The sequence below is a fragment of the Bartonella sp. AA97HXZ genome (assembly GCF_042196985.1).
Lineage (GTDB): Bacteria > Pseudomonadota > Alphaproteobacteria > Rhizobiales > Rhizobiaceae > Bartonella.
Genome location: NZ_JBHIRC010000006.1, coordinates 1 through 57,671, shown reverse-complemented (window position 1 = coordinate 57,671; position 57,671 = coordinate 1). Strand labels below are relative to the sequence as shown.

Genomic DNA, 57,671 nt, shown 5'->3' with positions numbered 1-57,671 from the left:
TTCAAGCACCACTTGTTGTTGCAGCTGATGGACGTCACTCTCTTACACGTGCCGCAGCAGGGATAAGTGTCAAACAGTGGAATTATCCACAAAAAGCACTTGTTCTCAACTTTTCTCATGAGTTTTCTCATCAAAATACATCAACTGAATTTCATACAGAACACGGTCCATTTACACAGATTCCACTACCAGGACGAAGATCTAGTCTTGTATGGGTTGTTCATCCTTCCCGCGCTGAGGAATTATTAAATATAGAACCAAAAACAATTGCAAAAATGATCGAAAACCAAATGCAATCAATGCTTGGAAAGCTAAGCTTAGAAACATCAATTCAAGCATGGCCGCTTTTCGGACTTCTTTCTCATCATTTTGCTGCTAATCGAACAATTTTAGTGGGTGAAGCCGCTCATGTTTTTCCCCCTATTGGGGCACAGGGATTGAATTTAGGATTCCGTGATGTCCAAACTTTAATTGATATTTTACCCAATAAAATATCCAATTCTAACTCTGAAATGATTGTTGCACATTATAACAAATGCCGCAAACCAGATATATTAATCCGAAGTGGAGCTGTTCATGCGCTGAACTCTGCTCTACTTTCTCATATGTTGCCTGTTCATATCATACGAAGCATTGGGCTTGGTTTGTTGCATAGTTTCCCACCATTACGTAATTTATTTATGCGCGAAGGAATGTATCCCGGTTATGGATTTAAGGAAATTATGCAAATATTTCCAACAAAATCATCAAAACAGCTCTACTAAGCAATAATGGATAATAACGTAAAATAATAAATTGCATTTTGCAATCATATCTATTACTGATATAAAAAATATTTTTGTTCTTTATAAGAAGTAACAAATTATATTAAAATAATTAATTATATTTATTTGATTTATTTATAATAATAACATGTGTAATTAATATAACTGTAAATTATTTTTTATTAAAAATTATTATATATATTTAGTATGTTGATATGAAATAAGAGAAAACTGAATTATATACTACAAATTAAATTATAAAGATATCTTCTAAATCATAGCTGTTAAATTTAGAAATATAAATAAAATGAAAAATAATACCGTTTTGAAAAAGTTATTTTATAAAATTAATTTTAATAAGAAAATAAATAATAAAAAAATAGTTTTATTTAATCAATATATTTTTAAAAATTTTTATTGTTAAGTATAATATTAAAAATAAAATCATCTTTGGAACCTGTTAGTAACACAGAGGTTAATGAAGTGTTGTTTCAACAAATGGTAACAAGATGACACTAAATAATTTTTTGAAATTAAGTACTTTTTTTATAATGATTGCATGTGTCTCGTTGATAGTCACGACTTCAATAAGTGAAGTTTTTCACCTTCCTTATTGTCAAACCTTTACCTATAGCTCTACTCAAAAGGTCACTAAAATAGGTCAGAACTCATTTACTGCTTCACAAGTTAAAAATTGTCTTATGCAAAATGGTTTTGGGAATATTAAACGATTGCGCTTAGATGACAATGGTATCTGGCGTGCTTTAGTAAAATTTAAAAAGTCCCTTTTTTTCGTATCCGTTGACTATTCAGGAACAGTTAGCATTCAAAATGAAAGAAAAGAATATGATTGATTTAAAAACTTACAGCAACGTTTCTTTTCACAGCTGTAAGAAAAAAAAATTAAAAAAGTGCTACCATTCTATTAAAGAATTTGCTTTCATTGGCGGTTTAAATGGTAGCATATCAGGAGCTATCGCGGCAACTCTTGCAGCTTATGGTTATATTGCTCTTCCAGGATTTGGTCCAGTTATCGCAATGGGTATAGGAGTAGCACTTTCTGCCGGAATAATAATAGGAGCACTGATAGGATCAGGAATGGGAGGGAGTGTCGGTATATGCTGTATTTTATTGGGAAATTTATATGAATCATAATAATTTTTTCTCTTATAAATTTCATAATGAATAGAAATTTCTCGTCATTTTTTCTATGAAAAAAAATTAAATCATCAACAAATTATATGTTCTTTTTTTGATGAAACGATTATCATATTATAAATGAAATAACATCTAACTTACTAAAATTCCTTATTTAATTTCTTATTATACCTCAAAAAGTAGCTTTTTTAAAAGCATCTCTTGAAGAAATGTAAGCGAGATATAATTATCCATCCATAAAAGCTGTATTTTTTATAGATCAAGAAATAAAAGTTATGTTCAGAAATATATATAAACACACTTTAATTTATTTGCTCTTTCTAATAACAGAATATTTCTATGTAAATTATTTTTCTTAAATTTAAATTTAAGACATTTATATAATATATCATTAATATAGATTGTTATTTATAGATATAATATATTAAAGTATAAGATAAAGGTATTTCATGAAAAAAATATTATTATCATTATTGTTTTTTATGGCATTTTTAATTCATAAAAATTCTGCATTAGCACTATCAAAACAAGTAAATATTTATAAATTAGAAGATAACAATTCCAAAAAGGCTATTGGTAGCATTAAAATTGAAGAAAACATACACGGTTTGATTTTCATCCCTAATTTATCTACTTTATCAGAAGGGATACATGGTTTTCATGTACATGTAAATCCTTCATGTGATACAAAAGATGGTATAATTGGTGGAAGCGCAGGTGGACATTATGATCCGGAACATACCGGAAAACATTTAGGACCTTATAATGTCAATGGTCATCTTGGTGATTTACCAGCACTTTATGTTGATAAGCAGGGATATGCCATAATGAGCGTTCTTGCTCCACGATTAAAAAAAATCTCTGAAATTAAAGGGCGCTCTTTAGTCATTCATTTAGGGGCTGATAATCAATCAGATAAACCATTACCGCTTGGCGGAGGTGGTGCACGTTTAGCGTGCGGTATTATTGAAAAATAAAGAGTGTATTGTGGCAGACTGCGACAGTACACACTCCCTTTACCATAAGGTGTGAGAGAAATTTATTTTTTAAATCTATTTCAAGAAATTGAGTAAACTGTGTGAATATTTTATAAAATTAATGTTTTTTTGAATGTTTAGTTCGGATAACAAAAAGCTTAATAATCATCAAAACGAACAGCAATGGAAATTAAAGAAATAGTAGTGTAAATTCTCCGTAAGAAGACTTCAATATGAGGAAGTAATATTTTCCATGCTTGATGTAAAAAAGCAAAAAAGTCGAATTTCACTCTCTATAATAAAAAATTTATAATAAATTATAATCATTAAGTCTAGTATCTAATGGAATCACGCTCAATGCACAAAATATAACAGGTCTAAAACAGAATTTTTACTCTTCCCCTACTCAACCCTACTCATGAGGTACGTGAGAAAAATTTTAATTGATACAATATCAATATAATAAGTCAAACAAAATAATTAGAGTAATTTTTCATCACTCTGAAAAAAGGCTTTTAAATAATAGAGTCTTTTTAAAAATACTCCTCATAGATACATACGATCCCAATCTAGTGGACGCATCTCACCAGTTTGATAAAATTGACGAATGAGCTTAATATAATCAAGAAAATCTTTGTTTTCCTCCACTAATCTATTAGCAGTATCCCAATCAATATCACTACGTTCTTTGGCAGGAATTAAGATTTCACTCTCGGAAGAGTTTTCCTTATTAAGTCTTATAAATCCAATTCCATGCAAACTTGAAAGCATCCGAAGCTCTTTTAATGTATCAACTCCTTCAATTTCACTAGCAACTAAATAACTCAAATTAGCCCATGAAGAATTACTAACTGTTTGAAAAAATGCTTTTCGTAAATTTGAACGATTGATGAGAATTTTTACTTCAAAAGACCAAAGCTTTGTCTTTTTATCAAAATATTGCAAAACACAGTCTTTGATTTCACGATTCCATTCCTTGCTTAAATCTTGCATCCCTACGAGATCTGGATAAAGCCATTTATTTCCGCCTGCACCATGTTTATTACGAGAACATTTCTCATTAATGCGCTTGCTATAAACTGCAAGCTCTGACCATAAAAATTTAGATAATAATGGATAAAGATCATGCTCTTTAACAGAGCCATCTTCTGTTCTACTCTTTGCATTGTCCTCTATTGTATCAATTTCAGCACTATCTGTTTGTTCAGTAAAATAATATTGTCGCGGTCGTCCTTCAGTGGTTTTAATTTCTGAATAACGCTTTTGTAACTGAGGGCGTTTTGCCCCTATTTCAGCAACAATTTGCTGAATAAGAGCTGCATCACTATTAAGGGGAGTGATTATTGCCGTTGAATTCTTTTGTTTTTGACGGCATTTTTCTGGGTAATTTTCAAATATCCATTGAGCAATTTCTCGAGCTGTAAACTTTTTTGTCGGGTTTTTCTTTAAAAAATTAAAAACAGTGTTTGTTAAATTTAAAGTCATATGAAAAACTCCCCCTTTTATCCTCTGGGTATTTCATTATATTCAGGCGTTTTAAATGAAAGAACAATAAACTGTTTAAGTTTTTTAAAAAAAGAACATTTATCAAATTACTCAATAAAATTAAAATATTTTTTTTAATTTATGACTATAACTCAAAGATCTTTTCACATAACAAAAATAAGATTGTACTTTTATAAAAAAGTGTAAATGTGCTACAAATCCCCATACAAAAGCATAATCTTGTATAACTTTGCTATACATTTTTCCTTTTATTTTAACGTCGTTAGAAAAAAGTTAAAAATAATTATTCAAACATTTGATTGAATCTCACATCCGTCAATTAAAAAAACTTATGTGTTTTATTTTTGAAGCAAAAAGTTATGAGCTCTCAAGTATAGATTCTGAAATGGTAAACTCTGCACACAAACCTTCAAAACTACTATTTGCTTTAATAGCATCATGGGGAATAAGAACATAATACCATTTTTTATCGCCATAAGTCGCCGCATAGCGCGTTGCATGACAACACCATTGAACTGCAGCTTCTCTCTTTTTTAAAACAATAGGATTTTGCATTTCAGAGGCTTTTTTAGGCTCACAAAGATATTTGGCATCCTTCGTTTCTACAACAAAGTCTGGTTCATAGATTGATCCTTTATCATATTCTATCTTGAAAAAACCTCGAGCGGGTTTCATCCATTTCAAGACTTGTGCATCATCCTCTAATATTTGAGCAAATCGTAATTCCCCTTCTACTGAATCAAACTTTTGTAAAGGATAACAGCATTTTCTAAAGCCGCTGAATACAAGTTTTTTAATATCGCTTTTAATGGCAGGAATATTACGAAAGTCAAGAGGAGACGTCCCTTGCGGCAACACATAATGGATAGGTTGTAAAGTTGTAAAACCTCGTGTAACTTTAACCGCATAATCTTTTTGCGTTTCCCATTGATGTTCTCTTAATTGCGCAACAATAAAACTAGTAAGCTTGTGCTGATAGTGAATTAATACGTTCTCAACAGCTGTATCATTGGGTAAATAAGATCGGAAATGTTCTACTATCTGACTAGCTAATTTTCGTAATAAGAGCGTATGGTTATCATAATCGACAAAGTCATTATCAATCAAACCACGAATGATGTAGTTTTCAAGATAAGGCTCTTTGACATATTCATTCTTAGATGTGAGAAAAATGCTTTTATGGGTACGCAATTCTCGAATTAAAAGTTCTTTACTAACAGGTTGAAAATTTAAGTTTTCTAAATTTTCCAAATCAAAATCATAAAAACCATAAGTAACATCACGCGAAGGAATGAGTATAATATTTGGAATATCTATGATCAGTTCTGTTAATTGTTTTGTCAGAATTGTCACCACTTTTGATACAAGAGACTTTTGTGATGAAGGCTTAATATTCATAACTTTATTAGCAATTTTTTCTTGTATCTGTGCAGAACAAAGCATTTGAGAACTTGGCAATTTATCATTCTCTTTGATAAGATCCCACGCGATCGCTGCAATATCTTGCTCTTCAGGTGTTAATGTAGGGGAATCTGTATGACGTAATATGATACCTTGTAAATCAGAAGATGCTCCATTTATATCGGAATTACGTATTACCATCGTTTGCATCAATAAAGCTTCTACTTGACTTGGAACTGTCACTATATCGGTCTTTTCAAAGGGGATATTCCCTCCTGTTCCAATCTCAATATGCTTTTTTATAATTGAGTTTGGATCGTTTGCACGATCAATAATATCTTGAAAACGATCATGCGCAATAATTGTTAAACGATCAATAGCTTCCACGCCTGTTCTATACCCATAAGGCAAACGCAATCCACGCCCAATTGTTTGCTCTGTTAAAATTTCTGAAGCCGATGCACGCAACGGTACAATAGTATAGAGATTCGTAACATCCCACCCCTCCTTTAATTTATTAACGTGAATAACAATTTCTGTTGGGTCATGAGAATCTTCAATTGCAATCAGCTTTTGAATATTTTGATCTTCTTCTATATTCGACTGTTTTGTATGAATCTCTATAACTTTTCCCTTATAAGCTCCTGCAAAAAAATCATCTGATTCCAATAAATCACGCAATTTCTGTGCATGATTTGTATCTTGAGCGACAACTAAAATAAAAGGCTTAACGAACTTTTTGTTATAATCTTTTGCATAGACAATTAAATCTGCTTTCACGTTTTCATGGGCATGAATTGCATCTTGTAATTTGATATGTTCTAATTGTTCAGATGTATAATTTTGAGGTTGAAAATCTTTACGTGTAGCAACAGCAGGCTCTTTTACAAAACCATCTCTCATAGCCTCTGCAAGTGAATAACTATAGACAACATTTTTAAAATCTACGGGTTTTGCACCTATTGTTTTTGGTGTCGCTGTAAGCTCTATTCCTAAAACAGGTTTTAACTCATTAATTGCTGCCGCACCAGCAGAAGCTCGATAACGATGTGCTTCATCCATTAACAAAACTAAATCAGGAAGATTTGCGAGATAATCAAAATAACTTTCACCAATCGTTTCTTGTAAGCGTTTAATTCGCGGAATACTAGATTTTAGTGCGCCTTTTTTATTATCCGTTGTATTAATTTTAGAAATATTAAAAATATTGATAAAGGCCGTATCTCTATTCTCAAACAAACGCTTTTGTCCTTGAATATGGTGTTCATCAACGCGAATACCTTTACCACTTTCATAATCTTCACCTGTAATAATAACGGGTCTATTGGCAATAAATTCACTCATTCCACTGAAAACATACTTCGGACTTTGGGGACTAAAATCCTGTTTTAACTTTTCATAAATAGTCAAATTTGGCGCTAAAACAAAAAAATGGCGACTACGACCTGTTAAATAAAGATAGCTGATAAAAGCCCCCATAAGTCGCGTTTTCCCAACACCCGTTGCTAAGGCAAAACAAAAAGAGGGAAAGTTTCGTTCAAAATCTTGTACAGAAGGATAAAGATTTTTTATCACTTCTAACTCTGCAACCAAATCAGCATTTTTAGAAAGCTCTATATTTTCTAAGATTTTTACCAAAATATTTAAAGATTCACGTTGAGGATCACGCAACGATAAGCGAGCAGAAATCCTTTTTTCAACAGTGTTCATGAAAAACTCCGCTTTTTATATATTATTCAAATAGATCTAATTCTGCTTGCGCAATATCTTTATTTTTGCTGTTTTCTTTTACCACAATCACTGGTTCAAGATTGGCTACATTTAAACTGTAATCGTCCCTTCCCCATTCGCATTTTTCTAATATTGCACGGGGGATTTTAGTGAGTGTCAGATTTTCAAAGGATGCTGATTTTGTATCAAAGGCTGTACCACAAATCAGCAACGTGCGATGAGAGCCTACCTCTTCACTCATTATACAGAGTTGTTCATGGGTCATGGCGCTCGTTGTGACATAAATATAATCTGTTTCGGTTGAATACCCTTGCATCCAATAATGATTTTCATCAGGTGCGTAGGTAAATCCCATATGTTTGCACATGGCTTCTGATAGCATGGCAGCATTATATTCGCGACTAATAATCCATTGTCCCCATGGATCTTTTTGCAACAGGGAAGGTGCAAGGCGATAATAACGGAATCCACCGCCACCTTGCCAATTGACACTTTTGGAAATTCCCCCTTGATCAGTTCCATCAATGACTTGTTTTAAACGAGGGATAATGTGGGTGTGACAATGCTCACCAAGTTCAATCATAATCCACTTCCTTCCCATTTTATGGGCAACAGCACCGGTTGTGCCAGAACCAGCAAAAGAATCCAGTACAAGATCACCGGGATTAGTGGCAAGTTGAATAATGCGTTCCATTAAACGTTCCGGTTTAGGAGTTGTAAAGACACTATCAGAATTGAAGACTTTGGCTTCTTTTTTTGCATCTTGATTATGGCCAACTTCCTGATAAGGCCAAATGGTCATTGAAACCATACCATTTTTTACCTCTGATAAAAAACGTTTCATAGAAGGAACATTACTTCCTGTTGGACCAAACCAAACACGATTATCTTCTAATAGCTTAGCAAATTTTTGTTTACTAACGCGCCAACTCGTTCCAGCAGGAGGCATCACACTGCGCCCAGAAGGCGTAACAATTTCATAAACATCTTTTAAATTCATAGTCTTAACTGAAAGATTATCTGATTTCCAAGGACCGCGAGGATCATTATCAGGATTTTTATAGCGCGCATCCATATCGCTTGAACGAGGAAGCAATTGAGGGCGCCAAATCGTTTTATCTTTAGCATAAACCATTATAAAATCATGATTATCAGAAAGCCATTTTGTATCATTTTGTGGAGCATATTTCTTTTGCCAAATAATATTGTTGATGAAATTTTGGCGACCAAAAATTTCATCCATCATCACTTTAAGATAGGCTTGTTCATCATCATCAATTGATATCCAGATACTTCCATCATCCGCCAGTAAATGATGTAACAATTCTAGCCTGTCTCTCATAAGGCTGAGCCATATGGAATGCTCTAAACCATCTTCATAATGTTCAAAGGCATTGCCTGTATTATAAGGCGGATCGATATAGATACATTTTACCTTCCCCATATATTCTTGTTCAAGCGCTTTGAGTGCGAGCAAATTGTCACCAAAAATAAGTTTATTATCAAAAATATCCTGGGATGATATTCGATGCGAAGCGTGATAAGATTTTTCAAGATCTTCTAATAAGATACGAGGCTCTAGTTTTGGGCGTTTTTCTTTTCCAATCCAAGTGAGTTCTAGTTTTTGTTTATTATAACTCATGTGATCGTCCTTAAATTCAAATGCTTGTGAAAAGTAAACAGCTTATTCATGAATGGCTAAATTAGAGTCTCTTAACAATACTTTTAGTACCATCCGACAGCAATTTGAGCTTCTTCTGACATACAATCAGGTGTCCATGGTGGATCAAAAGTCATAGTGACTTCAACATACGAAACCCCTTCAACTGCACTGACTGCATTTTCTACCCACCCTGGCATTTCACCCGCAACAGGACATCCCGGTGCTGTAAGAGTCATTTCAATTTTTACTGAACGATCATCTTCAATATCAATACGATAAATCAGTCCTAGCTCATAAATATCAGCAGGAATCTCTGGGTCATAAACTGTTTTGAGAGCAGCAATAATATCATTTGTCATACGATCAATTTCGTCTGCTGGAATTGCTGATATGTAAGATTTTTTATTTTCGCTTACAGTTTCAACGGATTCTGTAGAATGACGCTCTTCAATTGATTCAGCCATTAAAAAATGTCCTTGTTTCTTGCAATGCTTCTACTAATTGATCTATATCCTCTTGAGTGTTATACATGGCTAACGATGCGCGGCAAATAGATGTTAGACCAAAGCGCTGTAATAAAGGCTGTGCACAATGAGTTCCCGCACGTATCGCAACCCCTTTTCTATCAATAAACATAGCGATATCATGGGCGTGAATCCCTTCAATTGTAAATGATATAATAGCTCCTTTATTGGGAGAATGACCATAAATACGCAATGACTCAACCATTTTAAGTTTTTCCTGCGCATAAGCTAAAAGGGATCTCTCATGGGCATGAATCTTACTCCGACCTTTCTCTTGTATATAATCAATAGCCGCAGTTAATCCAATAGCTTCAACGATAGGAGGAGTGCCTGCTTCAAAACGGTAAGGAGGAGCATTATAAAAAACCTTATCGGTTGTTACCTCCTCGATCATTTCCCCTCCCCCTTGAAAAGGACGCATTTCTTCTAATCTATCTTCTTTACCATACAAAACACCAATACCAGTGGGTCCATAAAGCTTATGACCTGTAAAGACATACCAATCACAATCGAGATCTTGCACATCAACGGTTAAATGTACTGCTCCTTGAGAACCATCAACAAGAACCGGAATAGAATTTTGATGTGCTAGCTTAATAATCTCTTTAACAGGAGGCACAGTTCCTAATATATTGGACATATGCGTTATAGCAACAAGCCGCGTTTTTTCGCTTAAAGCCTTTTGGAAATCTTCAATGTGCAGAACACCATTTTCATCGACAGGAACAAAAATAAGTTTAACACCTTTTTGTTCACGGAGAAAATGCCAAGGAATAATATTTGAATGATGTTCCATGATCGTTAGAACAATCTCATCACCTTCTTTGAGTTGTGGCATCGCCCAACCATAAGCAACAGTATTAATAGCTTCTGTTGCATTTTTCGTAAAAACAATTTCTTCAGCTTTTTGAGCATTTAGAAAAACACGAACGGTTTCACGAGAATTTTCATATGATTGTGTTGCTATATTGGCTAAAAAATACATTCCCCTATGCACATTAGCATAACTATAGTGATAATAATTATTCATTGCATTGAGTACTGACATTGGTTTTTGGGCAGAAGCACTACTATCAAGATATGCTAATCGCTTTCCATAAACTTGATGGTGCAAAATAGGAAAATCACGCCGAATTTCTTCGACATTATAAGTAAATGTTTGTACGTTATTTTCCATTTTTTCTACCTTAAACATTTTTTTCAAGCCATTTACTAATGATATTCTCCAAAACGATTTGAATATTATCTTGCTTGATGTCATCAATGAGCTCAGAGATAAATCCTTTAATCAAAAGCGCACGAGCCGTTTTAAAAGGGATACCACGTGTCATAAGATAAAAAAGATAATCATGATTAATATTAGCAACTGTTGCACCATGACCACATGCAACATCATCAGCAAAAATCTCCAGTTCAGGCTTTGCATTAAATTCTGCATCATCTGAAAGAATAAGGCTATTACAAGCCATGCGTGCATCTGTTTTTTGCGCTTTTTGAGAAACACGTATTATTCCTTGGAAAACACCAACAGCCTTATCTGTAACCACATTGCGTATAATTTCGGTTGATGTTGATTTTTCTTCCACATGACGAACAGTCATTGTAAGATCACTATGTGTTTGTCCTGATAATAAATTTATGACGCGTAATTGAAAATCAGATTCTTCTCCCTGTAATTCAATATCGATTTCTTGGCGATTTAATTGACTCCCTATATTAATGACATAAAGTGATAACTTCGCTCTTTGATCAAGAACAGCACAAAATCGACCAAATTGTGTAGAATTAAAATCACGATTGCGAATGAGAATCCACGTAACATCACTATCAGCAGCAACATTTAATGAAAATATTGAACTGACAAAGGTATCTTTATCATTGCCAACCTGATGTTCAATAAACATAACTTGACTATTTTTATCAACTTTTATATCCGAAAAAATATGAGATTGTCCCCCCATTTGTATATTTTGTAATTCAATGGGGATATTTAACTTTGTATTTTCAGGGATGTGAAAAAGCCAACCATCTGTAACAAAAGCTGTATTTAACTGTCCAATAAAATCTTCATCAGAAATGTTTTGATTTATCTGTACAGAATTATCTTCTAATGCGTCTGAAAGGCGTTTTACTGCAATGTTGTCTACCTTTGACTCTATCGATGTTTTTCCATTGTTTATGGAGAAAACAGCACTTTCTGAAAGCAATGCATCAACCAATTGATTGTCTTGAACTTTTGAAAAATTGCTAATAGACTTCAGTAAGGTACGCAGATTGGTATAATGCCAACTTTCGATTTTACGGGAAGGAAGCCGTGTCATTTGAAACTGCTCAATAGTTTTCTTGCGGATTTCCTGTACAGCTTTATCACCAGGTAAGTGGTTTACATACTGATTGAAATTACTGAGTATATTTTCTTCAACCGCTAACAAGTTTTGCTGTGCATTCATATTTAATAACCTCAAACCGCTTCCCTAATAAGATCAGCATACCCATTTTGCTCTAAATAAAGCGCTAAGGATTTATCACCGCTTTTGATAATTTGTCCTTTATAAAGAACATGTACCGTATCAGGAATAATATAATTAAGCAGCCGTTGATAATGGGTAATCACCAAAAATGAACGTTTTGAATCCCGAAGTTTATTAACACCATCTGCAACAATTTTTAGTGCATCAATATCTAAACCAGAATCCGTTTCATCTAAAATGCAAAGTGTAGGTTCAAGAAGTGCCATTTGTAAAATTTCAGCGCGTTTTTTTTCTCCACCTGAAAAACCTACATTTAATGGACGCTTTAGCATATCCATATCTATTTCAAGTTTGGCTGAAACTTCTTTAACACATTTTATAAATTCAGGAATTTTAAGTTCTTCGTCACCTCGCGCTTTGCGTTGAGAATTCATCGCAACTTTTAAAAATTCCATTGTTGCTACCCCTGGTATTTCCATTGGATATTGAAATGCAAGAAAAACACCATATGCAGCACGTTCTGCTGGATCCATTTCTAAAAGTGATTGTCCATTATAGAGAATAGCTCCTTCTGTTATTTCATAATCATCACGACCAGCAAGCAAATAAGATAAAGTTGATTTTCCGGCTCCATTTTGTCCCATGATAGCGGCAACTTCTCCATCTTGAACTGTCAAGTTTAAACCACGAATAATTTCTGTATCGGTTTCAGCAATACGGGCGTGCAAATTTTTGATCTCTAACATAATTTAATCCTGTTTTGGCTGTTTTTCAGATATCAATGCGTATTATTTTACCTTAGCATCCATCTACTTTTGTAATTACCATAGAGGTCATTTTTAGCATTATGTGCTACCGTTACAGCCTTTTTACATAAAGTCTTCTATTTATCTAATTAAATAAAATTATCCAACACTACCTTCAAGGCTAATACTAATAAGCTTTTGTGCTTCGACAGCAAATTCCATGGGAAGTTTTTGAATGACCTCTTTTACAAAACCATTTACAATTAATGCGATAGCTTCTTCTTCGGGAATTCCTCTTTGCATAACATAAAAAAGTTGGTCATCAGAAATTTTTGATGTTGTGGCTTCATGTTCAAACTGAGCTGTTGCATTTTTTGCTTCAATATAAGGAACTGTATGCGCACCACAATCATTTCCGATTAACAAACTATCACATTGCGTAAAGTTACGCGCATTTTGTGCTTTTCGATGCGCTGTGACTTGTCCCCGATAAGTGTTATTTGAAAAACCTGCAGAAATACCTTTGGAAATAATGCGACTGGATGTATTCTTTCCCAAATGAATCATTTTTGTACCAGAATCAATTTGTTGATAACCGTTTGCAACAGCGATAGAATAAAATTCTCCACGCGCATTATTACCACGGAGTAAGCAGGATGGATATTTCCAAGTAATCGCAGAACCGGTTTCAACTTGTGTCCATGAAATTTTAGAGCTATCACCTCGACAATCTCCACGCTTCGTCACAAAATTATAAATACCGCCCTTGCCATCTTTATCGCCAGGATACCAGTTTTGTACTGTAGAATATTTAATCTCTGCATTTTCAAGGGCAATAAGCTCAACAACAGCAGCATGAAGTTGGTTTTCATCACGTTGGGGTGCTGTACACCCTTCAAGATAAGAAACATAGGAATCTTCAGCGGCGATAATCAATGTTCGTTCAAATTGGCCAGTGTTGCGTTCATTAATCCTAAAATAAGTTGAAAGCTCCATAGGACAACGAACCCCTTTGGGAATATAAACAAATGAACCATCTGTAAAGACAGCAGCATTTAAGGCCGCATAATAATTATCACTTATAGGTACAACTGTTCCTAAATATTCTTTAATAAGCTCAGAATGTTCAATAATCGCCTCTGAAATAGAACAAAAAATCACACCGGCGCGTGCCAGCTCTTTTTTGAATGTTGTTACAACAGAAACAGAATCAAAGACTGCATCAACAGCCACCTGCCCCGATACAGACATACTGTCATCAAAAGTGGAGGGATCAGACTGTTTTCTTACTCCTGCCAAAATCTCTTGTTCTTTAAGGGGAATGCCAAGTTTTTCGTACGTTGCTAATAACTCAGGATCCACTTCATCCAAAGATTTTGGTCCTGTATGATTTTTGGGAGCAGCATAATAATAAAGCTCCTGAAAATCAATTTTAGGATATTCAAGACGCGCCCAATGAGGCTCTTGCATCGTCAGCCAACGGCGGTAAGCTTTTAAGCGCCATGTTAGCATCCATTCAGGCTCATTTTTTTTAGCGGAAATAAATTTGATAATATCCTCATTTAAGCCTTTTGGAGCTTTATCGGTTTCAATATTGGTTTCAAAACCATATTTATATTGGTCAACATCTATTTCACGTACTTGGCGTATCGTTTCTTGTACTGCCGGCATCAATTTTCTCCATTTTTTGGCGTCAAAAACCGGTAACTAAAGTCTTGTTTTTTACAAGATTAAAGTAAGCAAGTTATCTCCTAGGCTATAGGTAAAGCGCAAAAATTTCAATCAAACTTATTTTATTTTTAAAATAATTCTAATTTTTATAACTTTCTGATGATAAATCTTCCCCTTTTTTCCTGCTTATAATTTGAGAAAAAAACGACAGAAAATCATCAATATCTTCAGAAGTTGTGCCACGTCCTAGCGAAATGCGAATGGCACCATTTGGAACATGATACCCCATTGCCTCCAACACTTTGCTTTGTTTTACTTTTCCTGAAGAACAGGCAGAGCCGGATGATAAAGAAAACCCTTCTAAATCAAAAGCAATTTGCATCGTTTCAGCTTTTATATTTTTCACGGTAAAGTAAGTTGTATTTGGCAAACGTTGAACTCTTTTGCCAAAAATCTCAACATTTTTACTTATTTTTTGCAGTCCAGCTTCTAATTTATTGCGTAAATATATTAACTGTTTTATTTCCTCCTGTGTGAAGCAATCAGTCATTGCTGCCCCAAAAGCAGCAATAAGGGGCAATGCTTCTGTTCCTCCACGGAGACCTTTTTCTTGTCCTCCCCCAATAATAAGAGGGTGTGGCATGAGAAGATTACCACATGAAACAAAAGCACCGATTCCTTTAGGACCGCCAACTTTATGTGCAGACAGTATAAAAAAGTCTCCTCCTAGCTGATGAATATCCACAAAATTTTTATCTACATATTGTGTTAAATCAACTATAAGAGTGCCTCCTAAATCCCGAACAATAGCGGCGATTTCTGTTAACGGTTGAATAACACCCGTTTCACTATTTGCAGCTTGAATAGCAACAAGAGGTAAACCTGTTGTTTTATCGTGAACCGTTAAGAGTGATGTTAATTTATCTTGTTCTATGAGCCCATCTTGATCAACATCAATGACGCTTATCAACTCTTTAGAAAAACGTCCTCCCTCTGCAACAGAGGGATGTTCAGTCGCTCCAAGGTAAAGGTGAGAAAATTTAACTTTTGCTTTCCCCATATTGTAAAAGGGTGTTAACAAAGTCATTGCAGCTTCACTCGCACCAGAGGTAAATACCACGTGATCTGGATCTGTTTTAAGATTTTCAGCGATTTGCCGACGGGCCTTTTGCAACAAAGTTTTAGCGGCACGCCCTTCCTTATGAACCGATGATGGATTACCAAATATCTCTAAAGATTCCAGTAACGCCATCCGTGCCACTTTTTTGAGCGGTGTTGTTGCGTTATGATCAAAATATCGGCGTTTTATAACCATTTTACATCGCAATCATTAATCTTATGAATTGATTGAAAAAATAGCGCATTTTTCTTGAAAAGTGCACTAAAAAAAGAATATCTAATAATTATTTAAGAGATTCTATGGTAAAAGTCGACTAGGGTCAAAGAGAGCCCTTTATTGCATTAAGGAGCATTTTATGCCAGAAATTATTTTTAACGGTCCCGCGGGTCGGCTCGAAGGGCGTTATCAACCTTCACAACAAAAAAATGCACCCATTGCGATCATTTTGCATCCTCATCCCCAATTTGGTGGAACTATGAATCATAAAATTATCTATGACCTCTTTTATATGTTCCAACAACGTGGCTTTACAACTTTACGTTTTAACTTTCGTGGTATTGGTCGTAGTCAGGGTGAATTTGATTATGGAATAGGAGAACTTTCAGATGCTGCTGCTGCTCTCGATTGGGTTCAAACACAACATCCAGACTCTAAAAATTGTTGGGTAGCAGGATACTCATTTGGAGCATGGATTGGTATGCAGCTTTTAATGCGCAGACCAGAAATTGAGGGATTTATCTCAGTTGCCCCTCAGCCTAATGTTTATGACTTTTCATTTCTTGCACCTTGTCCCTCTTCTGGACTTATCATTCATGGCGGTATCGATAAAGTTTCCCCTCCAAAAGATGTTCAAATACTTGTCGATAAATTAAAAACACAAAAAGGTATCATCATCACACAAGAAATATTGGAAGAGGCTAATCACTTTTTCAGTGGATGTCATGAAAAACTTATTGAGCGATGTGCCCACTATTTGGATAACCATACCTCCAATGAACTTCTCGCTCCTCCTCCTGAAATACTTTCACTAACTTAGGAAAATACGATAGATTTATAAAAAAATTAGCAAAAATCGTCTCTGATCATAACAAAGTAATTTTTTTAGTCTGCATTTAAAACTTTTCTAAATTTTATTTCAGGATAGAAATGAGAATAACAGAATACCTTTTTTCTATTACTAAGAAGTCTCTTTTTTAGCGTATAAAGATAATAATACTTGTATTATTATCTTTATACTACCAATATGTCTCTTTCTCTTGTGAGGTGTGCGTCAGTTATGATAGATACCGCATTAATAATTCGTTATATAATCGCCTATTATATACAATAAATGCACTCTTAAATTAGGAAATTAAATCTGTGTTTGCCTTTAAATCTGATTTTTTACACATTATGAGCGAACGTGGTTTTATCCACCAAATTTCAGATGAAAAAGGCTTAGATGATCTTTTTTCAAAAGAAACTGTAAGCGCTTATACTGGATTTGACCCAACAGCATCGAGTTTACATGCTGGAAGTCTTCTTCAGATTATGATGCTTTATTGGTTACAAAAAACGGGTCATCGCCCCATTGCTTTAATGGGTGGAGGAACCGGATTGATTGGTGATCCTTCTTTCAAAGACGAAGCGCGACGCCTTCTGACACAAGATGATATTGCTGCAAATATTGATGGTATTAAAAAGGTATTTGCTAACTATTTGACATTCGGTGACCGAGAAACCGATGCTTGTATTGTGAATAATGCTGAATGGTTATGCAATTTAAACTACTTAGAATTTTTGCGTGATGTAGGAAAGCATTTTTCTGTCAACCGTATGTTGTCATTTGATTCTGTCAGACTCAGACTTGAGCGTGAGCACTCTTTGTCATTCTTAGAGTTTAATTATATGATTCTGCAAGCTTATGACTTTGTTGAACTTTATAAACGTTATGGGTTGCGTATGCAAATGGGGGGCTCTGATCAGTGGGGCAACATTATTAACGGAATCGAATTAGGACATCGTTTAGGAACACCGCAATTATATGCGTTAACATCACCATTGCTGACAACCTCTTCCGGTGCCAAAATGGGTAAATCATTGAATGGGGCTGTATGGCTAAATGCGGATAAACTTTCACCTTATCAATTTTGGCAATACTGGCGCAATACAGAAGATGCTGATGTAACACGATTTCTAAAGCTCTATACTCCATTGCCGATGGATGAGATTCTTAAACTTTCTCTATTACAAGGAACTGAAATTAACGAAGCAAAAAAAATTCTTGCAACAGAAATTACAGCAATGTTGCATGGACGTGTTTTTGCTGATGCAGCAGCAGAAACGGCTCGCAAGACGTTTGAAGAAAAAACTCTGGGAGAAAATCTTCCAACTGTTGAAATTAATGCCTCAGAATTAAAAAAAGGTGTTGGATTGCTCACTCTTTTAGTACAAGCAGGACTCGCTAGATCTAATAGTGAGGCACGCCGACACGTTCAAGGTGGAGGTGTCCGTGTAAATGATCAAATTATTGAGGACGAAACACATCTTATTATTGAAGGGGATGTCAGTGCAGAAGGAACCATTAAACTTTCTTTTGGTAAGAAAAAACATGTTGTAATGAAACCAGTATAATCTTTTGCTGTTTTGTTTATGTTGTTCACGTCGAGCTTGTTCTTTCAATTCAATCGTTGTGATAGGGCGAATTTTGTTAGGGAAATAAAAGTCTCTTCAAAACGATAAAATTCTAGAGAGTTGAATAGTTCTTTTCTTCTGTGTACTCTGATATTTTATACCTGTTACACAAAAAAGAAAGATGAAAACAATGACAAGACCAATGAAAGGTGCTCTTGCTCCTGATTTTACTTTGCCGCGCGATGGAGGTGAGACAGTGTGTCTTTCTGACTTTAAAGGAAAGCCTGTTGTTTTATATTTTTATCCAAAAGATGACACCAGTGGTTGCACAAGTGAAGCACTTGATTTCACAAAATTAAAGATGAAATTTGATGAAATCGGTGTTTCTGTTATTGGAATCTCTCCAGATAATGTAAAAAAACATGATAAATTTAAAATAAAACATGAACTTGATGTCATCTTGGTTTCTGATGAAGAAAAAACGACCCTCGAAGCTTATGGTGTTTGGGTTGAGAAAAGCATGTATGGACGCAAATATATGGGAGTTGAACGGAGCACTTTTTTAATTGATGCAAATGGAATAATAGCAGAAGAATGGCGCAAAGTGAGCGTATCTGGGCATGTTGAAAATGTTTTAGCTACTGCAACACTTTTATATCATAATGGTAACTTGTAAATTGAGTGTTTGATTTACCTTCAAAAGCAAAAGTTATTCTCCCTAATTGATTTTAGTTTTTCAACGGATTCAATTTTTACAATATATTGATTTATAAGGATAATGAATTGTTTTACATTTATATTAGTCCCCCGAATATCGCAAAATTTTCTGATTTCAGATTCTTCCTATCACTTGCAATATCATAAGCAGAATTAGCGTGTGAGAAAAAGTTGAAGAAAGGAACAAGAAAATCCCCCTTTAAACCTTTAAAGTATCAAAGGCTATATAACATCACAGCATCCATGAAACGAACAGCTTAAGAAAAAATCTACATGGCTTGAAGGAAGGATATGTAATTAACGAATATCCTCAATTTTTTTGTCTTGTCCATAAATGCGCCGTGCGAGTGCTGCCTCTATAAATGCATCTAAATTACCATTAAGTACGGATTGTGGATCCGTATTTTCAATTCCTGTACGCAAATCTTTGACAAGCTGATAGGGTTGAAGAACATAAGATCTAATTTGATGTCCCCATCCGATTTCTGTTTTAGAAGATTCAGCAGCATTGGTTTCTTCTTCTCTTTTTTTAAGCTCTTCTTCATAAAGCCGTGCACGCAACATCGACCAAGCCGTAGCGCGATTTTTATGTTGAGAACGCTCTGTTTGACATTGAACAACAATACCCGTTTTTATATGTGTGATGCGAACAGCAGAATCTGTCGTGTTAACATGTTGTCCTCCTGCTCCAGATGCACGATATGTATCAATACGCACATCTGCCTCTGAAACATCAACTTCAATATTGTCATCAATAACTGGATAAACCCAAATGCTCGCAAAAGAGGTATGGCGCTTTGCATTCGAATCAAATGGAGAAATCCGCACTAAGCGATGAACACCTGATTCTGTTTTTAACATTCCATAAGCATTATGCCCTTTTACAAGAATAGTCGCTGACTTTATTCCTGCCTCTTCTCCATCATGAATTTCTAAAATCTCAACCTTCATTTCATGCTGTTCAGCCCATCGCATATACATACGTAAGAGCATAGAAGCCCAATCTTGGCTTTCTGTTCCCCCTGCTCCAGCATGAACTTCTAAATAGGTATCATTCGGATCTGCCTCTCCTGAAAGAAGTACGTCAATTTGCCTTTTATCTATCTCATTTTTAAGATTACGTATTGATCTTTCTGCATCAGCGATAATTTCCACATCACTTTCTTCTTCGCCCATCGCAATAAGCTCAATGCATTCTTCAAGTATTTTTGTAAATGATAAAAGACCATTGATTGAATTATCAAGACGTTGACGCTCACGCATCATATCCTGTGCTCGTTGTGCATCATCCCATAATGATGGATCTTCCGCTTTTTGATTAAGATATTCAAGACGCTTTAGTGATTGATCCCAGTCAAAGATGCCCCCTTAGCAATTGTATTGCTTTCTGGATTTCATCAACTAATGTTTCTATTTCTGCTCGCATAATTTAACACCGTATTTTAAAAAACTCTTTTTGGTTGTGTCTCTTAGCATTTTATACAAATTTAATAGCTGCTATCAGAAAATGGTACAGTTCTATCACTCTATTTATAGAACCGACATTGTAAAAAAAGATAAAAACCATGACTCATGGCAAAAGGAGATTTTGTCGATTAATACAGCCCACCTGTCCCACTTTCAAGTGCTTTGTTGACTTGTGGAGAAGTCGTTACTGCAGGAACACCTTCTTGAAAAGAATTTGTACTCCCAATAACTTGATATATATCAGCAGGACCAGTCCCTGGTTTAAATGCTTCTATAATGACATCTTGATCTCCTCTTTCGGCAAGCATTCCTGTTTTCCGATTAATTGGCATTAAAATCATACCTTTTGGCATCTTAAAGGGAACATCTGGCTTCCCTTTAAGAGCATCTGCCATAAAATCACCAAAAATAGGTGCAGCTAATGAACTTCCTGTTCCATTATATCCTAACGAAGCTGGTTGATCATAACCGACAAAAATACCAACGACAATGTCAGGAGTAAATCCCATAAACCAGACATCCTTAGAGTCATTGGTTGTTCCTGTTTTAGCGGCAATATGTCGATTAAGATAACGTAAACGTGCCGCAGTACCACGCTGAACAACCCCTTCCATCATCGAGGTAATTTGATAAGCCGTCATAGGGTCAAGAACTTGATCTCGCTCATCAATCAATGTGGGCTCACTTTGATTATTCCATGAATTCGTATTACAATTTTCGCAAATACGATCATCATGACGATAAATTGTCTTCCCATAACGATCTTGAATTCTGTCTATCAGAGAAGGTTTAATAGAGCGTCCGCCATTGGCAATAACGGAATAAGCTGTAACCATCCGTAATACTGTTGTTTCACCAGCCCCTAAAGCCATGGGAAGATAAGGCTGCAATTTATCTACCACCCCAAAGCGTTCTGCATATTCAGCGACAAGAGGCATTCCCATATCATTGGCAAGCCGTATTGTCATAAGATTACGAGAATGCTCAATACCGTAACGCAACGTTGAAGGTCCTGCAAAGGTACCACCATAATTTTTGGGTTGCCAAACTTCACCATTATATTGACGAACTTCAATGGGGCCATCTAAAACAACGGATGCTGGTGTATATCCGTTATCAAGAGCTGCTGCATAAACAAAAGGCTTAAAAGCAGACCCCGGTTGGCGGTAAGCTTGGGTTGCACGATTGAATTCAGATGCGGCAAAAGAAAATCCTCCCACCATAGCAAGAACGCGCCCTGTATGAGGTTCCATAGCAACAATTGCACCTTCAACCTTTGGAATTTGTTGTAAACGATAAGTGTTGTTTGTATTGGATAGTTTTTCAACAAAAATGACATCCCCAACTTGCAGAACATGAGATAAATTCTGAACAGTTTTTCGATAACCATTTTCTTTTACAACATGGAGTGCCCATTTTGAATTAGCTTCAGATAAAACAGCAATTTCCCGTTTTTTTGATAATATACCTGAAGCTTCGCGCTGTGGCTGTAAACCAATCTCTACTTTGTTGGGATTAGTAGAAAGAACAACAGCTAAACGCCATTCAGGAACATCACTTAGCCCTATGATATCTGCAAGTTCTGCCCCCCAATCACCTTTCTCATCAATATGCGCATAAGCTCCACGCCATCCTTGCGCATGATCAAATCTAATTAATCCATCGTGCAAAGCACGTCGCGCAATAAGTTGTAAATGCGGATCAAGCGTTGTACGAATGGAAAGCCCACCTTCATAAAGTGTTTTAGCCCCATAGCGATGTATTAAACGACGCCGTACTTCTTCAGTAAAATAATCAGCTGCAAAAACATAGCTATCACTCCCACGGATTGTCGCTCCTAAAGGTTTAGCTTTCGCTTTTTCACCTTGTTCACGCGTTACATATCCATTTGCAATCATCCGGTCTATAACCCAATTACGCCGATCAATAGCACGTTGTGTATTCTTAAATGGATCATAATTTGCTGGTCCTTTTGGAAGAGCAGCCAAATAAGCACATTGTTCTAACGTCAGGTCATTGACGGATTTATTGAAATAAGTCAAAGAAGCAGCAGCTATGCCATAAGTGCCACGACCCAGATAAATTTCATTGAGATAAAGCTCGAGAATATGATCTTTTGAATAAGTTTTCTCAATACGCATTGCTAAAATAGCTTCCTTAAATTTACGTTCTAACGTTGTTTCTGAACTTAAAAGGAAGTTTTTAGCGACTTGTTGCGTTATAGTTGATGCACCCTCTGGACGTCTTCCAGAACCAATATTACGAATATTATTGATCAAAGCTCGAGAAAGTCCTTCAGGATCTAAACCAAAATGATGATAAAAGTTTTTGTCTTCAGCCGAAATGAAAGCATTTATAACAAGCTTTGGTATTGATTGAATCGGTAAATAGAGGCGATGTTTTGTTGCAAACTCTGCCATAAGACGGCCATCAGAAGCATGGACACGGGTCATTACCGGCGGCTCATAAAGTGAAAGAACTTCATAATCAGGGAGTGCATTTGCTTGACCACTGGTCATAACACCCCACGTTATTGCACCATAAAGTCCAATAGCAATAAAAAAACGAAGAAGATATCTTAAAAAAATCATCATAAAAATGGCTATCGCTTTCTTAAGAATTAATTAAAGAAAAAATACGTTACTTCAAACACACCAAGTGGATATCACCACAAGATTGAGATCAAGAGAAATTATTTTCTATCTTTTATTTATACCAGGGTACATTAGAAGCCCATATTGATACTCTATTTTCTCATAAATTTAAAGAGGCTGTATCATTTTCTGCCTATAATCAGCAAATTGACGAATAGAATGAGCAATAGAGGCTGCCATTTGTTTTCTCCAATGAGGATCATTTAATAACTTTTCATCCTCTTTATTGGATAAATAACCTATCTCTATCAAGACTGAGGGTATATCTGAAGCTCTTAAAACTTGAAAATTAGCATACCGATGTGGGTTATTAATCAAGTTAATATGATTCTTTGATAAACTTGAAATAACACTATTTGCAAAATTAACCGAAAATGTATGTGTTTCACGTCGTGTAAGATCCATCAAAATATCTGTAACTTCGAGCGTTTCATCTGCAGGCAAACCATCAAGCAAATCAACTTTATTTTCACTTTCAGCCAAAGATTTTGCAATGGCATCAGAGGCTTTATCTGATATGGTATACACTGTGGCACCGCGAAGAGAATGTAGATCAATCGTATCTGCGTGAATAGATATAAAAAGGTCAGCATCAAACTCTTGCGCTTTTTTAACTCTTTCACTTAGTCTTAAAAAAATATTGGAATCTCGTGTTAAAGCAACGGTAATATGAGAATCCTTTTGTAATTCGTCTCGCAATGCACGCGCAAAGTCTAAAGTCACATCTTTTTCTAAAATTCCAGTAACACCCCGTGCACCACCATCAATACCACCATGACCAGGATCAAGAACAACACGGAAATTATATGCTGGCATTAACTGTGTTTTTGTATCAAAATTGCTTCTTTGCTGTTTTTTTAATATCTCATCAAATTTTTCTTGTGTACTTTTACGAATATCAATCAGCAACTGCCATAAACCATTATTTAATTTTTTTACGACATTTTTTTCAACCACAAAAGCCGTTTTACTTGTCAAAATAATGCGTGAAGTCTGTATGTCAGAGAAAGCATAACGCACATCTGAAAGCATAACGGATAATGTATTCCGTTTCTTTAAAGGCGTATTTTGCATCGAAAAGTCAATTGTAGGTAAATTGATAACCAAACGTGCGGGCCTGTCCAAAATCTGTAAACGAATATTTGGTTTTGAATTAAAAACCGCAATAATACGCGTATGAATACTATCACCAATGGTTCGAAAATTAATAAGTCTCAGAGGATCTGCGGCTTGAACACTAGTTTGGAGTAGCAAAAAAGATAATAAAAAGTATGTGACGAGCACAATAACATCCCCATAAGCTGTTTTCAGCTTTTTGGTAAAAAAAACTCTTATCATAAGCAAAATACTCTACATTACCTTTGTAATAATTTATCTTGGTTACATAAAACGATACACCAATTTATTCTCTATTTTTCAATAAAAGCTAAATAAACACCTCAAAACGAAATTAAGGTCATAAAGATATTATAATTATACATGATTTACATTGTTACTTGCCAAACGCATGATATCAACATAAAAGAATATTTATGCTTCCTAGCTGATAATAGTCATCTAAATTATCTGTAACTCATATTAAGTTGTCTTTAGAAGTTTTTTGTCTATTATGCGTTGAGACTTTTTTATGGATGAAAAATTTCTATGTTGTAACATTAGGATTGCATTACTTAAGATTCGTTGGTTCGGATATCCGAACTGTTTTAAAGATTATTTTACCGGAGACTTTTAAGAAAATATGAGTCATAAAAAACAGATGGAAATAATGATGAGAAATGGTGTAAATGCAGTCATGCCTTTGCACGTGGTGTTTCGTCCTGTTTTTCTGGTACCTCCCTTTTATGGCAGACAGCCTTTTATGTTTACGAATAGTTATGGCATTCGTTTGAATAAAATTGTGCATGTCGCCTTCAGGATATTAACTTATGTCAAACAAAATGCTTATAGATGCCTCCCATCCGGAGGAAACACGTGTTGTTGTTGTTCACGGCAACAAAATTGAAGAACTTGATTTTGAATCAGAACATAGAAAACAGCTCAAGGGGAATATTTATCTCGCACGTATTACGCGTGTAGAACCGTCTCTCCAAGCGGCTTTTGTTGAATATGGTGGAAACCGACATGGTTTTTTAACATTTTCTGAAATTCATCCTGATTATTATCAAATTCCTATTGCTGATCGCCTTGCTCTTCTTGAAGAAGAAGAAAAAGAAGCTGTAGGAGAAAATTCTGTAGATACCTTTACGGAAGAAGCAACTAAAAATAAAAAACGCTCCAGAAGAACAAAAAAAAGTGAAAAAAACAATGTTATAGCAGCCGATATTGAAAATGATATCACATCTGAAGCGATAATGATTGATAATACAGAAGAAGCATTAAATGCCAATATCTCTTATGATGAGATTGAAATGGTCGGTGCTGAGGACATCCGTGAAGAGCTCCCGATTTATCAAAGAAAACAAGGGCGTCAGTATAAAATTCAAGAAGTCATTAAACGACGTCAAATTTTGTTGGTACAAGTTATCAAAGAAGAGCGTGGTAATAAAGGTGCTGCCCTTACAACATATCTATCTCTAGCTGGTCGTTACTCTGTTCTAATGCCCAACACAGCACGTGGTGGTGGTATTTCACGAAAAATTACGAACGTACAAGACCGTAAGCGTCTTAAAGAAATCGTAAAAGAATTAGCCGTTCCAAAAGGTATGGGCGTTATCTTACGAACCGCTGGTGCCAATAGAACAAAAGCTGAAATTAAACGTGATTATGAATATCTTATGCGGTTATGGGATACTATTCGCACTTTGACACTCGAGTCAACGGCGCCATGCCTTGTCCATGAAGAAAGCAATCTCATCAAGCGTTCTATACGAGATCTTTATAATAAGAACATTAGTGAAATTCTTGTCTCTGGAGACCAAGGATATCGTGAAGCGAAAGACTTTATGCGTATGCTCATGCCAAGTCATGCAAAAGTTGTGCAACCTTACCGTGATCCTACGCCCATTTTTGCAAGAAATAATATTGAAATTCAACTTGATAAAATGTTGCAACCACAGGTTTCTTTAAAATCTGGTGGTTATCTTGTTATTAATCAAACAGAAGCACTTGTTGCTATTGACGTAAATTCTGGCCGCTCTACGAAAGAATTCTCTGTTGAAAAGACAGCCTTACAAACTAACCTTGAAGCTGCTGAAGAAGTAGCGCGTCAATTACGCTTGCGTGACCTTGCTGGTTTAATTGTGATTGATTTTATTGATATGCTTGAAGAACGCAATGTGAAGCTGGTCGAAAAAAAATTAAAAGATTGTTTAAAAAACGATCGTGCTCGTATTCAAGTAGGTCATATTTCACACTTCGGCCTTTTAGAAATGAGTCGTCAACGTATTCGCATATCGGTTTTAGAAAGTACGACACAGCCCTGCCCACATTGCGCAGGAACAGGAAATATACGTTCTGAATCATCAATTGCGTTACATGTCATGCGCTCAATTGAAGAATATCTTCTTCATAATTCGCAACATAATATTATCGTGCGCACCCCCGTAGCAACAGCGCTTTATGTATTAAATCATAAACGCAATATTCTTGTTAATTTAGAAGCTCGCTTTAAACTTAATATTAGTATTGAAGCAGATGATAGTATTGGAACACAACATCTTGTTATTTCTAAAGGCTCAATAGCAGAGAGAATTTCTCAATCTTCATTGGAAGATGACAATAAGCAAGAAATTGAAGATTCTGTTTTCATAAAGAGTGAATCTATTGAAAATCCTTCTCCCATTGAAACAAATCAAAAGCGTCGGCGCAAAAATCGTCACGGTGAAATTATTGATCATTCTCTCTCCAACGTTCATAAAAAAGAAGATACCTTGAATGATGATTCTTATCGTCGAGGACGTCGTCGAGGACGTCGTGGTGGTCGACGCAATCAAGATAATAGTTTTCATCAGATTCGCGTTCCTTATGCAGAACCAGTGGGAGATTTTGCTAAGCAAGCTTTAGCAGAAATTAAAGCAGCGCATCGCAAACGTCGTGTTTCACCTGCTAAATCTTTTGAACTTGAAGAAACAAAAAATAATACACAAGCTCTAGATATACAACAACAGAGTGAATCTGAAAAAAATGATACAAGTATTAAACCTAAAAAACGTTCTTCAAAAGTAGTACAAAATCAACTTTCTTTAGATAATGATCAAAATATTGCAGAACAAAAATCTCTTGAAGAAAAACCTACAACCAGTCCGGTGCGTAAAACTAAAACAAAAAAAGCAGACAAAGCTATTCATGAGGTAGAAGATAAAGCTCTTGAAAAGAGTAAAAAATCAACACGTGGAACACGTAAAAAATCATCTTCTAAAGAGACAACGCAAATACAAAAAATATTAGAGCAAGAAACTGTAATCGAGATGGAGAAAGTTATCGAAACCTCTCCTTCCCAAATTGAAGAAACAATTAATCAACCCGTTGTTATTTCATCAACGCCTAATGATTCTTCCAAAACTGAACGTATTGGTTGGTGGAAACGCAGAATTCTTTCGAAAAATTAAGGATTCAAAAAAACCGCCACAGAAAACTGTGGCGGTTCAAATAAACAATTATAGAAAACGTTTTGACCAACTTTTATGGTGTGGTTTTATTACTTTTGTTTCGCTTTTTCTTGCTCAGCCCGCATACGCTCTTCAATTTCTTTTTGCTTTGATTGAATAGCTTGCTGCAGCTTTATTTGTTCTTGTTGGAAATCTTTTTCCTCCATACCAGGACCGGTATAGGCTGCTGTAAACCCATTAAGAGAAAATTCAATAGGATTAGCTGAACCACGGAAATTAACTGTGGTTACAACCATTTTTGTACCACTTTTCATAGCTGCTATAAGCTTATCATCTAAGACATCATTAGCAATACAACTTGGTCCATTACAAATAATATAAGGAATTTTTTTAGAGAACTCGTCACCAATTTTAATGTGAACACCTTCTGGCAAAAAACGACCTGTAGGCACTTGAATACCTATACGTTTCTCATTTTGCTTCCCTTTTATTTCAACAAGATTAAAAGCCGTTAAAGGTTGTCCCGTATTCGATAATACAGTATTCATTGTATTACAAATATCAACATCATGCTGCTTACTGCAAACTTTGTACCAACCTTGTGATAAAGTTTGCGCATTTGCAGAAATACCAGCTATAAGAAAAAGGGCAGCGGCTCCAACTAATACTGAAACAGCAGAATAAACATTTTTATGCGACATGATTAAGTTAATCCTTTCAACGCGCTCTTAAGTAACTTCAAAAAAATATTAAATATAATTCCAACTTAATTTATTAAATTATAATGAAATAACAATTAATTTTACTATTTTTACTTCAATATAAAAAAAAAAGTCAAATTTAGAGAAAAAATACGACGAGCCATTCTAATTTTTATACACTCATATCATTTCCCCTCTTCATCACATTGGTATTTGATGCAATCTATCCATAAAACACCTCTGTGCACTTAAACTAAGATTACACAAACGAATCAATATTGCAATATTAATTAAAATAAACTCTGATACTACTCTAAAAAACTTACTAATTAAAATTTTTACATTTATTACTCTTCATGTTAAGCTTATAGAACCTTTGCAACAGGTGTTGCAATGCATGAAGCTCCAAAATATCAGATAAATTTTACTGTTTTCCTTGTGTGATACACAAAAACAAAATCATCTACGATATTATTGAAACATTTAATGAATTAAAACCACTGATTGTCTAAAATTTCTGCATAATTGTAAGAGAGCTTTTTGCTAATGAACAATTTTCTGCCCTTGTTTACAAAATAATAGTGATACGCTTTTGTAATAAAAATTTTATATTCCATAGCGTTTAACTAAACAGTTTAGTTTAAAAATACGCTACTAAAGAAGTGCTTTTTTCTTAATTAAACAACACATTTTCTTAGAGAGAAAATCTATAACTGCTGAAAATATTTTATTTATAAAAAACTTTCTTAAAATATAATAACATATTAATTTATAATAATAATTTATCTTTTTTCTATATTGTATGAAAGATCCTAATAGCGCAAACCTCTCTTATGTTGAATCAATAAAATTTATCCACTTGTACATCACAAGCGGAGTTAGTTTTATAGATAAAACTACTGAACAAAGGAAACCCTCCCTATGAATCATCTCACGTGCCTAAAGCCATAATAAATTTATGCTCATATATTAAACATCTATTATTGCACTTCTGTACGAATATCATCTCTCAGTTTTATAACGTGAATAAAAAATATAGCTTTTATCAATTTCTTTTAAGTTATTTCTTAAATAAAAGAATCTACTAAAATGATAAATTCTTTTTATCTTTCACAATATCAAAGATATAAATCGTTAATGATTTAAGTTTTAAGAAAAAAATGAATTAAAAATATCATTTTGTTTCTCTATATAACACAACTTAGAGCTATAAAATATCTCTCTTATCATATTAATGAAACAAGATTTATGATATGAGATGTATCGTCATTAAAATAATTAAACAGATAAAAATAAAAAACTACAAGCACAAAAAATTATGCATAAAAAGAAAACATAAAAAAGATATATGATTTTATTATTTAATATATATATTAAATCTTATATGATAAGAACAATATATAATATCTTATGTGCATAAAATTACTTTATTATAAATAATAATTAAAAACAAAAAATTAAAATATATTTTAAATATTATTTAGTATATAATCTTAATTTCTCTGTATTTATATGAGTAAATTTTTAATTGGCTATTCTTATAGAATTATTTTTTATGAATTTTCTAAACTATACCGTTACGAAAAATTAAGTATTTTTCTATTTTGAATATAATTCAACATAAATCAAATAAATAATTTTTAATTGAATAATTCTTCAACATGAAAACGCATACGATCTATAATATTCTTTTTCTTGTTTGGAAGCATTATATTATGTACTTCTTTAATGGTATTACAAAGCTTAGGTGCACTTTTTACAAACCAATTATCTTCTGTAAGACTATTTTTTATATCGTCAAATATTTGTTTTTCATAACTATAAGAGCCATCTGTTAGTAATTCTTTAATATCCCTGACTAAACTAGGACTTATTGAATTATTTGCGCCTTTAGCCCAACTAAAATCTTTATCTTTCCAATCAAAATCTTTGCGCAAAATAGCACCTATATCACTTTGCAATATATCCGCTAACGTATTGCAAGCAATAATAAATATGAGATAATTTTTCATTATCTCATCATCACCTCCACTTTTCTCATTCATTCCCCATTCATTAAACGTTTGAGTTTTTTTTAAATAATCTTTTGCTTTAATCAACTTTTCTTCATACTCCCCTACTTCATACTCTCTCGCTATATGTATTCTAGAGATAATTTTTTGTTTTTTTTCAGCTAGATCCTGTAATTTCGAACCAAGATTATAATATTCATCCTTCAGAGTTTTCAGTTTTTTATATAACTTATTCCGTTCCTGTAAACGCTCATAGTATTCTGCTTTAGAAATATTTTTTTCCCAAATATCCAAATGAGATATACTTTCTTCAATAAATTGTATGCTCTCTTTAATATTCTTTCTTTTGTTTTTTAAATGTTGGTATTGTTCATCAGAAGATAACTCAGCATAAGCGTTTTTTACGCCATATATTAAAGTGAGTAACAAAAAAACGATAGTTAGACACTTTTGTAATGAAGAAAGCATGCTATCTTTAGCTAAATTCTTTCTAAAAAATTTACAGGAGCTTATTAGCTTATTATATTGAAAGTGCTATTTATTGCAGTTAAACCGTCTAATCTATTTTCTTCATTATATCAATACGTATATAATAAAAACCAAATAAATATATAAAAGGTTCTTTATTATAAACTTAAATTTTATTCAGAATGATTTTATAAAAATGAGTAACAGTTCTGAAACAATAAAGAAATTTTTTAAACAGAATGTTATTCTGCCATTTCGACAAGCTGTGTCATAATATTCGCTGCTCCAACAAGCCTTTCATCCGCTGAGGACCAATCACGAATAAGAGCAATACTTTGATCTGGTCGAATTTTTGCCATTGTACCTTGTTTTCCCACCCACTGAACAAGAGCAACACTATTTGCGAAATAGTTATTACGAAACTGTATGACAATCCCCTTTGGTCCAACATCTAATTTTTCTACATGTGCTTTTCGACACAATGTTTTAATATGAAAGACTTTAAGAAGATGTTGAACCTCAAGGGGCAAAGGACCAAAGCGATCAATTAATTCCGCTGCAAATTCATCAATTTGTTCTAAATCATCAAGTTCTGTTAAACGACGATAAAGTCCCATACGTAATGATAAGTCAGGCACGAAACTTTCTGGTATCATAACTGTTGTACCAAGGGAAATTTGAGGAGACCATTGCTTATCTTCATTTAGCTCTCCATCTTTTAATTCAGCAACAGCTTCTTCAAGCATTTTTTGATAGAGTTCAAATCCAACTTCTTTGATATGCCCCGATTGCTCTTCACCTAAAAAATTGCCTGAACCGCGGATATCCATGTCATGGCTTGCCAATTGAAAACCGGCCCCTAAGGTGTCAAGAGATTGTAACACTTTAAGACGGCGATCAGCAGCAGTTGTTAAAACTTTACCAGCAGGAAATGTAAAGAGAGCATAAGCACGTTGTTTTGAACGTCCTACCCTACCACGTAACTGATAAAGGGCAGAAAGGCCAAACATCTCAGCACGATGCACAATTAGGGTATTTGCTGTTGGAATATCAAGACCTGATTCAATAATGGTTGTTGAGAGCAGCACATCATATTGTCCATCATAAAATGCATTCATGATATCATCAAGTTGTCCAGCCGGCATTTGTCCATGAGCCACAACGAATTTCAGTTCTGGCACATGTGTTTTGAGATATTCTTCTACAAAAGCTAAATCTGAAATACGAGGACAAACATAGAAACTTTGTCCACCACGATAATATTCTCGAAGCAGGGTCTCTCGTATAACAAGTGCATCAAAGGGTGAAATAAAAGTACGAACCGCCATTCTATCAATGGGGGGGGTTGTTATCAATGAAAGTTCACGTACACCCGATAAAGCTAACCCTAAAGTGCGTGGTATGGGAGTTGCTGAAAGTGTGAGAACATGAATATCACTTTTAAGCTCTTTTAAACGCTCTTTGTGTTTGACACCAAAATGCTGTTCCTCATCAATGATAAGAAGGCCTAACCGTAAAAAATTAACTGCACCACTTAATAATGCATGGGTTCCAATGACAATATCGATTATACCATCTGAAACACCTTTTTTTACTCGTGCAAGTTCTTTCGCTTTTACAAGCCTCGAAGCATGTCCAATTTTAACCGGTAATCCTTGAAAACGCGAAATAAATGTTTTGTAATGTTGACGTGAAAGCAAAGTTGTCGGTACAACAACAGCAACCTGATATCCATTTAATGCTGCAACAAAAGCACTTCGAATGGCTACTTCAGTTTTTCCAAAACCAACATCACCGCATATCAAGCGATCCATCGGCTTGCCTGAGGCTAGATCGTCCAAAACAGCATCAATTGCATTCATTTGATCTTCCGTTTCTTCATAGGGAAAGCAAGCAACAAACTCATCAAATGGTCCAATTGGTGGAAGTAAAGCAGGCGCAGCACGAGTCATACGCTCTGCAGCTATACGGATTAATTGCCCTGCCATTTCCAATAAATGTTTTTTAAGCCGAGCTTTACGTGCTTGCCAAGCAACACCTCCTAATTTATCTAAAGTTATCTCTGTTCCTTCTGAGCCATAACGTGAGAGAAGCTCAATATTTTCAACAGGTAAAAAGAGTAAATCACCTCCAGCATATCTAATTTCAAGGCAGTCTCGTAAAATTCCAGTGGTTCTGATGGTTTTAAGACCAACAAATTGGCCAATACCGTGGTCGATATGCACAATAATATCACCAGAATTTAAAGCAGAAATTTCAGAAATAAAATTTGTATTATTCTTACGCCGCTTTGGCGATCTTATAAAACGATCGCCAAGGATATCTTGCTCTGCAATAATAGCCAAATCTTCAGCCACAAAACCATGTTCTATCATGATAACAGCTGCTAATATGCGATCTCGAGGTGTTGCTTTGACTGTTTGCAAAGATTTTGCAACATCTATTTTTTTCAATCCATGCTCATCGAGAACTTGTAACAAACGATTGAGAGATCCTTCACTCCAACACGCTAAAAGCACTTTTTTACCAGCAGCGCGTAAAGATGCGATATGATCAATAACACTTGAAAAAACATTTTTTTCCTGCGCATTACGCTCTTTTACAAAATCATATCCTTGTTTAACATTTGTGTGAATAACAGTTTGTTCCAAACTTTGTGGAACATTAAAAGGAGAAAAATCAATACGCTGTGAAGATTGTTGCGCACCTTCCAAAACACGCTCTGGCGTTAAATAGAGAAGACTAGGATCTATTGGATGATAAGAAGTAGAATTTTTTTCATCACTTTCGCGCTCTTTGCGCGCATTATAATAGTCTTCAATAAGACGATAGCGCTCAATGAAAACTTCTTCTATGAGATGCTCAAAAACTATCGGTAAATTGCCACAATGATCAAAAAAGCTATCAAGGTTTTCATAAAAAAATGGAAGCCAATGTTCCATACCGGCAAAACGCCGACCTTGAGCAATTGCTTCATAAAGCATGTTATTTTTTTGTGATACACCAAATGTACAGGTATAATTGCTTTTAAAACGACTGATACGTTCTGGTGTAAGAACAACCTCACTCATTGCCTGTAATAAAAGTTCAGTTTTTTGGCCTGTTGTCCTTTGACTTTCTGGATCAAATACGCGGATACTTTCTAGGGTATCTCCAAAAAAATCAAGGCGTAAAGGTTCAACATCCATCGGAGAAAAGATATCAAGTATTCCTCCTCTTACAGCAAACTCACCAATATCACGGACAACCGTAACGCGTTCAAAACCATTGGTTTCTAGAAATTGAATAAGATTTCCCATGTTATTGCGCTGGCCAACACGTGCGTGAATAAGCTGAGCTTCTATCATTTCACGAGGAGGCAACTTTTGCATAATTGCATTTGCTGTTGTTAATATAATTGCAGAATATGGATCTTTCCGTAAATTTGCTATGTGTGCCAATGTTGATAGTCGACGTGCCATAACAGCAATTCCTGGTGATACGCGATCATAAGGCAAACAATCCCATGCAGGAAATTGAAATACGGGTAAATTAGGTTCAATAAAATTTAAAACTTGTTGTAAATGCGCAATTTTTGTTCCGTCACGGACAACATAGATGAGCGGTTTATCTTGTGCAATTTCTGAACTTAATTTAGCAAGCGCAAAGGCTTCAAATCCATCAGTAACGCCATCTAAAATCATACGAACAGAATTATTTTTGGGAATAACAATTTTTTTAAATATAGGCATTGGAATCAATAACTTAAGCAAAAACGATAATTAGCAATATCACGAAAAAGTGGACTATCGACCTCAGTGGGGGGCAAAATTTCTCCAGTGATCCATGTGAGTAAATCACGGTCATCAAAAGACATAATATACTCAAGCTCAGAGAGCGTTTTATCATTCATCTCAGTGATATGAGCATCAACATAATGCCCAAAAATGAGATCCATTTCACGAATACCGCGATGCCATGCACGAAAAATCAACCGACGACGACGAGCATCTAATTGATTTTTGTCAACGACAAAAACTGTCATAAAAAATCTCCTTGAATAAAGTAATATAAACTATTCAATTAGTCGTATAAAGTTTTTACCTTGCTTTAAGGAAGTTCTATAATCTTTTGTTCTTTAAGTGTAATTCGACGATGCATTTGCTTAGCTAAAGCGTAATTATGTGTTGCAATAAGAGCAGAAAGACCAGACTGACGAACAAGGATAGATAAAGCTTGAAAGACATAAGCTGAAGTTACTGGATCAAGATTTCCTGTAGGTTCATCAGCCAAAAGAACCGAAGGGCCATTTGCTACTGCACGTGCAATAGCAACACGTTGTTGTTCTCCTCCCGATAACTCTGAGGGACGATGGTTCGCACGATGAGAAATACGCAGATACGTTAATAATTTGCGCGCACGATCTTCTGCTATGGATTTTTTTAATCCTGCTATCATTTGGGGTATCATGACATTTTCTAACGCCGTAAACTCTGGAAGTAAATGATGAAATTGATAAACAAAACCAATATCATTTCGTCTTATAGCTGTTCGCTCACTATCAGAGCGCTTTGCACAAGAAACACCCCGTAACATCACATCACCAGCTGTTGGTTTTTCTAATAATCCAGCAATATGAAGAAGTGTTGATTTTCCAGCACCAGATGGTGCAACAAGTGCGACAAGCTCTCCACGATTAAGAATAAAATTCGCTTTATCTAAAACAATGAGCGGCTTATGACTCTCGAAAAAGTGTCTTTCAATCTCTACAAGCTCTAAAATAGCTGTCATTATTCATACCTCAAAGCTTGTACGGGATCTAGCTTAGCAGCACGCCATGCCGGAATGAGAGCAGCAAGAAACGACAAGAATAAAGCCATCATAGCAACCAAGATGGTCTGTTTCCACTCAATTTGTGCAGGCAATTTTGTTAAAAAATAAAGTTGAGGATTAAAAACGTCGACATTAAATAACCAAGATATAAAATCTTGGATATGATTAATATTCGCGGTCGCGATAACACCTAAAACTAACCCCAATATAGTTCCAATAAAACCAATCATCATTCCTGTAATGATAAATATACGCAAAATCGCACTCTGTTGAGCCCCCATCGTGCGTAAAATTGCAATATCATGACTTTTATCTTTTACAAGCATAATCAGCCCTGAAATAATATTTAAAGCAGCAACAAGAACGATCAGAGAAAGAATGAAAAACATAACATTTCGTTCAATCTGTAAGGCTGAAAAAAAAGCCTGATTGCGTGTACGCCAATCAATTAAATAGACCTGTTGTTCAACTACTTTTTCTACAACAGGTTTTATTTGATCAACAGCATCAGGATCATTTAGAAATAATTCCAAAGACTGAACCTTATCTCCCAAATTAAAAAACATTTGTGCTTCATGGAGAGGCATAAAGATAAATATTGAATCATATTCAGACATACCAACTTCAAAAATAGCAACGACTTTATAAGCTTTCACACGTGGGGTAACGCCAAAAGGAGTCTCATCACCATCTGGAGTAATAATACGAATATCTCTTCCAACTGTCAGTCCTAATTTTTCTGCTAAGCCACTTCCAATTGCAACACCTTCTTCTTGATCAAACCGAGAAATCGATCCTAATTTAATGTTTTGAGAGACTGTTTTAAGCTTTTCTAGATCTTGTTTGCGCATACCACGAACTAACGCGCCAGAACCACCTTGAACTTCACCTTGAACAAGCGCTTGACCTTCAATAACAGGTAAAGCAAACTTCACACCATTTGTAGTTTCTAAAGAAGAAATAAGAGTCTTATAATCAGAAAAACCAGAATCAACTGTTTGAATAATAAGATGCCCATTCATACCAAGAATACGATTGAGAAGTTCTGTACGAAAGCCATTCATCACCGCCATAACAACAACCAGAGCAAATACGCCCAACATAATCCCAATAAGAGAAATAATTGAAATAACAGATGCAACGACATGTTTTTTATTGGGAATCATATAACGAAAAGCGATCATCCACTCATACGATGAAAAGCATTTGTTTTTCAGCCTCTTCATAATATTTCCTATTAAATTATAGAAAGTTGGCTGAGCACATCTTCAACCTTTAGAGATTTTTTTATTCCTGTTTTTCGATCTTTAATTTCAACTTCATTTTGTGCAATACTGTTAGGACCAACAATGATTTGCGTTGGCAAACCAATCAAATCCATTGTTGCAAATTTTGATCCAGGGCGTTCATTTCTATCATCTAATAACGGATCAAAACCAACCTTCTTTAATCCCTGATAGAGAAACTCACATGCCTGTGTGCATTTTTCATCATCGGGCTTCATATTGATAATCCCAAAATCAAACGGTGCCATCGACTTTGGCCAAATAATACCATTTTCATCATGAGAAGCCTCAATAGCGGCCGCAACAAAACGCGAAGGCCCAATACCATAAGATCCCATAGAGACCACATGCTCTTTTCCATCTTGTCCCATAACTTTTGCTCCCATTGGAGCAGAATATTTAGTACCAAAGTGGAAAATATGCCCTACTTCAATACCGCGCGCTGAAAGACGATTATGATCAGAAACTTTAGCCCACTCCTCTTCATTATGCATTTCTTCCGTTGCTGCATAAAAAGATGTCCATTGCTTAACAATATCATCTAAAACAGCTTTATCACTAAAATCGATTGAACTATCAGGAACGGTAAGTTCAAGAAATTGTTTATCACAGAAGATAGCACTCTCTCCTGTTTCAGCCAAAATGATAAATTCATGACTGAGTTCCCCCCCTATTGGACCTGTATCTGCACGCATAGGAATTGCTTTTAAGCCAAGGCGAGAAAAAGTGCGTAAATAAGCAACAAACATACGATTATAAGATGTTTCAGAGCCTTCATAATCAAGATCAAAAGAATAAGCATCTTTCATTAAAAATTCTCGTGCTCGCATCACACCAAAACGTGGACGAATTTCATCACGAAATTTCCATTGAATATGGTATAAATTAAGCGGAAGATCTTTATAAGAACGAACATAAGAGCGAAAAATATCTGTTACCATCTCTTCATTGGTTGGACCATAAAGTAAATCACGCTTTTGACGATCTTTAATGCGGAGCATTTCCAAACCATAATCATCATAACGACCGCTTTCACGCCAAAGATCAGCAGACTGAATTGTAGGCATCAATATTTCTATTGCACCCGCACGTTCTTGCTCTTCACGAATAATTTTACAAACTTTATCAAGCACTTTTTTTCCCAAAGGAAGCCAAGAATAAATCCCTGATGTTTGTTGTCGAATCATTCCAGCGCGCAACATGAAGCGATGAGAAACAATTTCTGCTTCTTTAGGATTCTCTTTTAAAAGTGGAAGGAAATATTGAGAAAGACGCATTGAAATAATTAACTCCTAATCAGATATATCATATCGGAACAATTTATCACACCCTCTATTCATCTATAGCCGCATTCTGAATACTTGCAAATATAACGATCTTATCATTTAAAAATTTATTGTGCTTTATTCTCTATTTTTCTTATTTAGCAATAAAATAAAAATGCTCTTCTCTTTTTTAATAACGTAATAGAAAAGTTCTTTTATTTTGACCGATGTAAAAAAACTGTACAGATAGGTTTTTTTTGCCAAATTTCATGAACAGCCGCTCTTACTGCACGTCGTGTTGCCTCTCGAATAAGTTCATTATTTTTCTGTTTCATGCGTGGGATATTATAAACTGTGTTTTCTACGATATCTAAAAGAATATCTTTTAAACTTTCCCCCTTTCCATTACTTTCAGGTAACCCGAATGTTGTTAGACCTATATCCCCTAATAATTCATGCTTACTATTTATATGGAGAGAAATAGTAACATGACCAGCATAACTTAGTTTACGGCGTTCACGAATCCCTAATTCATCTTCATCTCCAATTAAGCAACCATCCTTATAGATGCGGCCAACAGGAACTTGATCAATAACTTCTACAGGCTCTGGTGCAAGACGTAACATATAGCCATTTCTGATATCCATAACAGTTTTAATACCCGCTTGACGTGCTAAAATTGCCTGAGCCTTAAGATGCATTGCTTCCCCATGTACAGGGACAAGTATTTGTGGCTTTATCCAATCATACATCTGTAAAAGTTCTGAACGACGGGGATGACCTGAAACATGAACAAGTGCATCTTCATTCGTAATAATTTTAATACCCAAATCAATGAAACGATTTTGTACCTCAATAATCGCTTTTTCGTTTCCTGGAATACTTCGTGATGAATAAATAACGGTATCACCAGCGGAAAGTGCAATATTTTTCATTCCATCACGTGACAGTTTAGCCAAAGCAGCACATGGCTCACCTTGGCTCCCTGTGACAATTAAAACAAGATCTTTTCGCGAGATGTAGCCATAATCATCTTCCGTTACAAATGGTGCTAAATCATTCATATAACCAAGCTCTTGTGCAACCATAATACTTCGCTTAAGGGAACGCCCAATGACAAGCACCTTACGTCCAGCAGCTTCAGCTGCAAGAGCAATAGAACGTATCCGACCAATATTAGAAGAAAAAGTTGCTATCGCAACGCGCCCTTCAGCTTTAGAAATAATCTCTGAAAGACTGGCTTGAACTTGCTGTTCTGAAGGAGAGATACCATCCCGACATGCATTTGTGGAATCACAAAGTAATGCTAAAATACCTTTTTTGCCTAAAGCACGAAATCTTTTTTCATCGGTTACAGCCCCGAGTGAAGGGGTATGATCAATTTTCCAATCACCAGTATGAATCACAGTCCCCAAAGAGGTTGTAATTGCTAAAGATACAGATTCTGGTATTGAATGGTTAACGGCTATAGCCTCTACAGCAAAGGAACCTACCTGAAAACAATCACCAGCTTGAAAAATATTGAGTAAAATTTTTTGAGATTCAAAATCTAATTGTTTTTTAGTTTCCAATAATCCTGCCGTAAAAGGCGTACAGTAAATTGGTACTTGTAACTTTGGACATAAATCAAGAACGGCCCCATAATGATCTTCATGTGCATGTGTTAAAACAAGACCCCGTATATTGTGTTTTTCACTTTCTAGAAAACGAATATCAGGCAAAACAAGATCGACACCTGGTAATTCAGAACCAGCAAAACTAACCCCCATATCAACCAGCAGCCATTCACGAAGACTTTGGGGACCAAATCCGTAAGCAGCTAAATTCATCCCTATCTCACCTACACCTCCCAGAGGTAAAAAAACAAATTCATTCTTATTGGCTGCAACCATAAACATCTCCCAAATCATTAAGGTATTTGATGATAAAATAATTTTTCAACAACGGCCTGCATTAGACAGAATCAGCCAAACCAAAATGAACATCCCCAGCTGTTATAATTGCTGTCTGACCGTCTTTTTGCTTTATGATGCAGTTAAAATCACTATCAAGACCATCAAAAATACCCTCAATGACTTTTTCATCATTCACCACTTTGACATATTTCCCAAGATGAGCGGAGTATAAAAGCCATTTTTTTCGGATTATTTCACATCCTTTTGGTTGTTTCCAAAGAAGGTAATTTTTAGAAAAACACTCCGTCAAAACCGTAAATAATTGTTCTGCATCAATATGCAAACCGATATTCTTTAAGCTTGAAGTGGAATAGGGCGCATCTTCATAATTATATTTCACATTTATTCCAATACCAATAACCAAGGCATATTGTTGTGATGACAATTTTAAAATCTCAAGCAAAACTCCAGAGCTTTTTTCTCCTCTGAGCAAAATATCGTTTGGCCATTTTAAGCTCACAATATTGTTTGTCTGCTTTTCCTCTTTTATCAATTGTTTTATTGCCTCTGCCACACTTACTCCAGCAACAAAACCAAGTTGAGCCGCAGTTTGATGAACAATATCATCAATTAATAAAAGACTAGAATAAAGGTTCCCTTTTGGACTAGACCAAGTCCTCCCTCTTCTTGCTCTTCCCTGTGATTGTTCTTGTGCAACAATCCAAAGATTACCTTGATGACCAGTTTGCGCTTTTCGTTGCGCAATGAGATTTGTTGAATCAACACTATCGTACGCTTCAACAGTGTATCCCTGTTTTTGTGCAAAATCTGATAAAGTATAAACCATATTCATTAAAACAATGCTGTTGCTGCTTTTTCTGCTAGCTCAGCGAACCAAACTCCAAAAAGCGCGTAAAATAAAATAAAGAATACAGAAAGACCAAGACAAAATTGAAGCTCTTTCGATAAAGCAACAAAATGCGCTTGTGCATCATCAAACCACATAATTTTAATGACTCGCAAATAGTAAAAAGCCCCAACGACAGACGCTATCATCCCAACGACAGCAAGTGGCGTAAGTCCAGCGTGGACAGCAGCAGAAAAGGTATACCACTTTCCAAAAAAACCAGCCATAGGTGGTATACTGGCTAAAGAGAAAAGCTGTATTGTCATCACAACAGCCATAAACGGATTCGTCTTTGCTAACCCTGAAAGATCATAAATATTTTCAACATTTCCATTCTGAGAGCGCATTCCAAGAATAAAGGCAAATGAACCAAGCGTCATTCCAAGATAAATAGTCATATAAAGGATAACACTTTTTATCCCAAGCATATCTCCAGCAGATAAACCAACAAGTGCATAACCCATATGACTGATCGACGAATAAGCCATTAAGCGCTTAATATTATTCTGACCGATTGCAGCAAAAGCACCCAGTATCATTGATGCAATCGCCATGAACACCAAAATTTGTTGCCATGCAGGCATCACGTTATCAACACGCCCTAGGGGAATAAAGGTCACCACAATAATACGGATGATTAAAGCCATTGCAGCAACTTTAGGGGCACCAGCAAAAAATGCTGTAATCGGTGTGGGCGCTCCTTCATAAACATCAGGTGTCCACATATGAAACGGAACAGCAGAAATTTTGAAAGCCAAACCAGCTAAAATAAAGACAATTCCAAAAATGACCCCCAATTGTACATTTTTGCCTTTTAAAGCAAGAGCAATTTCGTGAAAACCAATTTGACCGGTAAAACCATAAAGCAAAGAAATACCATAAAGAAGCAAACCTGAAGATAATGCTCCTAAAACAAAGTATTTTATACCGGCTTCAGAAGATTTTACATTATTACGATTAATCGCTGCTAAAACATATAAAGCTAAAGATTGCAGCTCTAACCCCATATAAAGCGACAGCATATTACCCGCTGAAATCATAAACATCATTCCAAGGGTTGCTAAAAGAACAAGTACTGGAAACTCAAATATATTAAACTTTTGTGCATTGGCAAAACCAACAGACATGATAAGAGAAAAGAGTGCACCAATAAGCATTAAAATTTTCATATAACGACTAAAGGAATCGATAACGAGCGCATTGGTTTGAAATGAACCATTTTTCGGAAAAATTATAAGAATAATAATGGTTGCCACAAGAATTGCTATGGCTAAACCTGTCACTGTTAAAGAAGCACGTGTATTGGAATAAACACCAATCATAAGCAGCACGACAGCTCCTAATGCAATTAAAAGTTCTGGAAGAATTAAGACTAATTGCGCTATTATTTCAGTTTGCATGTGCATTCTTCCCTTATCTAGTGCAGTTTATTGATGAGGGTTTCTACGGAAAACGCCGTTGCCTTAAGAATAGGCGTTGGATAGATACCAAAGAATATTGTAAGAATAACCATTGGATAAAGGAGGAATTTTTCTCTTAAAGAAAGATCTATTAATACTTTTAAATTCTCTTTATCCAAGGAACCAAAAACCACACGCCGATAAAGATAAAGGGCATAGGCTGCCGATAAGATAACACCTGTTGTTGCTAAAACAACAACCAATTTATTTACTTGAAAAACACCTATTAAGGTTAAAAATTCACCCAAAAATCCTGAGCTTCCAGGCAAACCAACATTTGCCATGGTGAAAATTAAGAAAACAACAGCATATTTAGGCATATTATTCACTAAACCACCAAACGCTGAAATTTCACGTGTATGCAAGCGATCATAGATAACCCCAACACAAAGAAACAATGCTGCTGAAACAATTCCATGGGATAGCATCTGATAAATAGCCCCTTGTATCCCCTGTTCATTCGCAGCAAAAATACCCATCGTTACATATCCCATATGCGCTATTGAGGAATATGCAATAAGTTTTTTGATGTCACTTTGAACAAGTGCAACCAGTGATGTATAAATAATAGCGATAAGCGATAATGTGAAAACAAAAGGCGCAAAATCTGCTGAAGCGATAGGAAACATAGGCAAAGAAAAACGAAGAAAACCATACCCACCTAATTTAAGTAAGACACCAGCTAAAATAACAGAACCCGCTGTCGGTGCTTCTACGTGAGCATCAGGGAGCCATGTATGAACTGGCCACATTGGCATTTTAACTGCGAAAGAAGCAAAAAATGCAAGCCATAGCCATATTTGCATATGAGCAGGAAACTGATAATTGAGTAAAGTTGGTATATCAAGTGTCCCAGCCTCCCAATACATAACCATAAGAGCAACCAGCATAAGCACTGAACCAAGTAAAGTATATAAGAAAAACTTTATACTTGCATAAACACGACGTGCTCCTCCCCATACACCTATAATGATAAACATTGGAATGAGGCTGCCTTCAAAAAAAACATAGAATAGCATTGCATCAAGAGCACAAAAAACACCAATAATCGCAACTTCTAGAAGAAGAAACGCAATCATATAGGCTTTTAATCTCTCTTTAACATTCTCCCAACTTGCTAAAATACAGAAAGGCAAAAGAAAAGCCGAGAGAACAACAAAAAGAATAGAAATACCATCGACCCCCATATGATAGCTAATACCCCCCCCTAACCAACTGGATTTTTCAACCATTTGAAAATTTTGGTTGCTAGAATCAAATCCTATCCAAATAATTAAAGAAATAATAAAAACAAATAGAGTCGTAAAAAATGCGACATTACGTATATTATGGCGTGCTACTTCACTATCATCTTTGATAAACAAAATCAGAAGAACACCAACAAGCGGCAAAAATGTAACCGTAGAAAGAATAGGCCAATCGGTCATTAGTTTACGCCCCCGATCATCATCCATGTAATGAGCAATGCAACGCCGATAAGCATTGCAAATGCATAGTGGTAAAGATAGCCTGTTTGCATTCGAACAACTCTATTTGTAATATCAACAACACGCGCTGCAATACCATTGGGACCTAGACCATCAATAATCTTACCGTCTCCCACTTTCCAAAGAAAAGAACCAATTCTAAAGGTAGGACGAACAAATAAAAAGTTATATAATTGATCGAAATACCACTTTTGGTAAAGAAAGTGATACACTCCTGGCATAATACGCGCCATTTTCTTGGGAAGAGAGGGAGCCACAATATAAAATAAATAAGCCAACATAAACCCAAGAATCATTGCTATAAAAGGCGACCATTTTACCCAATTAAAAACATGGTGAGCATCATGAAGAATATGATTATGGCTGCTTGTAAATAATGCTCCCTTCCAAAAAGCATTATACAAGTCACCAAAAAAGTAAGGTTGGAAAACGACACCAGAAAATATTGCTCCAATAGATAAAAGAAAGAGTGGAATCAACATAACTGGAGGCGATTCATGAACATGATGCATAACATCAACTGTTGCCCGTGGTTTACCATGGAATGTCATAAAGATAAGTCGCCATGAATAGAAACTTGTTAAAAAGGCAGCAAAAACAAGAAGATAAAAAGCATATCCTGAAGCAATATTATGAGATGCAAAAGCAGACTCTATAATCGCATCTTTTGAGAAAAAACCTGCAGTCCCGAAAAGTGTTCCTGGAATTCCAACACCGGTCAAGGCAATGGTCCCGACCATCATCATCCAATAGGTGACCTTTATATGTTTGCGTAACCCACCCATTTTTCGCATATCTTGTTCATCAGATACAGCATGAATCACAGAACCTGCACCAAGAAACAATAAGGCTTTAAAAAAAGCATGCGTAAAAAGATGAAAGACAGCAGCGCCATAAGCTCCAACACCTAATGCCACAAACATATAACCAAGTTGAGAGCATGTAGAATAAGCAATAACACGCTTAATATCGTTCTGCACCAACCCCACAGTTGCTGCAAAAAACGCTGTTGTTGCACCAACAATAATAATCACGGTCAAAGCAGTTGAAGAAAGTTCAAAAATTGGCGACATACGCGCAACCATAAAAACACCAGCCGTTACCATTGTAGCGGCATGAATAAGCGCTGATACAGGGGTTGGTCCTTCCATTGCATCAGGCAGCCAAGTATGTAAAAGAAATTGTGCGGATTTTCCCATCGCACCAATAAATAATAAAAGACATGTAATGGTAATTGCCGTCTGCCCATCAAATTGCCAATCTAAAAATGTCATATTTTGTATAAAGCTCTTGTCGGCAGCTTTTGCAAAAATAGAGGCAAAATCAACCGATTGGAACAAAACAAAAATACTAAAGATTCCTAAGAGAAAACCAAAGTCTCCAACACGGTTAACTACAAAAGCTTTCATTGCGGCCTTATTAGCAGAATCGCGCTGAAACCAAAAACCAATGAGTAAATAAGAAGCAAGTCCGACACCTTCCCATCCAAAAAACATCTGAATCAAATTATTGGATGTGACCAACATAAGCATCATAAATGTAAACAAAGAAAGATAAGAAAAAAAACGAGACCTTGAAGGGTCATGGTGCATATAACCAATTGAATAAATATGCACCAATGCCGAAACACTGTTTACAACAATAAGCATGACAGCTGTTAATGTATCAACATGTAAAGCCCAATTAAAGCTTAAGTCACCAACAGTCATCCAATGTAATATCAATACATCAATCGCTGGAATATGACCAAGTGCAATACTGAAAAATGCTATCCACGATAATATGGCAACAACAACCATAAAGCTACATGTTATCAATTCACTCGCACGATCTCCTATCGTTTTTCCACCTAGTGCAGCAATTAAAAAACCCAAAAGCGGAAGAAAGACAATCGTATAATACATCACTGGTTAGCCTTTCATTACATTAACATCTTCAACCGCAATGGAACCACGATTACGGAAAAAAACGACCAGAATTGCTAAACCAATGGCAGCTTCAGCAGCTGCTACGGTTAAGACAAATAAAGCGAATACCTGACCAACGAGATCATGAAGAAATGCTGAAAATGCAACAAAATTGAGATTAACTGAAAGCAATATAAGCTCAATGGACATCAAGATAATAATCACATTTTTTCTGTTGAGAAAAATTCCAGCAATACCAATTGTAAACATCAAAGCAGAAACAGTGAGATAATGTGTAATATCAATATACATCTACATAGCCCCCCTTACATACCTTTGCCTGATTCAACTTGTTTGATTTCAATGGCACTTTCTACCGTTCTAGAAACTTGCTCCGCAATAGATTGCCGCTTTACTCCTAATTTATGACGAAGTGTTAAAACAATAGCTCCAATCATTGCAACCAATAAAATCATTCCAGCAATTTGAAAATAGAAAACATAATCCGTATAGAGAATATCACCTAATGCTTGTGTATTTGTTCGCTGCGCTAAATCTGGCATTGGTTGCGTAACATGCGTTCTCAAGACTGGAGAAAAATAGCTACTCATAAAAACAACAATCAATTCTACAGCGATAATAATGCCAATAAGAGCCCCAATCGGAGCATACCGAAGAGTTCCACTCTTTAACTCAGCAAAATCAACATCAAGCATCATAACGACAAATAAAAATAAAACAGCGACAGCTCCAACATAAACAACAAGCAGAATAAGCCCCAAAAACTCTGCTCCTGCAAGTAAAAACAAAGCTGCTGCATTAAAAAATGCGAGGATTAAAAACAAAACAGAATGCACTGGATTGCGTGCTGTAATAACAATAACTGCACTTGTTAGCATAATAAAAGCAAACAAATAGAAAAATGCCGCCGCTAGATCTGTTAGCATAGGCTTCTCCTTAATTATTCAAACAATTGGTATAAACTTCATACCAGATTACAATTTATCGGAAAAATATCCGACACCTCATTTAACGATACACTTAACGATAAGGCGCATCCATCAATATATTTCGAGCAATTTCTCGCTCCCAGCGATCTCCATTCAATAAAAGCTTTTCTTTATCATAATAAAGTTCTTCACGTGTTTCCGTCGCAAACTCAAAATTTGGACCTTCGACAATAGCTTCAACCGGACAGGCTTCTTGACAAAAACCACAGTAAATACATTTAACCATGTCTATATCATAACGGACAGTTCTACGTGTACCATCATTGCGCCGTGGCCCAGCTTCAATTGTAATCGCTTGAGCAGGACAAATCGCTTCACATAATTTACAAGCAATACACCGTTCTTCACCATTTGGATAGCGACGCAATGCATGCTCACCGCGAAAACGCTGAGATACAAAACCTTTTTCATAAGGATAATTAATCGTGGGTTTTGGTGAAAAAAATTGACGCATAGCTAAGAAAAAAGCACTCACAAATTCCAATAGAAGAAGTGACTTTGCCGCCTGAATAAAACCTGACATCGTAAAATCTCCTCTTAAACGAAATCCGTAAACTTTAAAAAAGCAGCAGTTATCACAACCATTGTTAGTGAGAGAGGAAGAAAAACCTTCCAACCAAGCCGCATGAGCTGATCATAGCGATAACGTGGAACAAATGCTTTGACCATAGCAAACCAAAAAAATACAAAACAGACTTTTAAAACAAACCAAATGATACCAGGAACCCAATTAAGCCACCAAACATCTAAGGGAGGCAGCCAACCGCCTAAAAATAGAATGGTTGTTAATGCGCACATTAAAACAATCGCAACATATTCACCTAGAAAGAAGAGCATGTAAGGCGTTGAAGAATATTCTACCATATGACCAGCAACAAGTTCGGATTCTGCTTCCACCAAATCGAATGGAGGACGATTTGTCTCTGCAAGCGCAGAAATAAAAAATATAATAAACATTGGAAAAAGGACCAACCAATTCCAATCGAGAAAACTGTTAAAAGGAAGACCAAGAGTTGTACCAAGCCCGTGCGTTTGTTTAAAAACAATTGTTGTGAGATCTAACGAACCACTTATTAAAATGACAGTCACAAGCACAAAACCAATGGAAACTTCATAAGAAACCATTTGTGCCGCCGAACGAAGAGCTCCTAAGAAAGGATATTTTGAATTTGATGCCCATCCCCCCATAATAACACCATAAACTTCAAGAGATGAAATGGCTAAAATATAAAGCAAGCCAACATTAATCTTTGCAATCTCCCAACCCTCATTGACAGGAATAACAGCCCAAGTTGATAAAGCAAGTGTCGCTGAAACAAAAGGAGCCAAAAGAAAAACACCCTTATTTGCACCTGCAGGGATAATAGGCTCCTTAACAACAAATTTAATTAAATCTGCAAAAGACTGTAACAAACCCCATGGTCCAACAACGTTTGGTCCACGACGCAATTGTACCGCTGCCCAAATTTTTCTATCTGCATAAAGAAGATAAGCAACTAAGACCAAAAGAACGACCAAAAGAAGAAGTGTTTTTCCGATTATAATGAGTAATGGCAACAGCCAAGTCATAAAGAAATCATACATCATTATTCCTTTTCCTTTGCCTTACTTTACTGTTTGTGTAGCACGGTTTTTTGCAAGAGATGAACATTCAGCCATAACAGCAGAAGCACGTGCTATCGGATTTGTTAAATAAAAATCTTTAACCATAGAAGTAAATGCTTGACTCTCGAGAGAAACCATTTTTGAACCAAGCGCCTTAAGACCACTTATATCAGAAGGCACTATATCATCAACAGCACAAAGGTGTGGATAATCATTAAACAAGCATTGCCTTAATTGAGAAAGAGAATCAAAAGGGAGCTTTTGTCCTAAAATATCCGATAAAGCACGCAAAATAGCCCAATCTTCTTTTGCTTCACCTGGAGCAAAACCAGCCCGATTTGTCATTTGAACACGTCCTTCTGTATTCACATAAAGCCCTGATTTTTCAGTGTAAGCAGATGCAGGCAAAATAACGTCAGCAGCATGTGCACCATTATCACCATGGCTCCCAATATAAACTGTAAAAGCTTTTGTATTGGCTAATTCTACTTCATCAGCACCAAGCAAAAATAGAACTTCACAGGTTTTAAGTATATTTGCAACCCCAAGCTTAGAAGTAAAGCCTATGTCCAACCCTCCAACAATCGAAGCTGCATTATGAAGAACCCCAAACCCATTCCATGTCTCACTAAGAGCACCTATATTATCAGCTAATTTAGCAAGACTTTTTAAAACAGATAAACCTTCACTTCCTGAAACCGCTCCCTCTCCGATAAGAATAAGGGGCCTCTTCGCTTCTTTTAAGACATTAAAAAAAACATCCTCTCCACGAATAAGTGTCGTTAATGTATCACTCCCAGATCCAAGGTAAGAATAAGGATAACGTAAATCGACTTTCTCTCCAATTAATGCAATAGGAAAATTGCCCATCCGTTGGCGCTTTAAAATACGCGCATTTAAAACAGCTGCTTCATGACGTGGATTAGATCCCACAATAAGCAGTGCATCAGCCTGTTCAATACCTACAATTGTAGGATTAAAAATATAACTCGAGCGCCCAAACTCTGGCGATAAAGCCCCCCCTCTTTGACGACAATCAAAAAGCGTTGAGCCCAAAGAACTCAATAATGCTTTAAGGGCATACATTTCTTCAACAGAAGCAAGATCCCCCGCAATGGCTCCAATTTTTTCTGGAAAAATTTTAGAGATTACCATTTTAATTTTTGCAAAAGCTTCTGTCCAACTGACAGGTTGAAGCTTTCCATCTTTGCGTACATATGGCTTATCAAGCCGCTGAGTCCGTAATCCATCCCAAATAAAACGCGTTTTATCAGAGATCCATTCCTCATTTACATCTTCATTCGTACGCGGCATAATCCGCATAACTTCACGGCCGCGGCTATCAATACGGATAGCACTACCAAGCGCATCCATCACATCAATCGATTCCGTTTTTACCAATTCCCACGGACGGGCATGAAACGCATAAGGTTTTGAAGTTAGAGCTCCCACTGGACAAAGATCAATAACATTTCCCTGTAATTCAGATGTCATAGCTTTTTCAAGATACGTCGTAATTTCAGCATCTTCACCACGACCGATCAAACCAAGCTCAGAAATACCTGCAACTTCCGTTGTAAAACGAACACACCGTGTACAATGAATACACCGTGTCATAACAGTTTTGACAAGAGGTCCAATATATTTATCTTCTACAGCACGTTTATTTTCTGTATAACGAGAACAATCTCGTCCATAAAGCATTGCTTGATCTTGAAGATCACACTCTCCCCCTTGATCACACACTGGACAATCCAAAGGATGATTAATGAGAAGAAATTCCATAACACCTTCACGTGCTTTTTTTACCATCGGTGTATTGGTAAAAATCTCAGGTGCCTCACCGTTAGGCCCTAATCGTAAATCACGAACCCCCATAGCACAAGAAGCCTGAGGTTTTGGTGGACCACCCTTAACCTCAACTAAACACATACGACAATTTCCAGCAATTGACAAAGATTCATGAAAACAAAAACGTGGAATTTCTGCCCCAGCCGCCTCAGCAGCCTGAAGCAACGTGTAGTAATCAGGAACTTCAATCTCTTTGCCATCAACTTTGATATTTATCATCACCCATCCAACCTGCGGATAACCCACTTAAAATTTGCATTCGGTCGCTCTTAAAACAAAATCCTTTATTAAACCGCTTCTAAAGCAATATTTTTGCTTTGGACTACATTTCGCGTGTATTCATCAATTCTACGCTCGATTTCTGGACGAAAATTACGTATCAACCCCTGTACAGGCCATGCGGCAGCATCACCAAGCGCACAAATAGTGTGTCCTTCAACCTGTTTAGACACTTCAAACAAAAGATCAATCTCGCGTTTTTGCGCTCTTCCCTCAACCATACGCCCTAAAAGACGCATCATCCATCCCGTCCCCTCACGACACGGTGTACACTGACCACAACTCTCGTGCTTGAAAAAAGCAGCTATACGCCAAATTGCCTTGATAATATCGGTTGATTTATCCATAACAATCATTCCCCCTGTGCCAAAAGAAGACCCGACATCTCGCATCCCATCAAAATCCATGATCGCATCGATCATATCCTCACCACGAACGACTGGACAAGAAGCCCCCCCTGGAATAACTGCTAAAAGATTATTCCATCCACCACGAACACCACCCGTATGTTTTTCAATTAATTCACGGAATGAAACACCAAGAGCGTCTTCAAATGTACAAGGTGCATTAACATGCCCTGAAACCATAAATAATTTCGTTCCAACATTATTTGCTCGTCCGATTGATGAAAACCACGAAGCACCCCGCCGCAAAATCGTTGGAACAACGGCAATAGACTCTACATTATTTACTGTTGTTGGACAGCCATAAATCCCCATATTGGCAGGAAATGGTGGTTTAAGCCGAGGTTGTCCCTTTTTTCCCTCAAGACTTTCAAGAAGAGCTGTTTCTTCACCACAAATATAAGCACCCGCTCCATGATGAATAACAATATCACAAGCATGCCCATATTTCGTTTTTTTGCCAAGTAAACCCGCATCATAGCATTCATCAACGGCAGCTTGAAGCGCTTCACGTTCACGAATATATTCACCACGAATATAAATAAAAGCAACATTGGCTCCCATAGCAAAAGTAGCGATTGCACATCCTTCAATCAAAGTGTGGGGGTCATGACGTAAAATATCACGGTCTTTACAAGTTCCAGGTTCAGATTCATCGGCATTGACAACCAAATAATGAGGACGTCCATCATTCTGCTTTGGCATAAAGGACCACTTCATTCCAGTAGGAAAACCAGCACCACCACGACCGCGTAAACCCGATGCCTTCACTTCATCAATGATCCAATCACGACCTTTGTCAATCATTTCTTTCAGACCATTCCAATGCCCACGCAACATCGCAGCCTTTAATGATTTGTCTTTTAAACCATAAATATTGGTGAAGATACGATCTTTATCAGCTAGCATACCCCACCTTTTTTTCTATTACCCATAGCATTTTCTGCTTTTCCTCAAATGCAATTTTTAAATATCTTTTCAAGATTTCTTACTTTTCGTTAAATGTTGCCATCATGGGTAGAATAATAAAATATTTTCTCAAGAAAAATACTTAATTATGTTCCCCATTCTTTCCTTATCCTTTTTTGGTGAAGACTTGAGAGATCTTTTTTTCTTTCTCATCATCAATAAGAGAAGTTAAACCACTAATCGGTTCCGACGATTTACGACTATTTTGCGGACCAACCTCTATCTCAGAACCCTTACCTGCTTCAAATGCATCAATAATTTCTTCAAGGCGTTCAGCTGTAAGATCTTCATAAGTATCTTTAAAAATCATAACCATCGGAGCATTCACACAAGCACCAAGACACTCCACCTCTTCCCATGATAAGGTTCCATCCTGATTGGTCGCAAAAGGTTCATGATGAATTTTTTTCTGACAAACTTTAATCAATTCATCAGAACCACGTAACATACAAGGCGTTGTACCACAAACTTGAATATGCGCTTTTGTTCCAACAGGCTTAAGCTGAAACTGAGTATAAAAAGTAGCAACTTCTAAGACACGGATATAAGCCATGGAAAGAATCTGAGCAATATGCTCAATCGCAGCACGTGTCACCCAACCATCTTGCTCTTGAGCACGCATTAATAATGGAATTACAGCAGACTGCTGACGCCCTGCAGGATATTTTTTTATGGTATTTTTTACCCATATCTGATTTTCTTTTGTAAAAGAAAACTCAGCCGGCTGATAAACATCATCTGCAAGACGGCGTACGGACATTAGCGATCAACCTCCCCAAAAACAATATCAATCGAACCCAAAATAGCTGTAGCATCTGCTAACATATGACCTCTGGTTAAAAAATCCATAGCTTGGAGATGAGCAAACCCAGGAGCACGCAACTTGACACGATAAGGCTTATTGGTTCCATCAGAAACAAGATAAACACCAAACTCACCCTTCGGAGCTTCCACAGCAACATATACTTCTCCAGGAGGTGTATGAAAACCTTCCGTATAGAGTTTAAAGTGATGAATCAGTGCTTCCATCGAGCTTTTCATTTCACTCCGCGTCGGTGGTACAATTTTGCGATCCAAGCTCGAAACTGGTCCATTTTTTTCAGTACTCAGTAAACGCTCCACACATTGGCGCATAATTTTCGCTGATTGACGCATTTCTTCCATACGAATAAGATAGCGATCATAACAATCGCTATTTTTACCTATAGGAATATCGAATTCCATTTCATCGTAACATTCATAAGGCTGACTTTTACGCAAATCCCATGGAACACCAGCTCCACGAATCATAACCCCAGAAAAACCGCGTGCCCAAGCTTCATCAATACTTACAACGCCAATATCCACATTACGCTGCTTAAAAATCCGATTTGGGGTCACAAGCGCATCAAGTTTTCCGAGAGAAACAAGAAATGGATCAATAAAATCACCAATATCTTCAACTAAAGATTCTGGTAAATCTTGATGCACGCCACCAGGACGAAAATAATTTGCATGAAGACGAGCACCACAGGCACGCTCATAAAAAATCATCAATCTTTCACGTTGCTCAAATCCCCAAAGCGGTGGTGTTAAAGCACCAACATCCATTGCCTGTGTCGTTACATTAAGCAAATGATTAAGAATACGCCCAATTTCAGAAAACAAAACACGTATTAATTGCCCTCTTTTAGGAACTTTTATATCTAATAACTTTTCAATAGCAAGAACAAAAGCATGTTCCTGATTCATAGGAGCAACATAATCCAAACGATCTAGATAAGGACCAGCTTGGAGATAAGTCTTTGTTTCCATTAATTTTTCAGTACCGCGATGCAACAACCCAATATGTGGATCTACACGCTCAACAACTTCACCGTCCAGCTCCAGAACCATGCGCAAAACCCCATGCGCGGCAGGATGCTGCGGACCAAAATTGATATTAAAGTTTCGAACATTGACCTCAGCCACAATCAACCCCTTGCTTTTTAAAAAACTTCATATCAAATATCAAAAAAATCTATCACGCTAAAAAATATTTAATTATTTAAGAAATACAGTACCCTAATATAATGCCTTATCAAAACCAATATTATTTTTTTTCATCTGCTTTCCCATCACATGGCAAAGTATACTGTCCTCCTTCCCAAGGAGAAAGAAAATCAAAATTACGCATCTCTTGGCGCAAAACAACAGGCTCATAAATCACCCTCTTTGCTTCATTATCATAACGGCATTCAACAAATCCTGTCACAGGAAAGTCTTTGCGTAAAGGATATCCTTCAAACCCATAATCTGTTAAAATCCGTCTCAAATCCGGATGTCCTGAAAATAAAATCCCATACATATCATACGTTTCACGTTCATACCACTCTGCGCCAGGATAAACTGTACAAGCTGAAGCAACAGGAGTATTTTCATCTGTACGAACTTTTACACGTAAGCGTAAATTCTCACGAGGAGATAACAATTGGTAAGAAACATCAAAGCGCTTATCGCGAGAAGGATAATCCACACCACTAATGTCTGTAAGATTAATAAATTGACAACGAGAATCATCACGAACAAACATTAAGACATCGATAATTGCATCAAGACGTGCCACAATGGTCAATTCACCAAAAGCAAGAACAGTCTCTTCAAGCTTATTTTTTAATTTGTTTTCCAAATAAGCAGCAAGCTCAACCAATGTTTCATCCACCATGACAAGAAAACTCTCTATCGCTCTATGGATCCGGTACGACGGATTTTTTTCTGTAGCAACAATATGCCGTATAATAATGCCTCTGCTGTAGGTGGACACCCTGGGACATATATATCGACAGGCACGATACGATCACATCCCCGCACTACTGAATAGGAATAATGATAATATCCCCCACCGTTTGCACATGATCCCATAGAAATCACATAACGTGGCTCTGGCATCTGATCGTACACTTTTCTTAAAGCAGGAGCCATCTTATTTGTTAGAGTACCTGCCACCACCATCACATCTGACTGGCGGGGTGAAGCTCGTGGTGCATATCCAAAACGCTCATTATCATAATGAGGCATTGAGCACTGCATCATTTCGATAGCACAACAAGCCAAACCAAAACTCATCCACATTAAAGAACCGGTACGTGCCCAAGTAATCAAAGCATCTGCCGAGGTAACTAAAAAACCCTTATCTGACAATTCAGCATTGATATCACGAAAAAACTCATCTTCAGATCCTATCAGCCCACCAGTATTTGGATCAATGATTCCTTTTGGTTTTGGAGCCTCAATCGTTGAATTATTATATCTTAATTCCATTCAAGGGCTCCTTTTTTCCATTCATATATAAATCCAATAGTCAAAATCGCTAAAAACACAATCATCGACCAAAAGCCAAACATACCTATTGATTCGAATGAAACAGCCCAAGGAAAAAGAAATGCAACTTCAAGATCAAAAATAATAAATAAAATTGATACCAAATAGAAACGAATATCAAACTTCATGCGTGCATCACTAAATGAATTAAACCCACATTCATAAGCCGATAATTTTTCAGGATCGGGGGAACGATATGCTACAATGTAAGGTGTAATCAACAAAACTCCAGCAATAACCGCTGACACAATAATGAAAATCAAGACTGGCAAATAAGAGCTCAATAAATAAGCCATAACCCTCTTCCATCGTAACGAAATGCCTGAGTTTAACACAATGATTCAATATTGCGAGACCAAACAGACAAATTTAACAATCGCTCTATTAACTCTATTCATACTGCTTCTAAGGCATACAGAGCGATACTTTTCTTATCGGCATAGGTAACGCAGAGCAAAGAAAGACGCAAGCCCTATTCTTATAAACCATATAAAAAGAAAGAAAAAACATATCTATTCCCAATCAAACACTCCACCACATTACTCATAGCATATGGATATTTTAAAAAGGAAATTTCATAAGGAATCACGAAATGGCGCGAGTGACGGGGCTCGAACCCGCGACCTCCGGCGTGACAGGCCAGCACTCTAACCAACTGAGCTACACCCGCGCATTTTTTTCGAACCAATTTAATTTGGTACAAGCGGTCGTGTAAGGGGTTCATGCGTTTATGTCAAGAAGGATTCTGCATTTTTAAAAAAAATTATCAAATCCCATCTTTATTCTTGCGTTTAGAAAAATTCTTCCTTAAATAGTCTCCATTCAATTGCTGATCATTGCATTGGGCGATTAGCTCAGCTGGTAGAGCGCCTCGTTTACACCGAGGATGTCGGGAGTTCGAGTCTCTCATCGCCCACCATATATCTTTATATTCCTATTAAGTTTTTGATTCTTCATATATTTTTAAAAGATAAGGGATGCCTAAATAAAGTTAGGGGAATATGATTTTTATTCTTTTCTTTACAAAGCGCATTCTTTTTGCCAGCTTTCTCTAACAATTTTTTAATAGTTCTAAATCTTCTTGTGAAATAATGTTTATCAGTCTAGCAAACATACCAACAGCTTCACATCTAAATGTATCAGAAGACTTTATAGTGAAACTTTTACAATAAGAATCCGATTCTCTTTTCAAAATTTCTGCTACCTCTTGATCTAAACTATAAAGCTCTATGATCTTTTCCTCCAGTCCTACAGGAACAGATTTTTTGCTAATCTCGACAGAAGATAAAAATCCTACAGATATGTCTAATTTCTTAGCCATATCTAAGAGGCGTTTGGAGTGATCAATGCGAAGTTTCCGTAAAATTTTACCAAAGGGTGTAAGCATTTAAATAAAACGCGTAAGGGTATAAGCTTTACGGCATAAACTGAGAAAATTATCCACCAATAATATGTTTCACGCAATCAGCAATGTGATTTACCTTCTTTGCATTAGCAGCAACTCCATTAAATTTTTTTTATAATCCAATCAGCTCCTGTTCCAAGGTGTGTAATCCATGTTTTTTGAACAATAGGCTCAACAGCCCTCACAGTTTCTTCAGTAGATGTAGTTAATTCCAGAAATCTTTCACAAACAATTCGAGGCGCTTCAAAATCATTTGCTTCATTACGTACGGTAAACAAATTATCCAAATTATCGTCGTTAATAAGATAAGGGGAATGCGTCGAATAAATTACTTTATTGCCCTTTATGCTCGATAACGTTTGTAAGGAGCTTAATATTTTTCTCTGTGGATGAATATGTAAATTATTTGCTGGCTCATCCAATAAAAAAACTATTCCATTTTTGCTTCTATGCCTGCGAACTTCTGTAAGAACTTTAAAACAAAAAAACCAACGAAACCCTTTACTTCTCTCATGTAAATAAAAAAAGAGGTTATTTGCTTTAATTTGTAAACAATAATCTACAAAACCACTGACAGTATCGTGATCACTATTAAATTTTTCTATTATACAATCATCAAAAAGGCTCTTCCCTTCAGTAATATCCACCCAACCTTCCTTCACTACTGACTTCAAATAACCATTGATCAATCCTATACGCTGCTTAACAGCATCGTTGTCATCACAATCGACAATATCTTCCTGAAAACTAATACCAAGATTTTTTCTTATTTTGCACTCGATTGGATGAGCCATAAACATACCGACATGCTTGGCTCGCATCTCCAAGACAAGTATGGGGACTTATGGGATTCATGACCACTCTCCACCATTCTGTCAA

The 57,671-nt window shown here is 36.1% G+C and carries 42 protein-coding genes, 2 tRNA genes and 3 pseudogenes (1 of these 47 running past the window's edge); 9 read left to right on the top strand and 38 right to left on the bottom strand.

The window, feature by feature from the left end; translation table 11 throughout:
- The 4 genes from ACFINE_RS04850 to sodC all read left to right on the top strand — a co-directional run.
- Positions 1-764: the 3' portion of a UbiH/UbiF family hydroxylase gene (locus ACFINE_RS04850; RefSeq protein WP_375621251.1), read on the top strand. 463 nt of this gene lie to the left of the window's left edge; only the last 764 of its 1,227 coding nucleotides appear in the window; its start codon lies off the left edge, out of view; its stop codon occupies positions 762-764.
- A gap of 509 nt (positions 765-1,273) precedes the next feature.
- A complete protein-coding gene (locus ACFINE_RS04845; RefSeq protein ID WP_375621250.1) occupies positions 1,274-1,618 on the top strand; it encodes a hypothetical protein in 345 nt (114 codons plus the stop codon).
- Positions 1,611-1,919 (top strand): hypothetical protein, encoded by a 309-nt coding sequence (locus ACFINE_RS04840; RefSeq protein WP_375621249.1) that lies wholly within the window; start codon positions 1,611-1,613, stop codon positions 1,917-1,919. Before ACFINE_RS04845 ends, ACFINE_RS04840 begins: the two co-directional genes overlap by 8 nt.
- Positions 1,920-2,371: 452 nt before the next feature.
- Complete coding sequence (gene sodC / locus ACFINE_RS04835; protein ID WP_375621248.1) at positions 2,372-2,899, top strand: superoxide dismutase [Cu-Zn] SodC; 528 nt, start codon at positions 2,372-2,374, stop codon at positions 2,897-2,899.
- A gap of 546 nt (positions 2,900-3,445) precedes the next feature.
- Here sodC and ACFINE_RS04830 read toward each other — a convergent pair.
- From ACFINE_RS04830 to ACFINE_RS04790, 9 genes are all read right to left on the bottom strand, one after another.
- Entirely contained in the window at positions 3,446-4,384 is a 939-nt protein-coding gene (locus tag ACFINE_RS04830; protein ID WP_375611904.1) for a COG2958 family protein, read from the bottom strand.
- A gap of 378 nt (positions 4,385-4,762) precedes the next feature.
- Positions 4,763-7,516 carry a DEAD/DEAH box helicase gene (locus ACFINE_RS04825; RefSeq protein WP_375621247.1) on the bottom strand — a complete coding sequence of 918 codons (2,754 nt, stop codon included), beginning with the start codon at positions 7,514-7,516 and terminating at the stop codon, positions 4,763-4,765.
- A 22-nt stretch (positions 7,517-7,538) separates the two neighbouring features.
- Positions 7,539-9,179: a site-specific DNA-methyltransferase gene (locus ACFINE_RS04820; protein ID WP_375621246.1), complete on the bottom strand. Its 1,641-nt coding sequence runs from the start codon at positions 9,177-9,179 to the stop codon at positions 7,539-7,541.
- A gap of 83 nt (positions 9,180-9,262) precedes the next feature.
- On the bottom strand, positions 9,263-9,664 hold the full coding sequence (locus ACFINE_RS04815) for an SUF system Fe-S cluster assembly protein (protein ID WP_273787976.1): 402 nt from the start codon (positions 9,662-9,664) through the stop codon (positions 9,263-9,265).
- The gene (locus tag ACFINE_RS04810) at positions 9,657-10,901 is read right to left on the bottom strand and encodes a cysteine desulfurase (RefSeq protein WP_375621245.1); all 1,245 of its coding nucleotides are present in this window, start codon (positions 10,899-10,901) and stop codon (positions 9,657-9,659) included. Before ACFINE_RS04810 ends, ACFINE_RS04815 begins: the two co-directional genes overlap by 8 nt.
- A gap of 10 nt (positions 10,902-10,911) precedes the next feature.
- On the bottom strand, positions 10,912-12,174 hold the full coding sequence (sufD, locus tag ACFINE_RS04805) for a Fe-S cluster assembly protein SufD (RefSeq protein WP_375621244.1): 1,263 nt from the start codon (positions 12,172-12,174) through the stop codon (positions 10,912-10,914).
- Between the two features lie 11 nt (positions 12,175-12,185).
- Positions 12,186-12,941 carry a Fe-S cluster assembly ATPase SufC gene (gene sufC / locus ACFINE_RS04800; protein WP_375621243.1) on the bottom strand — a complete coding sequence of 252 codons (756 nt, stop codon included), beginning with the start codon at positions 12,939-12,941 and terminating at the stop codon, positions 12,186-12,188.
- A 159-nt stretch (positions 12,942-13,100) separates the two neighbouring features.
- Entirely contained in the window at positions 13,101-14,612 is a 1,512-nt protein-coding gene (gene sufB / locus ACFINE_RS04795; protein WP_375613439.1) for a Fe-S cluster assembly protein SufB, read from the bottom strand.
- Between the two features lie 139 nt (positions 14,613-14,751).
- Positions 14,752-15,927 carry a cysteine desulfurase family protein gene (locus ACFINE_RS04790; protein ID WP_375621242.1) on the bottom strand — a complete coding sequence of 392 codons (1,176 nt, stop codon included), beginning with the start codon at positions 15,925-15,927 and terminating at the stop codon, positions 14,752-14,754.
- Between the two features lie 160 nt (positions 15,928-16,087).
- Between ACFINE_RS04790 and ACFINE_RS04785 the strand changes: the two genes are divergently transcribed.
- From ACFINE_RS04785 to ACFINE_RS04775, 3 genes are all read left to right on the top strand, one after another.
- Positions 16,088-16,768 (top strand): alpha/beta hydrolase, encoded by a 681-nt coding sequence (locus ACFINE_RS04785; RefSeq protein ID WP_375621241.1) that lies wholly within the window; start codon positions 16,088-16,090, stop codon positions 16,766-16,768.
- 323 nt (positions 16,769-17,091) lie between these two features.
- Entirely contained in the window at positions 17,092-18,345 is a 1,254-nt protein-coding gene (tyrS, locus tag ACFINE_RS04780; protein WP_375621240.1) for a tyrosine--tRNA ligase, read from the top strand.
- A 190-nt stretch (positions 18,346-18,535) separates the two neighbouring features.
- Positions 18,536-19,021, top strand: a complete 486-nt coding sequence (locus ACFINE_RS04775) for a peroxiredoxin (protein ID WP_375621239.1) — start codon at positions 18,536-18,538, stop codon at positions 19,019-19,021.
- A gap of 338 nt (positions 19,022-19,359) precedes the next feature.
- Here ACFINE_RS04775 and prfB read toward each other — a convergent pair.
- From prfB to ACFINE_RS04760, 3 genes are all read right to left on the bottom strand, one after another.
- Positions 19,360-20,488 (bottom strand): peptide chain release factor 2 gene (gene prfB / locus ACFINE_RS04770; protein ID WP_375621238.1). Its coding sequence is split into 2 segments (ribosomal slippage): positions 19,360-20,418 and positions 20,420-20,488, totalling 1,128 coding nucleotides; the frame shifts between segments, so codons are not numbered across the junction.
- Between the two features lie 169 nt (positions 20,489-20,657).
- On the bottom strand, positions 20,658-23,123 hold the full coding sequence (locus ACFINE_RS04765) for a penicillin-binding protein 1A (RefSeq protein WP_375621237.1): 2,466 nt from the start codon (positions 23,121-23,123) through the stop codon (positions 20,658-20,660).
- Positions 23,124-23,291: 168 nt separating this feature from the next.
- A complete protein-coding gene (locus ACFINE_RS04760) occupies positions 23,292-24,521 on the bottom strand; it encodes an N-acetylmuramoyl-L-alanine amidase (protein ID WP_375621236.1) in 1,230 nt (409 codons plus the stop codon).
- A 587-nt stretch (positions 24,522-25,108) separates the two neighbouring features.
- Between ACFINE_RS04760 and ACFINE_RS04755 the strand changes: the two genes are divergently transcribed.
- A complete protein-coding gene (locus ACFINE_RS04755) occupies positions 25,109-27,730 on the top strand; it encodes a ribonuclease E/G (protein WP_375621235.1) in 2,622 nt (873 codons plus the stop codon).
- Positions 27,731-27,819: 89 nt separating this feature from the next.
- On the opposite strand, the gene ACFINE_RS04750 is transcribed toward ACFINE_RS04755, so the two are convergent.
- From ACFINE_RS04750 to ACFINE_RS04635, 24 genes and pseudogenes are all read right to left on the bottom strand, one after another.
- The gene (locus ACFINE_RS04750; protein ID WP_273791265.1) at positions 27,820-28,431 is read right to left on the bottom strand and encodes an invasion associated locus B family protein; all 612 of its coding nucleotides are present in this window, start codon (positions 28,429-28,431) and stop codon (positions 27,820-27,822) included.
- 1,640 nt (positions 28,432-30,071) lie between these two features.
- Complete coding sequence (locus tag ACFINE_RS04745; protein WP_375621234.1) at positions 30,072-30,911, bottom strand: hypothetical protein; 840 nt, start codon at positions 30,909-30,911, stop codon at positions 30,072-30,074.
- Between the two features lie 242 nt (positions 30,912-31,153).
- On the bottom strand, positions 31,154-34,642 hold the full coding sequence (gene mfd, locus ACFINE_RS04740; RefSeq protein WP_375621233.1) for a transcription-repair coupling factor: 3,489 nt from the start codon (positions 34,640-34,642) through the stop codon (positions 31,154-31,156).
- A 5-nt stretch (positions 34,643-34,647) separates the two neighbouring features.
- Positions 34,648-34,935, bottom strand: a complete 288-nt coding sequence (locus ACFINE_RS04735) for a succinate dehydrogenase assembly factor 2 (RefSeq protein WP_375621232.1) — start codon at positions 34,933-34,935, stop codon at positions 34,648-34,650.
- A gap of 65 nt (positions 34,936-35,000) precedes the next feature.
- Complete coding sequence (locus tag ACFINE_RS04730) at positions 35,001-35,681, bottom strand: ABC transporter ATP-binding protein (RefSeq protein WP_375621231.1); 681 nt, start codon at positions 35,679-35,681, stop codon at positions 35,001-35,003.
- Positions 35,681-36,949 carry a lipoprotein-releasing ABC transporter permease subunit gene (locus tag ACFINE_RS04725; protein WP_375621230.1) on the bottom strand — a complete coding sequence of 423 codons (1,269 nt, stop codon included), beginning with the start codon at positions 36,947-36,949 and terminating at the stop codon, positions 35,681-35,683. The genes ACFINE_RS04730 and ACFINE_RS04725 overlap by 1 nt, the downstream gene beginning before the upstream one ends.
- 11 nt (positions 36,950-36,960) lie before the next feature.
- A complete protein-coding gene (gene proS, locus ACFINE_RS04720; RefSeq protein ID WP_375621229.1) occupies positions 36,961-38,286 on the bottom strand; it encodes a proline--tRNA ligase in 1,326 nt (441 codons plus the stop codon).
- 203 nt (positions 38,287-38,489) lie between these two features.
- Entirely contained in the window at positions 38,490-40,166 is a 1,677-nt protein-coding gene (locus ACFINE_RS04715) for a ribonuclease J (protein ID WP_375621228.1), read from the bottom strand.
- Positions 40,167-40,211: 45 nt separating this feature from the next.
- A pseudogene (locus tag ACFINE_RS04710) lies at positions 40,212-41,022 on the bottom strand (biotin--[acetyl-CoA-carboxylase] ligase).
- Complete coding sequence (gene nuoN, locus ACFINE_RS04705; protein ID WP_375621227.1) at positions 41,022-42,476, bottom strand: NADH-quinone oxidoreductase subunit NuoN; 1,455 nt, start codon at positions 42,474-42,476, stop codon at positions 41,022-41,024. The pseudogene ACFINE_RS04710 and the gene nuoN overlap by 1 nt, the downstream one beginning before the upstream one ends.
- Positions 42,477-42,493: 17 nt before the next feature.
- Complete coding sequence (locus tag ACFINE_RS04700; protein WP_273791287.1) at positions 42,494-43,963, bottom strand: NADH-quinone oxidoreductase subunit M; 1,470 nt, start codon at positions 43,961-43,963, stop codon at positions 42,494-42,496.
- Positions 43,963-45,927: an NADH-quinone oxidoreductase subunit L gene (gene nuoL, locus ACFINE_RS04695; RefSeq protein WP_375621226.1), complete on the bottom strand. Its 1,965-nt coding sequence runs from the start codon at positions 45,925-45,927 to the stop codon at positions 43,963-43,965. Before nuoL ends, ACFINE_RS04700 begins: the two co-directional genes overlap by 1 nt.
- 6 nt (positions 45,928-45,933) lie before the next feature.
- Positions 45,934-46,242: an NADH-quinone oxidoreductase subunit NuoK gene (nuoK, locus tag ACFINE_RS04690; RefSeq protein ID WP_273791275.1), complete on the bottom strand. Its 309-nt coding sequence runs from the start codon at positions 46,240-46,242 to the stop codon at positions 45,934-45,936.
- 14 nt (positions 46,243-46,256) lie between these two features.
- A complete protein-coding gene (locus ACFINE_RS04685) occupies positions 46,257-46,877 on the bottom strand; it encodes an NADH-quinone oxidoreductase subunit J (protein ID WP_375621225.1) in 621 nt (206 codons plus the stop codon).
- A 94-nt stretch (positions 46,878-46,971) separates the two neighbouring features.
- Positions 46,972-47,463, bottom strand: a complete 492-nt coding sequence (gene nuoI / locus ACFINE_RS04680) for an NADH-quinone oxidoreductase subunit NuoI (protein ID WP_273723184.1) — start codon at positions 47,461-47,463, stop codon at positions 46,972-46,974.
- 14 nt (positions 47,464-47,477) lie between these two features.
- Positions 47,478-48,524 (bottom strand): NADH-quinone oxidoreductase subunit NuoH, encoded by a 1,047-nt coding sequence (nuoH, locus tag ACFINE_RS04675; RefSeq protein WP_375621293.1) that lies wholly within the window; start codon positions 48,522-48,524, stop codon positions 47,478-47,480.
- Positions 48,525-48,545: 21 nt separating this feature from the next.
- Entirely contained in the window at positions 48,546-50,615 is a 2,070-nt protein-coding gene (gene nuoG / locus ACFINE_RS04670) for an NADH-quinone oxidoreductase subunit NuoG (protein WP_375613455.1), read from the bottom strand.
- A gap of 68 nt (positions 50,616-50,683) precedes the next feature.
- Positions 50,684-51,988: an NADH-quinone oxidoreductase subunit NuoF gene (nuoF, locus tag ACFINE_RS04665; protein ID WP_375613456.1), complete on the bottom strand. Its 1,305-nt coding sequence runs from the start codon at positions 51,986-51,988 to the stop codon at positions 50,684-50,686.
- Positions 51,989-52,117: 129 nt separating this feature from the next.
- Positions 52,118-52,808 (bottom strand): annotated as a pseudogene (gene nuoE, locus ACFINE_RS04660) (NADH-quinone oxidoreductase subunit NuoE).
- Positions 52,808-53,998 (bottom strand): NADH-quinone oxidoreductase subunit D, encoded by a 1,191-nt coding sequence (locus ACFINE_RS04655; RefSeq protein ID WP_375613457.1) that lies wholly within the window; start codon positions 53,996-53,998, stop codon positions 52,808-52,810. Before ACFINE_RS04655 ends, nuoE begins: the two are co-directional and overlap by 1 nt.
- A 121-nt stretch (positions 53,999-54,119) precedes the next feature.
- Positions 54,120-54,731, bottom strand: a complete 612-nt coding sequence (locus tag ACFINE_RS04650) for an NADH-quinone oxidoreductase subunit C (protein WP_375613458.1) — start codon at positions 54,729-54,731, stop codon at positions 54,120-54,122.
- A gap of 14 nt (positions 54,732-54,745) precedes the next feature.
- Positions 54,746-55,327 carry a NuoB/complex I 20 kDa subunit family protein gene (locus ACFINE_RS04645; protein WP_375621224.1) on the bottom strand — a complete coding sequence of 194 codons (582 nt, stop codon included), beginning with the start codon at positions 55,325-55,327 and terminating at the stop codon, positions 54,746-54,748.
- Positions 55,318-55,683 carry an NADH-quinone oxidoreductase subunit A gene (locus ACFINE_RS04640; RefSeq protein ID WP_005773599.1) on the bottom strand — a complete coding sequence of 122 codons (366 nt, stop codon included), beginning with the start codon at positions 55,681-55,683 and terminating at the stop codon, positions 55,318-55,320. The genes ACFINE_RS04645 and ACFINE_RS04640 overlap by 10 nt, the downstream gene beginning before the upstream one ends.
- 297 nt (positions 55,684-55,980) lie before the next feature.
- Positions 55,981-56,057 (bottom strand) — tRNA-Asp (locus ACFINE_RS04635).
- 173 nt (positions 56,058-56,230) lie between these two features.
- Between ACFINE_RS04635 and ACFINE_RS04630 the strand changes: the two genes are divergently transcribed.
- A tRNA-Val gene (locus tag ACFINE_RS04630) sits at positions 56,231-56,306 on the top strand.
- Positions 56,307-56,340: 34 nt separating this feature from the next.
- Here the strand turns inward: ACFINE_RS04630 and ACFINE_RS04625 are convergent.
- Both ACFINE_RS04625 and ACFINE_RS04620 read right to left on the bottom strand, forming a co-directional pair.
- Positions 56,341-56,774: pseudogene (locus tag ACFINE_RS04625) on the bottom strand (XRE family transcriptional regulator).
- Between the two features lie 119 nt (positions 56,775-56,893).
- On the bottom strand, positions 56,894-57,586 hold the full coding sequence (locus ACFINE_RS04620; protein WP_375621223.1) for an AAA family ATPase: 693 nt from the start codon (positions 57,584-57,586) through the stop codon (positions 56,894-56,896).
- Between the last annotated feature and the right edge of the window lie 85 nt (positions 57,587-57,671).

What these genes read in the sequence shown, in the direction of transcription:
- ACFINE_RS04845 (WP_375621250.1), top strand. Translation starts at nt 1,274, where the DNA reads ATGACACTAAATAATTTTTTGAAATTAAGTACTTTTTTTATAATGATT.
- ACFINE_RS04840 (WP_375621249.1), top strand. Translation starts at nt 1,611, where the DNA reads ATGATTGATTTAAAAACTTACAGCAACGTTTCTTTTCACAGCTGTAAG.
- sodC (WP_375621248.1), top strand. Translation starts at nt 2,372, where the DNA reads ATGAAAAAAATATTATTATCATTATTGTTTTTTATGGCATTTTTAATT.
- ACFINE_RS04830 (WP_375611904.1), bottom strand. Translation starts at nt 4,384, where the DNA reads ATGACTTTAAATTTAACAAACACTGTTTTTAATTTTTTAAAGAAAAAC.
- ACFINE_RS04825 (WP_375621247.1), bottom strand. Translation starts at nt 7,516, where the DNA reads ATGAACACTGTTGAAAAAAGGATTTCTGCTCGCTTATCGTTGCGTGAT.
- ACFINE_RS04820 (WP_375621246.1), bottom strand. Translation starts at nt 9,179, where the DNA reads ATGAGTTATAATAAACAAAAACTAGAACTCACTTGGATTGGAAAAGAA.
- ACFINE_RS04815 (WP_273787976.1), bottom strand. Translation starts at nt 9,664, where the DNA reads ATGGCTGAATCAATTGAAGAGCGTCATTCTACAGAATCCGTTGAAACT.
- ACFINE_RS04810 (WP_375621245.1), bottom strand. Translation starts at nt 10,901, where the DNA reads ATGGAAAATAACGTACAAACATTTACTTATAATGTCGAAGAAATTCGG.
- sufD (WP_375621244.1), bottom strand. Translation starts at nt 12,174, where the DNA reads ATGAATGCACAGCAAAACTTGTTAGCGGTTGAAGAAAATATACTCAGT.
- sufC (WP_375621243.1), bottom strand. Translation starts at nt 12,941, where the DNA reads ATGTTAGAGATCAAAAATTTGCACGCCCGTATTGCTGAAACCGATACA.
- sufB (WP_375613439.1), bottom strand. Translation starts at nt 14,612, where the DNA reads ATGCCGGCAGTACAAGAAACGATACGCCAAGTACGTGAAATAGATGTT.
- ACFINE_RS04790 (WP_375621242.1), bottom strand. Translation starts at nt 15,927, where the DNA reads ATGGTTATAAAACGCCGATATTTTGATCATAACGCAACAACACCGCTC.
- ACFINE_RS04785 (WP_375621241.1), top strand. Translation starts at nt 16,088, where the DNA reads ATGCCAGAAATTATTTTTAACGGTCCCGCGGGTCGGCTCGAAGGGCGT.
- ACFINE_RS04775 (WP_375621239.1), top strand. Translation starts at nt 18,536, where the DNA reads ATGACAAGACCAATGAAAGGTGCTCTTGCTCCTGATTTTACTTTGCCG.
- ACFINE_RS04765 (WP_375621237.1), bottom strand. Translation starts at nt 23,123, where the DNA reads ATGATGATTTTTTTAAGATATCTTCTTCGTTTTTTTATTGCTATTGGA.
- ACFINE_RS04760 (WP_375621236.1), bottom strand. Translation starts at nt 24,521, where the DNA reads ATGATAAGAGTTTTTTTTACCAAAAAGCTGAAAACAGCTTATGGGGAT.
- ACFINE_RS04755 (WP_375621235.1), top strand. Translation starts at nt 25,109, where the DNA reads ATGTCAAACAAAATGCTTATAGATGCCTCCCATCCGGAGGAAACACGT.
- ACFINE_RS04750 (WP_273791265.1), bottom strand. Translation starts at nt 28,431, where the DNA reads ATGTCGCATAAAAATGTTTATTCTGCTGTTTCAGTATTAGTTGGAGCC.
- ACFINE_RS04745 (WP_375621234.1), bottom strand. Translation starts at nt 30,911, where the DNA reads ATGCTTTCTTCATTACAAAAGTGTCTAACTATCGTTTTTTTGTTACTC.
- mfd (WP_375621233.1), bottom strand. Translation starts at nt 34,642, where the DNA reads ATGCCTATATTTAAAAAAATTGTTATTCCCAAAAATAATTCTGTTCGT.
- ACFINE_RS04735 (WP_375621232.1), bottom strand. Translation starts at nt 34,935, where the DNA reads ATGACAGTTTTTGTCGTTGACAAAAATCAATTAGATGCTCGTCGTCGT.
- ACFINE_RS04730 (WP_375621231.1), bottom strand. Translation starts at nt 35,681, where the DNA reads ATGACAGCTATTTTAGAGCTTGTAGAGATTGAAAGACACTTTTTCGAG.
- ACFINE_RS04725 (WP_375621230.1), bottom strand. Translation starts at nt 36,949, where the DNA reads ATGAAGAGGCTGAAAAACAAATGCTTTTCATCGTATGAGTGGATGATC.
- proS (WP_375621229.1), bottom strand. Translation starts at nt 38,286, where the DNA reads ATGCGTCTTTCTCAATATTTCCTTCCACTTTTAAAAGAGAATCCTAAA.
- ACFINE_RS04715 (WP_375621228.1), bottom strand. Translation starts at nt 40,166, where the DNA reads ATGGTTGCAGCCAATAAGAATGAATTTGTTTTTTTACCTCTGGGAGGT.
- nuoN (WP_375621227.1), bottom strand. Translation starts at nt 42,476, where the DNA reads ATGCAAACTGAAATAATAGCGCAATTAGTCTTAATTCTTCCAGAACTT.
- ACFINE_RS04700 (WP_273791287.1), bottom strand. Translation starts at nt 43,963, where the DNA reads ATGACCGATTGGCCTATTCTTTCTACGGTTACATTTTTGCCGCTTGTT.
- nuoL (WP_375621226.1), bottom strand. Translation starts at nt 45,927, where the DNA reads ATGTATTATACGATTGTCTTTCTTCCGCTTTTGGGTTTTTTAATTGCT.
- nuoK (WP_273791275.1), bottom strand. Translation starts at nt 46,242, where the DNA reads ATGTATATTGATATTACACATTATCTCACTGTTTCTGCTTTGATGTTT.
- ACFINE_RS04685 (WP_375621225.1), bottom strand. Translation starts at nt 46,877, where the DNA reads ATGCTAACAGATCTAGCGGCGGCATTTTTCTATTTGTTTGCTTTTATT.
- nuoI (WP_273723184.1), bottom strand. Translation starts at nt 47,463, where the DNA reads ATGTCAGGTTTTATTCAGGCGGCAAAGTCACTTCTTCTATTGGAATTT.
- nuoH (WP_375621293.1), bottom strand. Translation starts at nt 48,524, where the DNA reads ATGTATGATTTCTTTATGACTTGGCTGTTGCCATTACTCATTATAATC.
- nuoG (WP_375613455.1), bottom strand. Translation starts at nt 50,615, where the DNA reads ATGATAAATATCAAAGTTGATGGCAAAGAGATTGAAGTTCCTGATTAC.
- nuoF (WP_375613456.1), bottom strand. Translation starts at nt 51,988, where the DNA reads ATGCTAGCTGATAAAGATCGTATCTTCACCAATATTTATGGTTTAAAA.
- ACFINE_RS04650 (WP_375613458.1), bottom strand. Translation starts at nt 54,731, where the DNA reads ATGGTGGATGAAACATTGGTTGAGCTTGCTGCTTATTTGGAAAACAAA.
- ACFINE_RS04645 (WP_375621224.1), bottom strand. Translation starts at nt 55,327, where the DNA reads ATGGAATTAAGATATAATAATTCAACGATTGAGGCTCCAAAACCAAAA.
- ACFINE_RS04640 (WP_005773599.1), bottom strand. Translation starts at nt 55,683, where the DNA reads ATGGCTTATTTATTGAGCTCTTATTTGCCAGTCTTGATTTTCATTATT.
- ACFINE_RS04620 (WP_375621223.1), bottom strand. Translation starts at nt 57,586, where the DNA reads ATGGCTCATCCAATCGAGTGCAAAATAAGAAAAAATCTTGGTATTAGT.